Source organism: Streptomyces sp. NPDC029216, assembly GCF_040648015.1.
GTDB lineage: Bacteria > Actinomycetota > Actinomycetes > Streptomycetales > Streptomycetaceae > Streptomyces.
On sequence record NZ_JBEZWL010000039.1, the window covers coordinates 1 to 54116 of the forward strand.

The 54116-nt window shown below is 71.6% G+C and carries 63 protein-coding genes (1 of these 63 running past the window's edge); 17 read left to right on the forward strand and 46 right to left on the reverse strand.

The genetic code is table 11. The features are described from left to right. The coding region (locus AB0F18_RS16580; protein WP_362060549.1) for a cupin domain-containing protein at positions 1-471 on the reverse strand (471 nt) is incomplete at its 3' end. 357 nt (positions 472-828) lie between these two features. Here AB0F18_RS16580 and AB0F18_RS16585 point away from each other — a divergent pair. Together AB0F18_RS16585 and AB0F18_RS16590 are read left to right on the forward strand one after the other, a co-directional pair. Continuing rightward, positions 829-2073, forward strand: a complete 1245-nt coding sequence (locus tag AB0F18_RS16585; RefSeq protein ID WP_362060552.1) for a transcriptional regulator — start codon at positions 829-831, stop codon at positions 2071-2073. Positions 2074-2433: 360 nt separating this feature from the next. Then, the gene (locus AB0F18_RS16590; protein WP_362060555.1) at positions 2434-3072 is read left to right on the forward strand and encodes a GIY-YIG nuclease family protein; all 639 of its coding nucleotides are present in this window, start codon (positions 2434-2436) and stop codon (positions 3070-3072) included. Between the two features lie 67 nt (positions 3073-3139). Here AB0F18_RS16590 and AB0F18_RS16595 read toward each other — a convergent pair whose 3' ends face one another. The 29 genes from AB0F18_RS16595 to AB0F18_RS16735 all read right to left on the reverse strand — a co-directional run bounded on the left by AB0F18_RS16595 (position 3140) and on the right by AB0F18_RS16735 (position 25263). Further along, positions 3140-3364, reverse strand: a complete 225-nt coding sequence (locus AB0F18_RS16595) for a hypothetical protein (RefSeq protein WP_362060558.1) — start codon at positions 3362-3364, stop codon at positions 3140-3142. A 258-nt stretch (positions 3365-3622) separates the two neighbouring features. Continuing rightward, on the reverse strand, positions 3623-4477 hold the full coding sequence (locus tag AB0F18_RS16600) for a hypothetical protein (protein WP_362060561.1): 855 nt from the start codon (positions 4475-4477) through the stop codon (positions 3623-3625). A 317-nt stretch (positions 4478-4794) separates the two neighbouring features. Then, complete coding sequence (gene mobF, locus AB0F18_RS16605; RefSeq protein ID WP_362060564.1) at positions 4795-9051, reverse strand: MobF family relaxase; 4257 nt, start codon at positions 9049-9051, stop codon at positions 4795-4797. 337 nt (positions 9052-9388) lie between these two features. Then, on the reverse strand, positions 9389-9832 hold the full coding sequence (locus AB0F18_RS16610; protein ID WP_362060567.1) for a hypothetical protein: 444 nt from the start codon (positions 9830-9832) through the stop codon (positions 9389-9391). 304 nt (positions 9833-10136) lie between these two features. Next, entirely contained in the window at positions 10137-10685 is a 549-nt protein-coding gene (locus AB0F18_RS16615) for a hypothetical protein (RefSeq protein ID WP_362060569.1), read from the reverse strand. Positions 10686-10804: 119 nt separating this feature from the next. After that, positions 10805-11497 carry an NUDIX domain-containing protein gene (locus AB0F18_RS16620; protein ID WP_362060572.1) on the reverse strand — a complete coding sequence of 231 codons (693 nt, stop codon included), beginning with the start codon at positions 11495-11497 and terminating at the stop codon, positions 10805-10807. Continuing rightward, complete coding sequence (locus tag AB0F18_RS16625) at positions 11494-11901, reverse strand: hypothetical protein (protein ID WP_362060574.1); 408 nt, start codon at positions 11899-11901, stop codon at positions 11494-11496. Before AB0F18_RS16625 ends, AB0F18_RS16620 begins: the two co-directional genes overlap by 4 nt. Then, positions 11898-12218 carry a hypothetical protein gene (locus AB0F18_RS16630; RefSeq protein ID WP_362060576.1) on the reverse strand — a complete coding sequence of 107 codons (321 nt, stop codon included), beginning with the start codon at positions 12216-12218 and terminating at the stop codon, positions 11898-11900. Before AB0F18_RS16630 ends, AB0F18_RS16625 begins: the two co-directional genes overlap by 4 nt. Beyond that, positions 12215-12847, reverse strand: a complete 633-nt coding sequence (locus tag AB0F18_RS16635; protein ID WP_362060578.1) for a hypothetical protein — start codon at positions 12845-12847, stop codon at positions 12215-12217. The genes AB0F18_RS16630 and AB0F18_RS16635 overlap by 4 nt, the downstream gene beginning before the upstream one ends. A gap of 77 nt (positions 12848-12924) precedes the next feature. After that, positions 12925-13800 (reverse strand): DUF4097 family beta strand repeat-containing protein, encoded by an 876-nt coding sequence (locus AB0F18_RS16640; protein WP_362060581.1) that lies wholly within the window; start codon positions 13798-13800, stop codon positions 12925-12927. A 91-nt stretch (positions 13801-13891) separates the two neighbouring features. After that, a complete protein-coding gene (locus tag AB0F18_RS16645) occupies positions 13892-14122 on the reverse strand; it encodes a hypothetical protein (RefSeq protein WP_362060584.1) in 231 nt (76 codons plus the stop codon). Between the two features lie 125 nt (positions 14123-14247). After that, positions 14248-14661 carry a hypothetical protein gene (locus AB0F18_RS16650; RefSeq protein ID WP_362060587.1) on the reverse strand — a complete coding sequence of 138 codons (414 nt, stop codon included), beginning with the start codon at positions 14659-14661 and terminating at the stop codon, positions 14248-14250. A 38-nt stretch (positions 14662-14699) separates the two neighbouring features. Next, entirely contained in the window at positions 14700-15173 is a 474-nt protein-coding gene (locus AB0F18_RS16655) for a Pycsar system effector family protein (RefSeq protein WP_362060590.1), read from the reverse strand. Between the two features lie 191 nt (positions 15174-15364). Then, positions 15365-15982: a hypothetical protein gene (locus AB0F18_RS16660; protein WP_362060593.1), complete on the reverse strand. Its 618-nt coding sequence runs from the start codon at positions 15980-15982 to the stop codon at positions 15365-15367. A 66-nt stretch (positions 15983-16048) separates the two neighbouring features. Then, positions 16049-16273 (reverse strand): hypothetical protein, encoded by a 225-nt coding sequence (locus tag AB0F18_RS16665; RefSeq protein ID WP_362060596.1) that lies wholly within the window; start codon positions 16271-16273, stop codon positions 16049-16051. Continuing rightward, positions 16270-16464: a hypothetical protein gene (locus AB0F18_RS16670; protein ID WP_362060599.1), complete on the reverse strand. Its 195-nt coding sequence runs from the start codon at positions 16462-16464 to the stop codon at positions 16270-16272. Before AB0F18_RS16670 ends, AB0F18_RS16665 begins: the two co-directional genes overlap by 4 nt. 139 nt (positions 16465-16603) lie before the next feature. Next, on the reverse strand, positions 16604-16771 hold the full coding sequence (locus tag AB0F18_RS16675; RefSeq protein WP_362060602.1) for a pRL2-8: 168 nt from the start codon (positions 16769-16771) through the stop codon (positions 16604-16606). Positions 16772-16860: 89 nt separating this feature from the next. Beyond that, the gene (locus AB0F18_RS16680; protein WP_362060605.1) at positions 16861-17529 is read right to left on the reverse strand and encodes a hypothetical protein; all 669 of its coding nucleotides are present in this window, start codon (positions 17527-17529) and stop codon (positions 16861-16863) included. Next, positions 17529-18095: a hypothetical protein gene (locus AB0F18_RS16685; RefSeq protein ID WP_362060608.1), complete on the reverse strand. Its 567-nt coding sequence runs from the start codon at positions 18093-18095 to the stop codon at positions 17529-17531. Before AB0F18_RS16685 ends, AB0F18_RS16680 begins: the two co-directional genes overlap by 1 nt. Positions 18096-18366: 271 nt before the next feature. Continuing rightward, positions 18367-20796 carry a hypothetical protein gene (locus AB0F18_RS16690; RefSeq protein ID WP_362060611.1) on the reverse strand — a complete coding sequence of 810 codons (2430 nt, stop codon included), beginning with the start codon at positions 20794-20796 and terminating at the stop codon, positions 18367-18369. A 99-nt stretch (positions 20797-20895) separates the two neighbouring features. Next, entirely contained in the window at positions 20896-21210 is a 315-nt protein-coding gene (locus AB0F18_RS16695; RefSeq protein ID WP_362060614.1) for a hypothetical protein, read from the reverse strand. Beyond that, the gene (locus AB0F18_RS16700) at positions 21207-21554 is read right to left on the reverse strand and encodes a hypothetical protein (protein WP_362060617.1); all 348 of its coding nucleotides are present in this window, start codon (positions 21552-21554) and stop codon (positions 21207-21209) included. Before AB0F18_RS16700 ends, AB0F18_RS16695 begins: the two co-directional genes overlap by 4 nt. Before the next feature lie 31 nt (positions 21555-21585). Continuing rightward, positions 21586-21990 carry a PA domain-containing protein gene (locus AB0F18_RS16705; RefSeq protein WP_362060620.1) on the reverse strand — a complete coding sequence of 135 codons (405 nt, stop codon included), beginning with the start codon at positions 21988-21990 and terminating at the stop codon, positions 21586-21588. Then, positions 21987-23447 carry a hypothetical protein gene (locus AB0F18_RS16710; protein ID WP_362060623.1) on the reverse strand — a complete coding sequence of 487 codons (1461 nt, stop codon included), beginning with the start codon at positions 23445-23447 and terminating at the stop codon, positions 21987-21989. The genes AB0F18_RS16705 and AB0F18_RS16710 overlap by 4 nt, the downstream gene beginning before the upstream one ends. After that, entirely contained in the window at positions 23444-23677 is a 234-nt protein-coding gene (locus AB0F18_RS16715) for a hypothetical protein (RefSeq protein WP_362060625.1), read from the reverse strand. Before AB0F18_RS16715 ends, AB0F18_RS16710 begins: the two co-directional genes overlap by 4 nt. Continuing rightward, positions 23674-24489: a hypothetical protein gene (locus AB0F18_RS16720; RefSeq protein WP_362060628.1), complete on the reverse strand. Its 816-nt coding sequence runs from the start codon at positions 24487-24489 to the stop codon at positions 23674-23676. Before AB0F18_RS16720 ends, AB0F18_RS16715 begins: the two co-directional genes overlap by 4 nt. Beyond that, positions 24486-24791, reverse strand: a complete 306-nt coding sequence (locus AB0F18_RS16725) for a hypothetical protein (protein WP_362060631.1) — start codon at positions 24789-24791, stop codon at positions 24486-24488. Before AB0F18_RS16725 ends, AB0F18_RS16720 begins: the two co-directional genes overlap by 4 nt. Further along, entirely contained in the window at positions 24788-24964 is a 177-nt protein-coding gene (locus tag AB0F18_RS16730; RefSeq protein WP_362060633.1) for a hypothetical protein, read from the reverse strand. The genes AB0F18_RS16725 and AB0F18_RS16730 overlap by 4 nt, the downstream gene beginning before the upstream one ends. After that, the gene (locus tag AB0F18_RS16735; protein ID WP_362060636.1) at positions 24964-25263 is read right to left on the reverse strand and encodes a hypothetical protein; all 300 of its coding nucleotides are present in this window, start codon (positions 25261-25263) and stop codon (positions 24964-24966) included. Before AB0F18_RS16735 ends, AB0F18_RS16730 begins: the two co-directional genes overlap by 1 nt. Before the next feature lie 518 nt (positions 25264-25781). Between AB0F18_RS16735 and AB0F18_RS16740 the strand changes: the two genes are divergently transcribed. From AB0F18_RS16740 to AB0F18_RS16780, 9 genes are all read left to right on the forward strand, one after another. After that, entirely contained in the window at positions 25782-26654 is an 873-nt protein-coding gene (locus AB0F18_RS16740) for a sigma-70 family RNA polymerase sigma factor (protein WP_362060639.1), read from the forward strand. 1 nt (position 26655) lies between these two features. Next, entirely contained in the window at positions 26656-27516 is an 861-nt protein-coding gene (locus tag AB0F18_RS16745; RefSeq protein WP_362060642.1) for a hypothetical protein, read from the forward strand. A gap of 701 nt (positions 27517-28217) precedes the next feature. Further along, positions 28218-28364, forward strand: a complete 147-nt coding sequence (locus tag AB0F18_RS16750) for a hypothetical protein (RefSeq protein WP_362060645.1) — start codon at positions 28218-28220, stop codon at positions 28362-28364. Beyond that, entirely contained in the window at positions 28361-29482 is a 1122-nt protein-coding gene (locus AB0F18_RS16755) for a hypothetical protein (protein WP_362060648.1), read from the forward strand. Before AB0F18_RS16750 ends, AB0F18_RS16755 begins: the two co-directional genes overlap by 4 nt. Before the next feature lie 86 nt (positions 29483-29568). Then, positions 29569-30963, forward strand: a complete 1395-nt coding sequence (gene dnaB, locus AB0F18_RS16760; RefSeq protein ID WP_362060651.1) for a replicative DNA helicase — start codon at positions 29569-29571, stop codon at positions 30961-30963. Positions 30964-31046: 83 nt separating this feature from the next. Then, the gene (locus AB0F18_RS16765) at positions 31047-31916 is read left to right on the forward strand and encodes a DnaB-like helicase C-terminal domain-containing protein (RefSeq protein ID WP_362060654.1); all 870 of its coding nucleotides are present in this window, start codon (positions 31047-31049) and stop codon (positions 31914-31916) included. Positions 31917-33409: 1493 nt separating this feature from the next. Then, positions 33410-34318 (forward strand): GNAT family N-acetyltransferase, encoded by a 909-nt coding sequence (locus AB0F18_RS16770; protein ID WP_362060657.1) that lies wholly within the window; start codon positions 33410-33412, stop codon positions 34316-34318. 600 nt (positions 34319-34918) lie between these two features. Beyond that, complete coding sequence (locus AB0F18_RS16775; RefSeq protein ID WP_362060659.1) at positions 34919-35173, forward strand: type II toxin-antitoxin system Phd/YefM family antitoxin; 255 nt, start codon at positions 34919-34921, stop codon at positions 35171-35173. Next, positions 35170-35421 carry a type II toxin-antitoxin system RelE/ParE family toxin gene (locus AB0F18_RS16780; protein ID WP_362060662.1) on the forward strand — a complete coding sequence of 84 codons (252 nt, stop codon included), beginning with the start codon at positions 35170-35172 and terminating at the stop codon, positions 35419-35421. Before AB0F18_RS16775 ends, AB0F18_RS16780 begins: the two co-directional genes overlap by 4 nt. A 157-nt stretch (positions 35422-35578) precedes the next feature. On the opposite strand, the gene AB0F18_RS16785 is transcribed toward AB0F18_RS16780, so the two are convergent. The 3 genes from AB0F18_RS16785 to AB0F18_RS16795 all read right to left on the reverse strand — a co-directional run bounded on the left by AB0F18_RS16785 (position 35579) and on the right by AB0F18_RS16795 (position 39927). Then, a complete protein-coding gene (locus tag AB0F18_RS16785) occupies positions 35579-36007 on the reverse strand; it encodes an OsmC family peroxiredoxin (protein ID WP_362060727.1) in 429 nt (142 codons plus the stop codon). Between the two features lie 254 nt (positions 36008-36261). After that, positions 36262-36906, reverse strand: a complete 645-nt coding sequence (locus tag AB0F18_RS16790) for a DUF6313 family protein (protein ID WP_362060665.1) — start codon at positions 36904-36906, stop codon at positions 36262-36264. A 339-nt stretch (positions 36907-37245) separates the two neighbouring features. After that, the gene (locus AB0F18_RS16795; RefSeq protein WP_362060668.1) at positions 37246-39927 is read right to left on the reverse strand and encodes an ATP/GTP-binding protein; all 2682 of its coding nucleotides are present in this window, start codon (positions 39925-39927) and stop codon (positions 37246-37248) included. Positions 39928-40044: 117 nt separating this feature from the next. Here AB0F18_RS16795 and AB0F18_RS16800 point away from each other — a divergent pair, with 117 nt between their 5' ends. Continuing rightward, positions 40045-40338 (forward strand): hypothetical protein, encoded by a 294-nt coding sequence (locus AB0F18_RS16800; protein ID WP_362060671.1) that lies wholly within the window; start codon positions 40045-40047, stop codon positions 40336-40338. On the opposite strand, the gene AB0F18_RS16805 is transcribed toward AB0F18_RS16800, so the two are convergent. The 5 genes from AB0F18_RS16805 to AB0F18_RS16825 form a co-directional block, all read right to left on the reverse strand. Next, positions 40325-42103, reverse strand: coding sequence for a zeta toxin family protein (locus tag AB0F18_RS16805; RefSeq protein ID WP_362060674.1), 1779 nt, complete (start codon positions 42101-42103; stop codon positions 40325-40327). The genes AB0F18_RS16800 and AB0F18_RS16805 overlap by 14 nt on opposite strands. Before the next feature lie 40 nt (positions 42104-42143). Then, positions 42144-42476: a hypothetical protein gene (locus AB0F18_RS16810; RefSeq protein ID WP_362060677.1), complete on the reverse strand. Its 333-nt coding sequence runs from the start codon at positions 42474-42476 to the stop codon at positions 42144-42146. A gap of 38 nt (positions 42477-42514) precedes the next feature. Then, positions 42515-43000, reverse strand: coding sequence for a nucleoside 2-deoxyribosyltransferase domain-containing protein (locus tag AB0F18_RS16815; RefSeq protein WP_362060680.1), 486 nt, complete (start codon positions 42998-43000; stop codon positions 42515-42517). Continuing rightward, positions 42997-43374 carry an HIT domain-containing protein gene (locus AB0F18_RS16820; RefSeq protein ID WP_362060683.1) on the reverse strand — a complete coding sequence of 126 codons (378 nt, stop codon included), beginning with the start codon at positions 43372-43374 and terminating at the stop codon, positions 42997-42999. The genes AB0F18_RS16815 and AB0F18_RS16820 overlap by 4 nt, the downstream gene beginning before the upstream one ends. Positions 43375-43574: 200 nt before the next feature. Then, the gene (locus tag AB0F18_RS16825) at positions 43575-44843 is read right to left on the reverse strand and encodes a hypothetical protein (protein ID WP_362060686.1); all 1269 of its coding nucleotides are present in this window, start codon (positions 44841-44843) and stop codon (positions 43575-43577) included. Positions 44844-45022: 179 nt separating this feature from the next. Between AB0F18_RS16825 and AB0F18_RS16830 the strand changes: the two genes are divergently transcribed. After that, positions 45023-45244, forward strand: coding sequence for a hypothetical protein (locus tag AB0F18_RS16830; RefSeq protein WP_362060689.1), 222 nt, complete (start codon positions 45023-45025; stop codon positions 45242-45244). A 58-nt stretch (positions 45245-45302) separates the two neighbouring features. Here the strand turns inward: AB0F18_RS16830 and AB0F18_RS16835 are convergent, their stop codons facing one another. Further along, the gene (locus AB0F18_RS16835; protein WP_362060692.1) at positions 45303-45617 is read right to left on the reverse strand and encodes a hypothetical protein; all 315 of its coding nucleotides are present in this window, start codon (positions 45615-45617) and stop codon (positions 45303-45305) included. Beyond that, complete coding sequence (locus AB0F18_RS16840) at positions 45614-46540, reverse strand: ParA family protein (protein ID WP_362060695.1); 927 nt, start codon at positions 46538-46540, stop codon at positions 45614-45616. Before AB0F18_RS16840 ends, AB0F18_RS16835 begins: the two co-directional genes overlap by 4 nt. Before the next feature lie 309 nt (positions 46541-46849). Between AB0F18_RS16840 and AB0F18_RS16845 the strand changes: the two genes are divergently transcribed. After that, on the forward strand, positions 46850-47530 hold the full coding sequence (locus AB0F18_RS16845) for a hypothetical protein (protein WP_362060697.1): 681 nt from the start codon (positions 46850-46852) through the stop codon (positions 47528-47530). A gap of 412 nt (positions 47531-47942) precedes the next feature. Next, the gene (locus AB0F18_RS16850; RefSeq protein ID WP_362060700.1) at positions 47943-48596 is read left to right on the forward strand and encodes a helix-turn-helix domain-containing protein; all 654 of its coding nucleotides are present in this window, start codon (positions 47943-47945) and stop codon (positions 48594-48596) included. 91 nt (positions 48597-48687) lie between these two features. Here AB0F18_RS16850 and AB0F18_RS16855 read toward each other — a convergent pair whose 3' ends face one another. Together AB0F18_RS16855 and AB0F18_RS16860 are read right to left on the reverse strand one after the other, a co-directional pair. After that, on the reverse strand, positions 48688-49779 hold the full coding sequence (locus AB0F18_RS16855) for an integrase (protein WP_362060703.1): 1092 nt from the start codon (positions 49777-49779) through the stop codon (positions 48688-48690). Continuing rightward, on the reverse strand, positions 49779-50165 hold the full coding sequence (locus AB0F18_RS16860) for a hypothetical protein (protein ID WP_362060705.1): 387 nt from the start codon (positions 50163-50165) through the stop codon (positions 49779-49781). Before AB0F18_RS16860 ends, AB0F18_RS16855 begins: the two co-directional genes overlap by 1 nt. Before the next feature lie 116 nt (positions 50166-50281). Between AB0F18_RS16860 and AB0F18_RS16865 the strand changes: the two genes are divergently transcribed. Further along, complete coding sequence (locus tag AB0F18_RS16865; RefSeq protein ID WP_362060708.1) at positions 50282-51166, forward strand: hypothetical protein; 885 nt, start codon at positions 50282-50284, stop codon at positions 51164-51166. 179 nt (positions 51167-51345) lie between these two features. Here the strand turns inward: AB0F18_RS16865 and AB0F18_RS16870 are convergent, their stop codons facing one another. The 3 genes from AB0F18_RS16870 to AB0F18_RS16880 form a co-directional block, all read right to left on the reverse strand. Beyond that, the gene (locus tag AB0F18_RS16870; protein WP_362060710.1) at positions 51346-51651 is read right to left on the reverse strand and encodes a hypothetical protein; all 306 of its coding nucleotides are present in this window, start codon (positions 51649-51651) and stop codon (positions 51346-51348) included. Positions 51652-51959: 308 nt separating this feature from the next. After that, positions 51960-52166 (reverse strand): hypothetical protein, encoded by a 207-nt coding sequence (locus AB0F18_RS16875; RefSeq protein ID WP_362060713.1) that lies wholly within the window; start codon positions 52164-52166, stop codon positions 51960-51962. 430 nt (positions 52167-52596) lie between these two features. After that, entirely contained in the window at positions 52597-53487 is an 891-nt protein-coding gene (locus AB0F18_RS16880; protein WP_362060716.1) for a hypothetical protein, read from the reverse strand. 175 nt (positions 53488-53662) lie between these two features. On the opposite strand from AB0F18_RS16880, the gene AB0F18_RS16885 reads away from it, so the two are divergent. Further along, positions 53663-54004 carry a hypothetical protein gene (locus AB0F18_RS16885; protein ID WP_362060718.1) on the forward strand — a complete coding sequence of 114 codons (342 nt, stop codon included), beginning with the start codon at positions 53663-53665 and terminating at the stop codon, positions 54002-54004. A 16-nt stretch (positions 54005-54020) separates the two neighbouring features. Here AB0F18_RS16885 and AB0F18_RS16890 read toward each other — a convergent pair whose 3' ends face one another. Further along, positions 54021-54116, reverse strand: the 3' portion of a protein-coding gene (locus AB0F18_RS16890) for a phosphotransferase (protein ID WP_362060721.1). It continues 711 nt past the right edge of the window; only the last 96 of its 807 coding nucleotides appear in the window; its start codon lies off the right edge, out of view; its stop codon occupies positions 54021-54023.

A 54116-nucleotide genomic window follows, 5' to 3' on the forward strand; every position in this document is an offset into this window, starting at 1 on the left:
GAGCTGGACGACCACGACGTCGTGGTCGTCCCAGTGGACGCCGAAGGCCTCGGTGGGGTGCCAGGAGGCGTACAGGTTGGCCTGGACGTCGGTGCGGAAGTGCCGCTCCAGCGCCTCGGCGAGGTCCTGGACGCCCGGGTGGAGCTTGTCGACCGCGTCCAGGACGAGGGAGGCGCCGGCAGCGATCTGCCGGTGCAGCCCGGAGGGTTCGACCCGCTGGCGGACCTCGGAGCGCTTGGTGATCGAGGTGTGCAGGTACTCGTACGGCGGGACCTGCTCCCCGTCGTTGAACAGGCGCAGGCGCGGGGCGTCGAGCCGGTGGCGGGCAACCAGGTCGTTCAGGTCGTCCCACGTGAACAGGCCGCGCAGCCCTGCGGCGGCCTGTGACCAGTGCTGGAAGGAGCGGCCGAAAGCCCCGGCGAGGAAGTCCCCGCCGAGGCTCCGGACCGCCGCGTCAATCGCGGAGGTCATGGTCGGCGATCAGTCGTTGCCGTCGCCCTTGCCGGTGCCCCCGCCGTCGGGGGTCCGGGTCGCGGCTCCCTTGATGGAGCGGCTGGAGAGGATCAGACCGTTCATGACGTACTCCTTCTCTCGTGTCGGATGGAGCGCTGGACGGCGCCCGCCGCCCCCAGGCGAGGCGGGCGCCATGTGCGGGACCGGCCGGAGGGGGAGCCCCTGAGGGCGTTGTCCCGGCCGGTTCCGTTCGACCATTGAAGGTCCGGGGAACAACACGGGGGAGGGCCGGATCGGGGTGCCGATTCCCTCTGCGGGGTGCCGCGTTGGGGGGCCAGGATGGTCTTTCGACACCCACACGCGGGGAGGCCCGGCATGGTGAGCCCGGACGGAATCGGTGAACTGCTGCGCACCATCAGGGAGCGGGCGGACCGGACCCGAGAGCAGCAGGCGAAGCGCATGACCGCCGCCGGCCTCGTGTGCACGGTGGAGAACCTCAAGCGGTGGGAAACCGAGCGCCGCTTACCAACCCCGGTCTGGCGCCCGGCGATCCGTGCCGTCTACGGCTTGAGCGACGAGCAGCTGGACCAGGCGCTGGAGAACACCCGCAGGCACCGCAGGCAGCAGAGGATGGAGGACGACGACGTGAAGCGACGCAAGCTGTTCACCCTGGCGGCGGCCACGGCGGGGTTCGCCGTGCTGCCCGGCATCGCGCAGGCCCGGGAGGGCATCGACACCGGCCTCGCCGGGGACGGGGCCGGTGACCTCGCCTACCTGGAGGGCGCCTTCGAGCGACACCGGGGCGGCTACAACGGCCGGGCCCCCGACGCGGTCCTGACCGAGATGCGCGAGGACCTGGCGCTGCTCGCCGCGGTCCTGCGCCGGCCCCACCCCGCGAAGGACCGCACCGACCTGGCCCGGACGGCCGCCGGTATCTCCGGCCTCGTGGCGATCGTCCAGCACGACCGGGGCGACCAGGCCGACGCGCACCGGTGGTTCGCCACCGCGGCGACGGCCGCCCGCGAGTCCGGAGACCGGCGGATGACGGCCTGGGTCCTGGGACGGCACGCCATGGTCGGCCTGAACTACGGCGCCCCGGCACAGGCTGCCCGCATCGCCGCCCAGGCCCGCCGGGAAGCCGGTACCCGCCCGTCCGGCGCAGCCGCGCTCGCGGCCGCCGTCAACGCCCGCGCCCTGGCCGCCATCGGCGACATCCCCGGCGCCCGCCGCGCGATCGACGACGTCCGCACCCTGGCCGAGCAGCTGGACGGGCCCGAAGGCGCTGACACCTGGTTCGGGTACCCCGCCCAGAAGCACGCGGTGCACCTGTCGCAGGCCTACACACTGCTCGGCGACACCCGCGCCGCGTACCGGGCACAGGACGACGCCCTGGCCCTCACGGTCTCGCCATCGGTCATGACCCGCGCCCTGATCGCCATGGACACCGCCGCGTGCCTGCGCGTCGACGGAGATCCGGGCGCGGCCGCCGCCATGGCCGCCGCCGTCTACGACCGGCTACCGCCCGCCTACCGCAGCGGCTTGGTGCACTCCCGTGCCCAGCTGCTCCACCGGCACCTGGACGGAGCCCCGCGCCGGCTGCTCGGTGATGCTCTCGCCTGAGTTGCGGGTCCCTCGAGGGCGGTTGCTCGGCTGCTGCGAGACTGCGGTGGTGAGCAGTATGCGCCGCCCTCTCGGGCACGGACCGGTCCCCCACGATGAGTCGGCGGAGGAACGTGCGGTGCGCGGGCGTACCGCCGCCGAGCGGGTCACCGAGCAGACTCCCCAGCAGCGGCCCGCCCCGCGTCCCGAACCTGGCCCGGTCGCCCGACGCATTCTCGGAACCGGCCCCGGCACCTGAGCGGGCTGCTCGGCGGCGATTGACCCTGTTAGGTCCAACAGGACTACGCGCGGCCTGGTGCCGCCCGGGAGCCTTGTGTAGGCGCCTCCACGTGTGGGCGGGCGCCCATAGGGTCGGGGTCCATGGAGAACCTGACCGGCCCGCGCCGCGGCCGCTTACAGACCCAACCAAGCGAAGCTGCCTGGGAGGAGACGGAGGTCACCTCCCGGCTCGCCACGGAAGCCGAACTGGAGGCCCTGGGGTATACGGGCCGCGTCCTCGTCATGCAGATCATCCGGACTACGTTCAGGGCCGACGGCACACCCATCGGCAAGACCCTGACCATCCAGGGCGGGAGCACACCGCTCGTGCGGTGGCTGAGGCCGGCGGATGCGGAGGACGAGGAGGCGTACCCGGTCTCCTCCGCTCCGGCGGTGCCAGTGCCCCGAAGCCCGGCCAAGGTGGTACGGACGTACCTGGTGGGCATGGAGGACTCGCCGCTGACGAAGATCGGGCAGACCACCGGCACGCTCAAGTCCCGGCTGGCACAGCTCCAGACCGGCCAGCCCGCCCGGCTCCTGCCGCTCCTGGACGTCGAAGGCGACTACGAGGCCGCGCTGCACGCCCGGTTCTCCGACTACCGGGTGCGCGGGGAGTGGTTCGACCTGACCCCCCTCGGCGATCCGGCCACGGCCGTCGCGGACGCGCTCGCGGTACTCGGGCTGGATATCCGCCGCGAGGGAGGGGGCGATTCCTCCTACCAAGTGCCTCTGGACTTCTGACCCTGCTGCAGGGCCCGGCATCGGCGCGCTCACCGATGCCGGGCCGGACGCTCAGGGCCTGAACGTCCTACGGAGCTGGCAGTCTCGACTGCGCGGGGGACATCGGCGTCGTCATGGGTGCCGCCGGAGCCACCGTCTGCGGTCCAAGCGAGGACAGGTCCTTCTCCATGAAAAGGAAGAAGGCGGTCACCACGGCGAGGCCGACAACCAGCGCCGCCCCCAGCTTCTGGTCTCGGTAGGCCGCGTAGACCGCGGCCCCGCCGAACGCGAGTGCGACAAGGAGCGTGAGCATTACCGATCACCACCGAAGGGTGTGATCGCCGAGAGTGTCTTGTGGGGACGGGGGATCGATGGCGTCCCCCTGTGTGACTTCAGGGCGTGCAGCCCCTTAGTCTCGGTTCCAGCACTGATGGTTTCGATCCAATCTTGATATCGGCTTCCGGCAGGAGCACGGGTTGGGTAACGAGCTGTCGGACTACGTTGGTGGCCCCCCGTTGGCGCGGGGGGTCACCGCTTTTTTCGCCTCCTGATGTCGAGAGCGATCATCGGACTACTTGGTGGGCAACAACGTCCCGTCGACGGCGCTGGGCCCCGGCAGCAACAGGTCCACCCGCCCTGCCAGGCGCTCGATTTCCGCGTTGCTCAGGTTCAGGTCGAACGGCGCGGCAAGCCTGTAGGTACGCACCCGCTCGAAGCCGCGCATCGTGCGCGCGTTCATCACTTCGTCGAACCCGGCGTCCAGCAGCAGCTTGTGACCCAGCAGCTCCTCGATGCCACGCGCCACCGTGTGGCGGCCCAGGCCCAGCGCCCTGGCGCCGCGGGTGTCCTGCGGAAGGGTGAAGGTCTCCTTCCTCCTGCTCATCGCGGCCAGCAGGACGGCCTTGCCAGGCATCCCCAGCTTCTGGTGCCAGCCGTCGCGCCAGTAGGAGAAGGGGACTCGGAAGTAGACGTCTCCCTTCGCGCCGGCAGGGGCGGTGTAGGGCAGCTGGACCTCCCCGACCGGCCCGCACTCTCGCAGCTTGACGATGCGCTTGAGGTGGCCATCCGGCCGACGCTCGATCAGACCCAGCTTCTCCAGGTGCTGCCACTGGCGCGAGACGGCAATGCTGGCCTTCTTGTCGGGACTCATGTAGATGCCGGCTGCCCGTCCCCACAGCTGCGAGCGTTCGGTGACGCCGTAGTCGCCACTGGTGGTGACCGCGTAGACGAGCAGCAGCAACTCCATTGCGTGCGGGAGCCGCAAGAGCTTGGACAGGGGGCCCGGACCGGTAGTCGGCTCCCCGTGCTGACCCGGGACGCGGGCCTGGACGAACTCCCGGCGGATCGGGAAGACGTCGTCGCGCCGCTGAGAGCGCCGCAGCAGGTGCTCGATCGACTCCTCCCGGGTCATCACCCGCTCGGCCATGCCCCCCACCCCCTCCGCTGGCGCCCCAGCGGCGCCTTCGGGAAGAGCATGCCGTCATCCATGCCGTACGGCCGAATGCCGTCCTCCCGTTCTGAACACCCTCATCACCGGTGCCAGCGGAAGTGTTAGCTCCAAACTTCAAACGACCCCCGTGTAGGACCGTATGTGCCGAAAGCGCAGGTCGTCGAGCAAAGCCATCAGATCCACGCTCACTACGCGCCCGTAAGGTTGCAGGTTCAGAACCAGTTGGCTGCGTAGAAAAGGGCCGATCGGGATGCCACCCAGAGAATGTCAGCGGAACGCTGACGCGGGGTGGTTCAGCGTCCGAGAGAGGGGCCGGAGCGGCCCTGGGTCGGCGGCTGGTACCGGTACTCGCTCTGCGCACGCCGGGCGTTCTCGCGGGCCTGCGCGGCGGCCTGCTGCCGGGCCTGCTTGATGTACTCGGCGCGCTGCCGGGTCTCGGCGGCGTGCTGGGTTGGGGCCTGGGTCGCCATGCGCGAGCGCAGCGTCTTCTCCTCCTGCAGTTTGCCCGCCGTGGTGGTGTGCCTCTGCGCGATGCCACGCTGCTCCGCGGCCTGGCGCTCGGCGAGGTCGACCTTCCGGGCGACCACGCTGTTGGCGATCCGCTCGATCTCCGGGAGCCGTTCGCGCATCGCGGCGAGCCGGCTGCGCAGCTCGTCGACGTCGCGCGGGCCCTCCCGTCGGGAGCCCTGCTCCTCGAACAGGCCGATCGTCTCCGGGCTGCGGATTGCGGCCCACGCTTCGCGCCCGGCGTCCTCGGCGGCCCGCCCGGCCCGAAGGATCTCGCGGTACGCCTCGCTCTCCTTCTTGTCGTACTCGGCGGCGATCTCCAGCGTCTCCTTGCGGCTGGTGCCGGCCAGCCGCAGAGCCAGGCGTGACTTGCCCTTCGCCTCGGCCACCCGGCGGAGGACTTCCTGTGCGTGCCGCACGGCCTCGCGCGCCTGCTGCTCGTTGTGCCGCTCCGTCGCGGCGAGCGCGGCAAGCTCGTCGGCGCGGTCCAGCACCGCGGTGACCTCGCGGACCCGCTCCTGGCCGGGGGTGACGGGCCCGGCGAGCTGCGCCCGCTTGGCCTCGGCCTGGCCCATGAAGTCGGCGGCCAGGCGCTCGGCGCGGCGACCTTCGGCGGTCCGCTCGGCGATCAGCGACGTGAGCCGCTGAGCCGAGAGGTGCCCGTACCGGCGCTCGCCCCAGGCCTCGAACTGAGGTTCCGGCCGCTTCTCCTGCTGCGGCTCGGGCCGGGAGGCGAACCCGGCGGCAAGCAGCTGCTCCAGGCGGGCCTTCTGCTCGTCGGTCAACTGCGGCACGTCGTCGCCCTGCAGACGCTCCCGGGCGGCGTCCAGACGGGCCTGACGGTCCGCTGCGCGCTCGTTGGCCGCGTCGGGTTCCGCCGGGTCGGGAACAGCCCGTGCGGCGCTCTCAGCTAGCTCCGGCTTCTCCTGGAGCGGTTCGACGCGGTCTTGCTCTCCGCTCTGCTGGACGGTGTCCTCGACGGTCCGATCGTGCTCGGGCTGCGCCTGGCGCGGGATCATCAGTGCAACGGGCTGCACCTCGGGTGCCGGCGCGAGCTCGTCGGAGACCATCCGGTCGTCGTTGTCGTGCTCCAGGGAGTCGGCGTACGCGGCGACCGTCCGCTCCAGCAGCTCCTGATCCGTGCGGGCCTCGCCGAGACGGCGGCGGGTCTCCTCGCTCTCGACGACGTCGGCGGGCAGCCACAGATGGGTGGCGATCCGGTCGCGGGAGAGCGCCGGGTAGAGGCTGTTCGCGTCGGCGCCCACGCCGTAGACCAGCGTGTAGTCGCAGGTGAGGCCCTGCGCGGCGGCGATGGACATGGCGTAGCCGTGCTGCAGGGCGCCGTCGGCGATCTGGTCGGCGGTGATCCAGGCACGCTCCACGGCGTACTCGCCGTCCTCGGCGGGGCGGCGCCATTCGACGGAGACACCGCCCTTGGCGGCGTAGGTGACCTGCCCGCGGTAGCCGTTGAGGACGTCGACGTCGCCGCCCCGGCGGGTGCGGTAGTCGTTGCGCTTGATCCGGATGACGTCCCCGGCCGCGAGCTCCAGGCGCTCGCCCCCGGCCAGTGCGTACGTCTGCCCGCCGGTGAGTTCGCCGGCCTTCTTGCGCAGTTCGCGGGCACCGCCGTTGAGGACCTCGACGTCCGCGTTGCGGGCGGCGAGCACGACCAGGTCCTCGATCTGGTCGTGGACGTCGCCCTCCAGGCGGTCGACGGTGTCCTTCCACGCACCGAGCATCGCGGCGTACGCATCGTCGGGCGTGCGGACGGCGTGGACGCGGCCGTGCTCGGCGAGCATCGACAGTGCAGTGCGGCGTCCGCCGTCCAGCCACGCCTCCAGCGCGGCCCGCTCCACCGCGTCCTTCTGGCGGCGGTTCTCCGACAGCTCCAGCCCGCCCGTGATCTCGTGGGCGCGCTTGAAGGCGCCGCCGACTCCGATCGCCTTCAGCTGGGCCCAGTCGCCGATCTCGACGACCTTCACGCCGTGCTCGGCGGCCGCCGTGAGCAAGTCGGCGACGTCGCGGTCGTCTACCATCGCGGCCTCTTCGAGGACCAGGACGTCGGTGTCGGCCATGCGGCGGCCGCCGTCGCGGATGTCCATCAGCCACGTCGCCACCGTCGCCGACTTGATGCCGGATTCAGCCTGCAGCTTGGACGCGGCGACCGCCGCGGTGGCGGCGCCGGACACGCGAAGGCCGGCGGCCTCCCAGCCCATCCGTGCGGCGGACATGATCGTGGTCTTGCCGGTGCCCGCCTTGCCGCGCAGCACGTCGACGCCGTGCCCGGCGGTGAGGAACCGCATCGTGGCGGCGCGCTGCTCGTCGGACATGACGAACGGGCGCAGCGGGTCGGTGGTGCGCTGGGTCTCGAAGGTCGCGATGGCGAGCTCGGCGGCTTCCACCGTGAGCTGTGCTGTGCCCTCGTTCAGGCGGTCGGCGGTCGTCTCGGCGATCGTCTGCTCGGCGGCCAGGATCGTCGCGTGGGTGTAGCGCTGGGGGTTGGTCAGGTGCGCCATGCCCTTGGCCGGCAGCGCGACCGCCTCACCCTCGACGGCGAGGACGGCGTCGGTCAGAGTCTCGGCGGCTGCGATGTCGGGCACGCCGAACGGGCAGGCGTCGATGACATGGGCCAGGACGTCGGCGCGCGTGACGGCTTTCCGCGACTCGGTCAGACCACCCTCGCGGCGCCAGATGAACGCGGCGATCTCTTCGGGGGAGGGCACGATCGGGCCGCCGCCGGGGCCTGCGACGGACGGGCCGTCGGGTCCTTCGGGGCCGGGGATCGCGCGGCGGATCATCGCGTCGACGTCGTCGACGACCGTCTCGGCGCGAGCTCGCCAGGCGGCGCGGACGTCGGCCTGGGTGATGGTGGTGTTCTTGCCCTCAGCGAGCTGGCGGGCGATGAGCTTCTGCTCGCCGGTCGTCGCGTCTTCGGCGGCCGCCGCGACGATCTGCGCGTTGCGGCGGGAAAACGCGCGGCGCAGGTTCTCGTCGATGCCGACGACCTCCCACGCGCCGGTCTCGGCGTGCCGCTCCCAGCGCATCCCGAACCGCTCGCCGGTGACCTGCCGCAGGCGGGCCTTCACCATCGCGTCGGCGGCGTGCGCGTGGCGCATGATGTCGCGGCCGCCGGCCCCGACGGTGCGCCACTTGCCGTCCTCGGCGTACGCCATGTTCGCGAGGTTGCCGTGGACGTGCAGGTGCGGGTCGCCGACCTCGCCGCCGACGGGGCGGGCGGAGTAGTGCACGGTCATCCAGCCGAGGAACCCGGAGGTGTCGACGCGGTCGGCGGTCTTGCCGTTGCCGTGCTCGCCGGCCATCGCGTACGCGGCCCAGCCCTCCAGCGCGCCGAACGTTTCGCGGGCCACCTCGAGGAACGCGCCGCGCAGTTCTTCGGACTTCTCGTCCCCGGCGAGGGCGACGGCGGCGCTGTAGGTCTTCGACAAGTCGAGCGTGACGTCGTAGCCGCGGTTGCCGACGCGGATCCGGGCGTCGGCGTACTCGCGGGCTTCCGCCACACCGCCCCGTCCGTACAGCTCGGCGAGGTCGATGCCGGTTGCCTCGGCGAGGTTCTCCGCCGCGCGGAAGGGCACACGGTGGCGGTCGCCCTCGCGGTGCACGCCGCGCTGCAGCCGGGCGAACCTCTTCACCAGTTTCTCGTCGTCGCCGAGCAGCTGCTCGACGCTCACACCGCGTTCGGCGGCCGCCGCCTCGATCGCCTCGGCGAGGGGCCGCGCCTGCACCTTGCCGCGCGGGTCGACGGCCACCTTCGGCGTCACCAGCAGCTCGCCGGTCAGCGGGTGCCGGCCGTCCATCAGGAGACGCGCCTGGTCCTTGTCGACGCTCTGCCCGGCGACCAGGCCGACGTCGGCGAGGCCGCCGCCGATCCACTCCAGATCACGCGCGTCGCCGAGGCGGTAGTCGACCTGCGCGTCCTCCCCTTCGACCTCCAGGCCACGCTGCTCCTCGTGCTCCAGGTCGCATCCGCACTGCCCGGTCAGCCGGTACTCGACCTGCTGCATGTCCGGGCCCAATGTGGTCACCCACGCCATCGCTACTCACCCCCTCCCGCGTCGATGATCTTGAAGTCCGTTGACGTATGGCGCAGCCATACCTTGGTACTTCCTCTTTTGATCTTTGGGTCCATGACAGTACCTCCGGATTGCCGGTTGACCAAAGAGGTCATCCGGGAGGGGTATTCGCACTGCTGACCTGCGCTGAAAGCGCAGACAAGAGGTGCTTGGAAATGGGTCCGGTCAAGGCGAAATCGGACACCGGGAACTCGGTCGTCAGACCGTGGTCAAGGGGCTGCGCGATAGAGGGCCGCGGCCGCCGTGCGGCACGCGGAATGCGTGCCGCACGACGAAGGCCGACGGGCGTTCAGCGGGGCCGCCAGATGGACAGGGCGCGGCCCTTGCCGCAGAGCTGGCACACGCCGCGACCGTCCTCACGGGCGGACTGCTCCTCGGTGTAGAAGAGGTCCATCACCAGGCGCGTGAGCGGCCGGAGGATCGCCGGGGGCAGCGGAATCTCAAACGGGTTCTCCTCGATGCCGACGGCGTCACCGGCGGGGGGCCGGGCCCCGGCCGTGACGGTGAGGGTGACGTCCAGGCCGACGTCCACGGTCACGGTGGCCGGTCCGGTCGAGGCGCCACCGCCGGCGGTGGCGGTGGCGGTGGCGGGCGGCACCAGGAGGAGCCGCCAGTCGGCCAGGCCGCCGTGGGTCTCGTGGCCGGGCAGGGAGGTGTAGGTGTCGACCAGCACCTGGAGCGCCTCGGCGAGGCGGGCGTCGGCGATCCCGGGGTCGCTGTGGAGATGTGACATCGGGGTGGTTCCTTCCGCAGGGTCGGGAGGCTGCGTGATCACGCAGCCTCCCCCGGCCTACGGCATCCCGGGCGGCCTTGGGGCGGGCAACTTCGTCCCCTCCCGCCCGGCGGGCAACGATCTTGATTCCGGCTCCGCCTGGCGGGCCAGCTGCCCGGCGCCAGCCCGGATTTCCGGGCCGGGTGCGTGGTGCACGGAACGCAAAAAGGCCCCTGCTCCGCGACCGGGAGATCCGGTGCGGAGCAGGGGCCTTCGTCGAGCGGGTCGGTCCTATGTCATCGGGCGGCGTACGGGCCGGGCGTCTTCACCGGTTCCGGCGGAACGGGTCGGCGAGGTCGCCGCGCAGCACGCCGTGTACGAGCTGGGCGACCTCGGCGGCCCCGGCCTCGGTGACCGGGGCGTGGATCGAGTGGGACGTCGTGCGGGTGGCGTTGAGCATCAGCTCCCATCCGCTGTCCGAGTACAGGGCGACCGCCAGGCCTCCGGCCGCGCCCCACGTGGGCCCGCCGGGGAGCGGGGAGACGCCGACGCCCATGCGGACGGGCGTGGGGACGACCTCCAGGCCCTCGGCGGTCAGCGCGGCGCGCAGGACGGTGGACAGCTGGCTCAGCTCGGTGGAGGTCCGCTCGGTGGCCGGGCGGCGGTACTTCCGGGTGATCGCCTCGGCGGCGGCCTGGGCGAGCCATCCTTCGTCGTCGGCGGCCTTGCGGTCCAGGCCGTGCTGCTCGGCGGTGGCGAGGTAGGCGTCCAGCAGGGCGGCGGCCTCGGTGACGAGGCTGTCGGCGTACAGCCCGGCGTGGCCGTCGTAGATACGGCGGATCCGGGCGGGCGAGTCGGTGGTCGGGGTGCTCATCTGGTTCCCTTCATGGGTGAAGCCCGGGGCCGGTTCCGACGGCCCCGAGCTTCATGCTGTCGCCCCGTGGTGCCCCGGCGGGCTGGAATGCCGGGACGGGACCCTTGGGGGCGTTGGGTCTAACGGGTCTGGTCGGGCTTCACGGCCGTGTCGAGGTGGTCCAGCGCGCGGTGCAGCAGGGGCCGGTGCGCGGCGTAGAGGGTGCGTCCGGCGGTGGTGATCGCGGCGTCGAGCTGGTCGAGGGAGCCGAAGGGCCACCAGGTGGCGTCGAGGGCGTCGTCGGCGGCGATGACGGTCACGGTGGCGGGCAGCAGGTAGAGCGCGCTGGTGGAGGCGACCCAGGCGTTATCGCTGTTGCGCCAGTCGTCTACGAGGTCCTGGCCGAGGATGACCGGGCGGTGGTCGGAGAGGTCGACACCGGTCTCCTCGCGGAGCTCGCGGACCAGGGCGGCCGGGGCGGTCTCGCCCGGGTCGACCATGCCGCCCGGGATGGCCTCCACTCCGATGTCGTCCCGGGTGATCAGCAGGACCCGGCGGTCCTGGCCGGCGCCCGCGACCACGATCGGGTCGGCGGCGGCGTTCTCTCCCCACTTGCCGAGGTTGCGGCCGATGCGGCCGGTGCGGCCGTGGGGGTGCAGCGGCCAGCCCCGCTCGTCGAGATGGAACTTCACGAGCGCGGCGGCCTGTCGCTGGGGCCAGTCGGTCACGTCGGCGGGCGTCCGGGCTGCCTCCGCCCAGTGGGGCACGTGGTGGGCCAGGGCCGCGGGCTGCAGCTCTGGCGGCGTGATGTCCGTGGGGCTGTACTCGCTCATGTCTCGTCCTTCTCTTTGGGCTGGGCGGCGTCGATGCGGACGCCGGGCAGTCGGGTGTCGATGGCGTGATGCTGGCCGTCGTCGGTGATGACGAGGACGGTGAGGTGCTGGTGTCCGTCGGCACCGCGGGTGAGCCAGGCGGTGTCGACGTCGGCCTCGAAGGTGACCTGGACGCGGCGGCCGGGGCGGGCGAGGGCGCGGTGGCGGGCCTCGTCGTCGTTGAGGGCCTGGGGGCGCGGGGCCGGTGGGGTGTGCGGCACGGTGACGGTGGTCGGGTGCAGGGTCCAGACCGAGGTCTCGCAGCTGCACGCGGTATCGACCAGCGGAGGCGCCGACTTGTAGGCGGCGCGGCAGCGGCCGCAATACCAGACTCGGCAGGTGCCGGGCCTGGCGCTGGGGGTCACGGGCCGGTGGGGGCCGCAAGGGCGGTCCGGGCCCGATCGATGCGCTGGGCGGGGTAGTCGCTCGCGTACCCGGCGGCCTCGTCGAGTTGTTCGGCGGCGTCGCCCTCAGGCAGGTCGCGGCTGGTGTCGGTGATGAGGTCCCCGAGCAAGTGCAGGAGGCCACCGTCCCCGCCGTCGGGGCGGTGCAGGGCGTCCAGGATGAGCTGGCGGTGCTGGGGCTGGAGGACGCCAGCGGAGGCATCGCGGTGGGCGTCGGCGAGGGCGTGGCGGGCCAGGTCCAGGAGGTGGGCCAGGCGGCGGCCGGTCGGGTCGGTCATCGCGGGTCCGTTCCGTACGTGGTGAGCAGGACGGTGACGGCGGCGGCGCTGACGCCGATGAAGCGGTGGAGGGCCTCGTCGAGCTCCATCCACGCGCTGCCCGGGCCGGTGATCTCCTCGTGTGCGCCGCCGTCCGGGTCGAGACGGGTGGCCTGGCAGTGGTCGACGTAGCCGCGCTTGCCGGTGCGGTCGGCCAGCCACAGGAAGAAGGCTCCCCTGTCGATGGCTGCGTGGGTCAGTCCGTTGATGGCGGCGCCGGCCAGGAGCGCGGCCGGGCTGACCCGGTAGCCGAACGCCCGGGTCAGGGTGAGGGCGAGTCCGGTCTGGATGGCGGTGTACTCGGCGGAATGTCGGGCCACGGCCCTTCGGCCGCGGGCGGAGGCGCTCGTGGTCGGCTCGCCGGTCCGGCCGTCGCCCTCCCGCGCGCTGGTGCCGTCCGAGTAGACGCGGTGCTCGCCGTAGAGGCGCTTGCACTTCGCGGTTTCGCTGGCCTGGCCCCAGTGGTCACAGAAGCCGTGGGTCGCCTCGAAGGCGGCGAGGAGGGCGCCGAAGAGGGCCAGGCGCTCAATGGAGGCCGGGCGGCCGAGGGCGGCCGCGGCACGGGTGAGGCGTAAGGCGGGGCGGATCATGCGGTTGTCTCCAGGAGTCTGGTGCGGGTGGGCGGCTTGGGCGGCCCGGTGCAGCGCGTGCGGCGCCGGGCCGGGTGTCAGCTGGTGCGGCGGCGGGGTCCGTCAGCGGTGCGCCGGGAGGGAACGCGGACGGTTCCGCTGACGCTGCTGGCGATGACGTCGAGGTTGTCGGTCTGGGCGCGTTCGGTGGCGTGGACGGTGATGTCGCCGGACACCGAACGGGCGGTGATGTCACCGCCGGCGTTGGCGTGGACGGTGATGTCGCCGGAGACGGTGTTGAGCTGTGCGGTGCCGCCGAAGTCGCCGATGGTGATGTCGCCGGACGCCGTGCTGGCCTCGGCGAGGTCGGTGCGCCCGAGGCGGATCTCCCCGCCCTGCGTCTGTACGTGGAGGCAGGGCGCGTCGTACACGCTGATGGCGCCGGACTGGGTGGAGACGATTGCCTGCTCGACACGGTCGTTGACGGCGACGTCGCCGGACTGGGTGGTGGTGGCGATGGACGTGAGGAGGCCCCAGGTCCGGACGTCCGCGGAGTCGGTGCGGACCAGGACCGAGCTGCCCTCGGGGACCACGGCCGCGATCTCGACGGGGGAGCCGGCGGTGCCCACGCTCGGGTGGGTGGCGCCGATGACGACTCCTCCAACGATGGTCTGGCTGATCACGCCGTAGTTGTGTCCGATGAACTGCATGCTTCCGCTGGTCAGGGCCGCGGCCTGGGCGGTGCCGCTGCCCTCGACGTGGGCGACAAGGGCGCCGCGGGCGTCCCAGTGGAGGCGGGCTTCGCGGACGGCGTCGGCGCAGGGCCCGGTCTCGTCGGCGGTGCGGATGGCGATCGTGGCGGCGGTGGCGGTGGCGTCGGCGCGGACGGTCACGGTGCCGTGGGCGCCCAGGAGGCTGGTGTCGATGTTGATCGGTCCGGCCTGCGGGGCGGTGAGGATGCGCTCATGGGACATGCTGGTGATCTCCTCGGTTCTGCTCTGGACGGGGAGCCCCGGGCGGCCGTACCTCTGGCCGATGCTGCGGCCGCCCGGGATCTGCGCCGGCCTACTGGTCGGCGGTGTAGCGCTTGACCTGGTTGCGGATGTGCTCGCGGCTGAAGTCGAGGTGTTCCGCAACGGCCTTCTGGGTGAGGTTCTTCGAGTCCATCTCCGTCTTGACCGCCGCCCAGTAGGTGCGCTGGGCGTTCTCGATGGCCTTGTCCCGCGCGGCGGCGGCCTCGTCGAGGCGCTTCTTCGCGGCGATGGTCTCGTCGGTGTCGGGTCGGGTGGGGGTCATGGGGATCGGGCTCCGTCTCGGGTGTGAGGGACGATGTGGCTGCCCCCTGCTCCGGGTTGGAGCGGGCTGGGACGCGGGGCGGTCGGCGTCAAGGTTGGTAGCCGGGTGGCCGACCGCCCCGTGCATCAGGTCCGCGGGCCGGTGCAGCCGTGGGCGTCGGGGTCTCCGAGGAGCCGCTCGGCGGTGTTGATGTCGTGGTCGCTCCACCGGTCCGCGCGGATGCTGGTCCCGCAGGAGGCGCAGGACCAGGTACGGCCGCCGCGCAGCTGCCCGTTGATGCGGGCGGTGGTCCGGCGGAGGGCGTCGCCGAAGAACGTCTGGGCGAGGATTCCGGCGGCGACGGCGAGGCCGCCCAGGAGGGCGAGCCGTCCGGCCTCGGGCCCGGAGTCGTGGAGGTAGGCGTTTGCGGCGAGCAGGGCGGCGACACCGGCGAGGATCGGGCTCACCAGCTCGGCGCTGATCACGGCGGCGTAGCGGATGCGCAGGCTGATGCTTCGGGGCGCGGGCGCCGGGGTGTTGGTGGTGATGACCTCGGTCATGGGCAGGCGGCCTTCCTGTTCGACGGTGGGCTGGACGGTCAGATGAGGGTGACGGCGAGGGCCAGGGCGAGGGCGCCGAGCGCTCCCGCCGTGGTGAAGATGGCGACCCTCAGGGTGCGCATCTTCTTGAGGGCGATCTTGGAGAGGACCACGAGCCGCTCGGCGCTGCGGTCGACGGTGAGGTCGGCGGTCACCTCCTCGGGCGTGCAGGTGGCCCAGTGAAGGTAGGAGCCGCGGGTGTCTCCGCCGAGGCGGGGCAGGACGATCGCGAGGACCAGGAGCATCGCGGCGGCGAGGCCGGCCACGCCGAGTCCGGCGAGGACGGTGGCGGCGACCGGGAGGTCGCGGCCGGGGACGGCGGCGATGAGGACCGCGAGCGGGATTCCCAGGACGGTGAGGAGCGCGGAGGCCTTGGCATCGGTCCGGCCCATCTCGGCGATGACGTCAGTGCGGGCCTGCAGGAGGCGCGCGCTGGTGGTGGTGTCGGCCGGGGTTGTGGAGGGCTGCGTCATGGCGTTCGGCTCCCGTGTCTCGGTCGGTGCGGGCTGCTGCCCACACCCAAAGAATGCCAACTCAAAGTTGGCATGTCAATACGAAGTTGGCCAACTCAAAGTTGCCAGTACGAGAAAAGCCCGGACCCCCTAGTCAGGGCGCCCGGGCCAAGTTGGATCTGTTAGACCCAATGGGGTCAACTGCTGTTGAGCTAGGCGAACTGCGGGGCGGGCAGGGCGCAGGCGCGGGCGAGGGTGGCCCACAGCAGGTCGTCGCGGCCGTACTGCGGGTCGACGACGGTCAGCTGTGCGGCGCGGGTGACGGCGGCGTGGGCGGCGGGGCCGATGAGGTGGCAGGGCCAGGTCGACTGGAGGACCTCGTGGTCCTCGTGCGCGCCGAACGCGGTGAAGGGGGCGTCGTCGAGAGTGGTGACGACGAAGCCGTTCGGGCACGGTCCGGCCGCGACGGCGGTGTGGAGGGCCACGCGCAGGCCCGCCTCCTCGGCGGCGGCAACCAGGCGGCGCAGGAGCGCGATGTCGTCGACGAAGCCCGAGACGCCGGCGCGCTGGCGCCAGTGGCCGGTGGCGTCCCGCTCGTCCAGGCCCGGCTGGGAGACGGTGGTGACCAGTCCGGCCCGGTTGAGTCCGGCGAGGACGGGGACCAGGTGTTCGGTCTCAGGGTCGGGCCCGTAGCGGGGGATGAGGCCAGGTGCGCTGGCGATGGCCCCGGTGAGCCACAGGACCATGCGGTCGCCGAGATCCTGCAAACTCTCGGTGCTGCGCCACAGGGCGCGGTCGGTACGGCTCATCCAGGGCAGTCGGATCTTCACGGTGGGTCCTTCCGCGGGGCGTTGGGGTGTTGGGTCCAACAGGTCTGACTGATGCTGGTCTGGGGTTCAGCTGTACGGGTCGCCTGGCTGGGCCGCGGTCTCCTCGGTGCGCACGGGCGGGTTCCAGCGGGGAACCGCATCCCGGTGGCCCCACTCATGACCGCAGTCGGCGCACCACCACACCCGCCCGCCGTCGTCCCTGTCCTGCCACAGCACGTCGTCGCCGTCGCACTGGGGGCACCAGTGGCCGGGCGGGCGCCGACGGCGGCGTAGCCGGGGCAGCAACCTCACGGGTTGATCTTCGAGACGGTGGAGGTGACGCCGTCGATGCCGTCGTGGATCTGGGGCGCCACGGTGGTGCCCGCGAGGAAGAAGCCGAACAGGACGGCGACCAGGGCGGCGGGCCACTTGAGGTGGCCGCCGCGGATGAGGACGACAAGCACGAGCGCCAGGACCAGGACAGCGGAAAGCGAGAGCTGCACGGCAGTCTCCTTCGGGTCGGTGGTAGACGCCGCGCCCGCGCCGGAGCGGGCCGGGCGGGCGCGGCGAGGGGCATTAGACCTGTTGGGGCTAACAGGTCTGCGTGGTGTTCGCGAGAGGCCACAGGGGGCCTCCCGGTGGTCAGCCCACGATCATGTGGTCGGGGTGGCCGTGCAGCATGTGGTTCACGCACTCCGGGCAGTCCTCGCGCGGGGCGAGGTGCTTGTGCATCTCGTGGGAGTCGTAGGCGTGGCGCCAGCACTGCGTGCACTCGCCTCGGGGCGGGTTCATGGCCGTCTTGCTCGCCATCGTGCTCTCCGTTCAGTAGGGGTCGATGGTGACGCGTGCCCTGTGTTGGACCTGTTGGGGGCGGCAGGTCCAACACAGGCTGAGCTGGGCTATTCGCCGCCGCCAGAGTCGCCGTCGCGCATCTTGCGCTCGTGGCGGCGGGCTCCGTAGGCGCCGGCCTCCTTGACGCCGTCGCGGGCCAGGCCGATGCCCTCCTTGCCGAGTCCGGCGACGGAGCCGACGGCGCTGGCTGCGGATCCGGCGACCTGCCCGGCCGCGCCCGCGATCTGTCCGGCGGCCCCGGCGGTGGCGGCGACGGCGCCGAAGAAGGCGGTCATCGCCCCGCCCCCGCCGCGCGGCACCCGGGCCGGGGCCGCAGGAGCCGCGCTCTTGCCGCCGTTCTGGGCGGCGGCGAATGCCTGGGCGGCCTTGCCGCCGCCGGCCTGGGCTCCGGCCGGGGCGCCGAGAGAGATGATCTCGGCGTCCACCGGCTTGCCGGTGGGGAGCTTGCCGCGCACCCGCCCGGTCTTGCCGGGGGCGGCGAGGGCGGCGAGCTCCTCCTTGGTGACCTCGGCCACGGGGAACATGCACTCGGCCGGCGGGCCCTGGCGGCCGTCGTCGTCGGTGAGGCGGTGCTGCTGGCCGCAGCTGCCGAGGACACCGGCCGGGGTGACGTACAGGCGCAGGACCTTGGGGGCGTAGCCGGTCTTGGCCTCGGGGCAGGTGACGGCGTGGCCGCCGAAGACGGGGCGGCCCTTGAAGACGATCTGGTTGCTCATCAGTCCTGCTTCCAGGTGCCGGTGACGATGCCCTCGAAGGTGCCGGTCTTCGGCTTGCGGCTGCCGCTCTTGCCGCCGGCCATCGCACCGATGACGACGGCGCCGACGACGATCGCGGTGATGAACTTGAGCCCGGTCAGGGTCGCGGCCCACAGGCCCGCGGCCGCCGCTGCGGCCCCCGCGCCTACGGCGGGGCCGTAGATCGCGGCGAGGGCGGCCAGGGAGCCGCCGCCGATGAGGTAGCAGGCGGCCTTGACCTTGCGCGAGTTGGCGGTGAGCCAGTCCGGCAGGTTCCGGTGCCCGGCCGCCGGGAGGGGGCCGGCCGACGGTGTGAAGTCCGGGATGGGCGCGAGCGGGACGACCTCGTAGGAGACCTCGCTGCCGCCGTCGGCGGTGGTGCGGTGGATGGTGCGCAGGGTGTAGCCGGGGGGCGGGACCGGCACCGTGGGCGCGGCTGCGGCGTACGGGGCCGGGGTGGTGTCGAAGGCCGACTCGAGGAGCTTGGCCTCCTCCAGGAGGCGGTGGACGTGTGCGGCGGCGGTCGGGTCGACGGTGGTCTCGGTCACGGGCTTGGCTCCTTCGGTCCGGGTGTCAGCGGGGGCGGAACGGTCGGCGGTGGGCATGATCGGCGGGTCTCCCTCGCGTGATCGTTTTGTGGTGGTTTGTGTATGCGGCGCGGGATGCGACGCGATACGTCGTTGCAGGTCAGCGGCTGCGACGGGGCTGCGATGAGGGGGTCGGCGATGCGACGCCGTCGCATGATCGGCGGCGGCGTCGCATCGGCGTCGCATGCGCTGACCAGGCACGACGCATCGCGTCGTATGGCCGTCGCATGGGCTATTCCGGGGCAATCCCGGCGGCTGTGCGGACGTCGGCGAGGAGGTAGCCGCGGCCCCTGGGGGCCACCGTCCACTCGCGGGTGACGAGTTCGCGGTCGGTCCCTTCGAGGTCCTTGGCGATCTCCTCGGCGAGGCGCCGGCCCCCGGCCCGGTTGTAGGCGGAGGTGGCCGTCTTGAAGTCCTCGTGGTCCTCGGGCACCTCGTCTACGCCCAGGGCCTCCCAGCTCCAGGTGTCGGGGTCCAGGACCGCGAGGTGCTGCAGGAGGTCGGCGGTGCGCAGCCGGTCGACGTTCCCGGCCTTGGCGAACGCGTCGAGCATGAGGGTGAGGACCGTGGTCTTCTCCAGTACCGCGGTGCCCGTCCTCGGGCCCGGGCGGCCTGAGCCGGTGGGCCCGCCGGCCATGGACGACGCGCCTGTGACGGCGATGAGGTATTCCTCGACCTGGTCCGCGAACTGGCCCGGGGCCCGTCCGAGTTCCTCGCGCAGTTCGCGCCCGGCGGCGATGATGTCGGCCGCTCCGTCGTATTCCTCGTCCTCGATGAAGAAGCCGCGGATGATTTCGCCCGGCGCGCCGTCGATGTCGACGATCGCGCCGCCCTTGAGGGATTCGGGGATGTCGTGGGCGCGCAGGCCCGCGCCGGTGGCGCCGTCTTTGAGGATCGCGTTGGTCTGCACCGATCCGCCGGTGCGGGTCGCGACTCGCGCCCCGGAATTGCTCTTGTATCCGCGCGGAATGGTGTTCGCGTCCGGGTCCTGCGTGGAAACGAGGACGGTGATGTTCAGCGCGGCCGCGAATGCGGCGAGTTCTTCGAGCTGTTCCGCGATCCGGTCGGCCGCCTTGAAGGTCCTCCGGCCTTCCTCGTCGGTGGGGTCGGGGAGGCGGATGCTGCTCGACGCGTACTGCTTGTACTCGTCGATGATGAGGATTTCGAGCGGGAACAGGTCGAGGTCCTTCTCGCCGAGCTTGGCCCGGCCCTGCTCCTCCAGGTAGTCCTCGCGCCGGTACGCCTCGGCGAGGAGCGCGTCCAGCAGGGCGATCAGCCGCTCGGGCCGCCGGCCGAAGAACGTGCTGCAGATCGGGGCGTAGCCGCGGTGCTCGCCCGGCTTGGCCCCGGCGACCAGGCGCAGGTTGACCCTGGGGTCCAGGCCCAGGCCGCAGATCAGGTTGCGCAGGATCATGCCCTTGCCGGTACGGCTCATCCCGCCGAGCAGCGCCATGACGTGCCGGAGCTTGAGGTAGATCGGCAGGCCGCGCCGGTTGAAGCCGATCAGGATGCCGCGCTTCCACACGTCGGTGCGCTCGGGGTTGTCGACGAGCGGGGAGGTGCGGGCCTCGCCGAACGGGTCGGAGGTGCAGTACCAGAAGGAGACCCGGGAGGGGGAACCGTCCTGCTGGATGTCGAGCCAGTGCACCTCGACGTCGAGCGCGGCCGCGATGGCCTCGCGCTTGGCCATGACCTGGGAGAAGGTCACCTCGTCGGGCAGCTTGAACTTCGCCTCGACGCCCTTGATCTCCGCCGGGCGGATCGGCTCGGTGAGGGTGATCTCCTGGTCGTCCTTGGTGAACACCTTCGCCAGGCGGAGCACCCGGTTGAGCAGAGTGTCGGTGAGCGGGACGTCCGGTCCGGTCCCGAACGGCATGGCGAACACCTGGGAGAGGGCCTCGTCGGGGTTGCGGCGCTTGTGCTCGCGCAGGCCCATGGCCGAAAGGATGCCGAGCATGAGCACGGCGGCCGGGGAGGAGGCGAGCAGGCCGTAGACGTCGGCGACGGCGACGGCGGCCGCGATGACGGTGAGCACGGCGGTGGTCGTGGCGACGAGCATCGTCTCGCGGCGGCGGGCCCGGGCGGTCTCGTTCCGCTCCTCGCGCAGCGCGGCAATGATGTCGGGGTTGAGGTTCTTGCGGCGGGCCGTGTCGACCATGTCCGCGTATTCCTGGGCGGTGTAGTAGTGCCAGGAGTCGCGGGCGCCGGCCATCATGCCGAGGCCGGAGAGCTTGGACAGCCGCCAGGCGTAGACGTGGCTGTGTCCGGCGTGCCGGGCCAGTGCGTGCAGGAACACCTTCTTGCGGTGGGCCCACACACCGGAGTCGAAGGTGCCGGTAGGAAAGGCGTCCTGCCACTTCCAGCCGCCGGAGGACTTCCGGGGGGCCGGAACCGCTGCGCCGCCCTCGTGCTCCTGGTCGTCGTCGTCGAAGACCAGGCCGCCGGCCACCATCTCGGCGGGCGGCACGGGCACGGGGATCTCGCGCTTGCTGCCGGTGGTGGCGTCCGCCATCCCGGCCCGGGTGTCGCGTACCGAGGCGCGTGCCGCCTTCTCCAGCCGGTCCAGGCTCGCGGGGTCGTCGGCGAACAGGGTGGAGAGGTCGTCCGGAATCCGCTCGTCGCCGGGGCCGCCGGGTGCGGACTCGGGGGAGATGTCGGTCATGCTGAGCTTCCTCGCTCTCTGGCTTTCGGGGGGTGGAGGGGTGCGGGGCCCGGGCCGGGCAAGCTGCGGGCCCCGCGATCTGCAAGTGCGCGGGCGGTGCTAGAGCTTGTACTTCCGGCGGAGCTGCCTGTCGGTCTTCTCGTCGGCGGCCTTGCGGGCCGCCTTCTCGGCCTTGAGCTTGCGGTGGGCGGCGGCTTCCTTCTGGGCGCGGGCCATGGCCGCCATCGCCTGGGGGCCGTAGAGCCCGGCGAGGACCAGGCCGCCGCCGGTGAGCAGGGCGCCGATCCAGGTGAAGGTGAGCATCGGCGTCAGGCCGGGGATGCCGCGCCAGACGATGACGAAGGCGGCGGCCGGGACGAGCACCGCGAGGCGCCAGGGCATGCGGCGGGCGGTCTTGGCGGCGGAAGCGCTCACTGTGCGATCTCCTTCGGGGTCGTGTTCGCGTCGTTGTGCGCGGCGGGCGGCTGGGCCAGCACGCCGCAGGCGGGGCAGGGGGCGAGCGGGCGGCCGGAGACCAGGAAGCGGACCTGGGTCATCCAGGGCTCCGGGAGGACGAGCACCGCTCCGGCGGCGAGCAGGCCGAAGACGATCGCGGCGGAGAGTCCCGCCGAGGAGCTGGTGTCGTACGGGAGGGTGTAGCCGTGGCGCCAGGCCCAGCCGCCGGCGGCCGACCCGGCCCACAGGGCGAGCAGCATGTGGACCATGCCGACGGCCAGGCCGGCGGTGTAGCGGGCGCCTCTGACGATGCGCTGCCTCATGGGATGCCTTTCGGGATTCGGACGCTGCGGGTCAGGCCGCGTCACGCTGCTGTTCAGGCTTGGTTAGACCCGTTGGCCCCAACAGGTCCGACGGGAAGAGGGCGTTCTCATCGGCGAGGAGTGCGGCCTGGTTGCGGGCTGCGCGGACCTTGTCGGTCTTGTTGCGCCGACGGACGAAGCAGCCGCGGCACAGGACCATGACCGCCTCGACGGGCAGGCCGATGGCGTCCCGGTCGGAGACCTCCGGGTCGGCCGGAGCCACCACGAGCGGGGATCGGTACGTCTCCCGCTCGTGGCAGCGCTGGCCGGTGGAGTGGAACTTCACCGGGCCGAGTCCGCAGTTCCCGGGCTCCTGCAGGTCGCACTCACAGTGCCCGTTACTGCGTCCCAGGGCCGCCTCGTAGACGGTTCCGGCTAACGCTTCGGGAACCGTCATCGCCTGATTCCCCTCTCGCCCAGGACCTGGGTCAGGTACTCGCGAGCGGTTCCCGGGCGGCACCCGAGGTGTCGGGCCATCTGCCGGTTCGAGGGGTGGCGGCGGAGGTTCTTGCCCTCCTGGGCCGCCTGCTCGACGAGGGCGCGGGCCCTGTCGAGCCGGTCGTCCGCGACCTGTTCCCGGACCTGCTCCTGGGCCTCGTCCGACTGCGTCCCGTCCTCGTCCCCGGACGCGTCCGGGGTGGGGTCGGGAAGCGGCTCCTGCCCTTGCGGGAAGCGGGTTGTGGCCGTTTCGCTTCCCACCTTCGAGAAGGGCGTCCAGGTGTCCAGCGGGTGCACCGGGACGCGATGCGCGATCCACTGCCCGTCGAGTCCGGGAACCACCAGCGGGACCGGGAGGTACGGAGCCGGGATCACCTCCGGAACCGATTCGGACGCGGATTCGGGAACCGCTTCCGGCTCCGGCTCGACGACGGCGGGAACCACCGCGACCGCAACGGGTTCGGTCCGCGAGAACCGGGTGCGTCCGTCCCAGGCCTCGGCCTGGGCGCGCTTGAAGCTCGCCCGGCGCGAGGCGCGGATCTCCCGGATCGACGGCTCGCCGGGAGCCGCGCCGTTCACTCGCTGCCACACCATCGCGTACGCCTCAGGCAGGCTCAGGCCGGTGTTGTCGACGACGCGGCGGGCGCGGCGGACGAGGATCGGGTGCCTGCGGCCGAGCCGCTTCCACCGGATCGTCTCCTCGGCGCTGCGCCCGGAGATCGCCGCCCGCTTCGAGCGCATGACGATCCACCACAGGATCAGGCCGAGCATGGAGGCGCCGGCGTACAGGACCGCCCGGTAGAGCGCCTTGTCGGGGCCGTCCGCCGCTCCGGCGATGTAGTGCCCGGCCGCGTTGATGGCGGCCGCGCCGGTCGCGGTGGCCCAGGTGGCCCGCATCAGCCAGCCGTGCGGGCGGCGCTGCTCGATCGCCTGGGCGGTCAGGCCCGCGAGGGTCAGCGTCATGCCCTCGGTGAGGATCGGGACTCCGCCGGAGGCCCAGCCCATCCCCGCGGCGAGCGCGGCGTCGGCCTGCCCGGAGGCACCGACGGCGAGGGAGACCAAGACCACCGGCAGGCCCCACAGGGGCATGTGGTGGGAGAGCTTCTCGCGCAGCTCGACCAGGCGGCCCGCCCGCTCCTTGCGGCGCTTGGCCCGCAGCTTCTGCCGCTCGGCCTTCTTCTGGAGCGCGAGGCCGACCTTCGCGTTCTTGGCCTCGGTCTTCATCCGCCGCTTGTGCTCGCGGTCGCGGCGCCGCTCCTCAGCGGCCTCGCGCCGGTCGGCCCGGTCCTCGGTGCGGCGGACCTGCAGGTTGGCCCGCTTCTCCTCGCCCCGGCTGCCCGGGATCGGCGCCGACCCGAACGGCGGCTCCTCCCGGTCCTGGCCGTTGACGGGGGTCTCGGTGCTGTACATCGTCATCGGCTGACGACCTCCTTTCGGATCGGGGCGGGGATGAGGTGGAAGACGGCGGCGGCCCGCAGGGCGGCGCGGTACGCGCGACGCAGCGGCCGGCCCCGGCGGGCGTGGGAGACCCGCTCGGCGGGGCGGTTCACGCCGAGTTCGGCGAGCACCGCGTAGGAGTCGAAGTCGGCGGCCGTCCAGTCCTGACGGGGGCCGCGGCGGCGGAACTTCAGGCTGGCGGCGCTCATGCGACCGCTCCCTTCTGCTGGGCGGGGATGGCGGGGGTGGGGTCGATGCCGAGTACGTCGGCGTTCTTGAGCAGCAGGCCGGAGACCGCGAGGACGGAGGCGCGCGGGTCGCCGGCGGACAGCGTCATGGCGATCTCGGAGGCGATCTCCGCCACGGCCGCCCGGTGCAGGGCGTAGGCCAGGGCCTCGGCGGTCAGCGCGGTCGCGGCGGTGTCGGTGTCCTTCATCGCCGTCTCGCGCTGGGCGCGGACGGTCTCCAGCGCGGCGGTCAGCTCCTGGATCCGCTCGGCCTCGGCCAGGCGCTCCGCGTCCGGGCGCTCCACCCTCTCCAGCAGGTCTTCGATCTCCTGTGCGTCGGGCGGGGCGGCCAGCCGCGGCGGGGTGGCCTGCTCGACCATCCAGCCGAGCGGCTCGGGGGCGGGGTCCGGGACCGGGCCCCATCCGTCGCGGTCCCCGTACGGGGTGGAGGCCTTCGCGGCCGCCCGGTCCCGGTAGATCCCCTGGACCCGGCCATCGTGCAGGACCACTTCGAGGGGCGCCTCGGCCGTCTTGCCCGCGTAGTCGAGGGCGCGGAACAGCAGGCCGGTCAGCCGGACGAAGTCGTGGTTGCGGAACTCGGAGGCCGCCAGCTCGATGCGGACCCCGCCGAGCTCCTCCTCCAGGTCCCGGTTCTTCTCGTCCTGGGTGTCCAGGTCTCCTCGGAACGCCTCGACCGCGCCTTCGGCCTCTTCGAGCTGCTCCTCCAGGACGGAGGCGAGGGCCGCGCCCTCCTGGAGGGCGCGCAGGTTCTTGGTGCGGATCATCCGGATCATGCGGCAGACTCCCGGGTCTCGGAGGGGGCGGCGGCGGGCGGGGCGTTGCGGAGGTGGTGCTCGGCCAGGCGGTGCAGCAGGCGGGCGCTCACGGCCAGCGCGGCCAGCCAGCACACGGCCTTGGTGAGGGCGGCGACGGCGGTGACCAGCGCGGTCAGCGCGTCGAGCAGGACCGTCCCGGAGCCGTAGGCCAGTACCGCGAGCAGCGGGACCAGGAGCAGGAGCATCTGCGACGGCATCCGGCCCGTGATCTCCAGGCCGGAGCGGAACAGGTCGCGTAAGGCGGGGGCGAGGCGCTTCATGCCGCCACCCCGGTCCGGGTCCGGACGGCGGCGACCTTCTCGGACGCCTCCTCCCACTCGGCGGCCGCGCGGAGCCGGGTGATCGTCTGCGTGTCGCGGACCGTCCACTCCTCCGGGCGGGAGCTGACCCGCTCCAGGACGTGGGCCAGGAGCTCGCGGGTGGTCTTCGTCATCAGGCCACCGCCCCGAGGTCGAGGTCGAGCAGGCCGGCGGCGAGCTCCAGCTCACCGAGCTCGCGCAGCTGCTCGGTGACGGCCAGGCCGCGGGTGTGGATCGCCTCGAAGGAGACGAAGCCGGTGTCGACCATGTCGGCGAGGGCGTCCTCGCGGGCCCGGCGGGCGGCGGCGCCCTCGATGCCAACGGGCGGGCCGAGGACCAGGTCGACGTCGACGCCGAGGATCTGCGAGGCGTCGTCGCGGAGCTTGAGGGCGGCGGCGAGGGTGCCGGCGGCGGGGTTGGGGATACTGATCATTGCGGGTCCACTCCTGTCGTGAGCTGGATTCCGAAGTGGCCCCGGGGGTGTTCGAGCACCTGATCCGGGGCCGCGCCCGTTCGGGCGGGGGAGTTGTTGCTGGCGGCCAGACGGCCACGGCCTCGGCACATCCCGTACGGGCGATGCGCCGGGCCGAATCTGTCTGGACGTTCACCTCGCGCTGGCGGCCCACATGGCCACGACCAGCGCAAAAGCTGTTTCTCTCTCAGTCCACTGTTGAGTTCACAAGGAGCCAGCGAGGTCTCGGCCGTGCCCCCGAAGGAGCCGGATCCAAGTCCGCCAAAGGCATGGAGGTGCCGTCCGCAGCCGCATGAAGCTGAGCGGCTGCGCTGGTACAAGAAGTGCTTTGACGTGCAGGTACAGGGCGCTCAACCGATTCGGTTAAGGCCGCTTAACCTGGCGACATCGAAACCATAGGGCGACCCCGCCGACGCGTCAAGCACCTTGAACAGCTACGGTTAAATGCGCTAAACAGGACCCTACGAAGGGAGGCACGAATGGATCAGGAACAGCTCGACGCAGCTCTAGATGCTGCGTTGTCCCAGCTCAAGGAACTGGCCGACCCTCTTGAGCGGGCCAAATCCGCCCACAGCCTTACCGGCCGGGTGCAGGACTACGGCAACGAACTCCAGGCCGTCCGCAACGAAGCCATGAACGCAGCCCTGCGGACGGGCAACCTGAACAGCACGCAGTTGGCTACAGAGCTCGGCATCAGCAAGGCTCGCGTTAGTCAACTGGCCAAGGGGTCTCCCCCCGAACGTCTGTTCCTCGGCTCCGGCACGGTCATCGTGGCGTTGGCCGAGAAGCTGGAGGACGGGAAGGAGAAGGCCGTCCAGGGCCCAGTGATCGCAACGCCGGATGTGCAGACCTACGGGAAGCTGAGCGAGCTAGCCGAGGAAGTCGGCCTTGCCTGCACCCTGGAGCCGATTCCGGTCGGTGGCAACGTCCGCCTCAACCGGAACAATCTCGTCGTCATCTGTGGCCCCCGCCTGTCCCCGCTCCTGGAGCAGATCCTCGAGGGCGACCCACATCTGCGGTTCGCCAAGGACTCCGAGGGTTGGCACCTGACCGACCGGACCAGCGGAAAGACCTACCGCTCGCCGATGGACAGCGGGGAAGACAGGGACATCGCCTACTTCGGCCGGCTGCCGCGCCCCGACGGCCAGGGAACCTTCCTGTACGTGGCGGGCATCCACGCCATCGGCTCCGGCGGCGTCATCCACTGGCTGACCCGCGAACTGGCCAACGTGCACAGCGAGCTCCGGGCCAAGCGCTTCTCCACGCTGATCTCCAGCCGCTTCAACCCGACGACGGGCGAGATCCTCGAAAGCGAGCGCATCACCCCCTTCTACCGCCCAGAAGGGGCCTGACGTGCAGATCACCACGGCGTCATCCAAGGGCGTGGGGGACGAGAACGAGGACGGCGTCTTCACAGGCCCCGGCGGTGTCGTGGTGCTCGACGGACTGTCTGCACCGAAGGACTTGCCGATGGCCTGCTGCCACGGCACGCCGTGGTTTGTCCGGCAGCTCGGTGCACGTCTGGTCGCACTGATGGGTGACGAGCAGCCGCTCGCCGACGTGCTCCGTACCGCGATCGAGGACGTCAACGCGATGCACTCCGGCACCTGCGCTCTCGACCAAGAGGCGGTTCCCGCCGCCACCGTGGTCATGCTGCGTCAGCGCCAGGGCATCCTCGACTACCTCGTCCTGTCGGACTCCGTGCTGGTGCTAGACACGGCTGGGATGATCAAGGCCGTGGCGGACACCAGCGTCGAGGACGTCGCGGGTGAGCAGATGGCGGCAGCGTTGGCCGGCCCGGCGGGCACCCCCGAGCGCGCTGCGCGGGTCTCTGAACTCGTGGCCGTGCAGCGCACCCTGCGGAACAGCCCCGGCGGCTACTGGGTCGCATCCACCAACCCGGAAGCCGCAGACCACGCCATCACCGGCAGCATCCCGGCTACGGAAGTTCGACGGGCGGCACTGCTGTCGGACGGGGCCAGCCGTCTCGCTGACACCTTTCATCAGCTGTCCTGGGAGGAACTGCTCGACCTGCTGGACGGAGCAGGCCCGGCCGCGCTCATCTCCAAGACCCGGTCCGCCGAGGCATCCGACGCCGATGGCATCCGCTGGGCCAGGTTCAAGGTGAGCGACGACGCCACGGTCGCCTACGTCACGTTCGACGACGCCCGACACACCCAGAGTTCGCCCGCTGACCACGATCGGGTGGGCTGAGGAGGATGATGGGCCCGCAAAACGCGAACAGGCCCGCCGCGATGCGGGGGCCTGCCGGTCGCGGTGCCGGTTGTGGAAGGTCGGCGCCCGCGTCCAAGCACCTTGCAAGTGGACTGGAGGTGCCTGCGATGCCAGCAGGCTACGCGTACCCGTATGCGGTCGCACGCACGTTGGGCTCGGCGACACGCCGCCATCCCGCCCTGCGGCACGCCTGCGCAAGTTCGCGCCCGGCAGACGGGACAGCGGGACCAAAGCGCCGTTCGGCAAGTTACAACAGGACTCCGGCCCGGCATGATCGCGGTCGGACCCGCTTTTACCACGGACTTCCCGGTCAGCCCAACCGGAGATCGGACTCGATGATGGACCCGTAAAACGGGCGATGGCCGCCCCTGCGCTAACAGGAAGCGGCCATCTCATGCCCACGACTCGTCCCAGGCCCTAGGAAGCCACTGCTCCGAGTCGTACGTCGGCGGTAACGCCGGGTACCAAGTCCAAGGACCCGGCTACCACCGCCCAGGATAGCGAGCATTCGCAGGAATGCGCAGCACCACCCACGCTGTGACCTCGCTGTCCGGGTGATCCCCACCGACGTGCGGCTCCTACCCCGAACGGGAGCCGAACACCTCATGCACCGCCCCCTCCGGCCCGCCTCCGCGGAGCCCGCGACGGTAACCGTCGCGGCCGCGTACGAAGGCGCCGTGATGACTACGAACTACACCCTGAGTCGCCCGCTGACCTGCTCTGAGCAGGGTGTCCGCTTTGGCGCATACAACAGCCCGGTGACTACGAACGCGCTCGACAGCACCGCCTTCACCACCGCGCCGGCCGCCGGGGCGGTGGCCCGATGACTGCTCCTGTCATGGACGAGAACGCCGAGAACATCGAGTTCGTCGGCGACATCACCGACTACTGGTCTTACACCCAGGTCCGTGACTGGGTGCTCCTGGTGCCCGGCATCACCCGGACCGCCCTCCACCTGTACCTGCTGCTGCGGGCGATGGTCTCCGAGACGGCCCGGCGGACCGGTGGTGGCCTGCGCCGGATGTCGGTGGACCAGCTGTGCTACCTGCTGCCCGGCATCAACGACAAGCCCTGCAGCCCGACCATGGTCAAGGACGCCCTGCGCCTGCTCGCAGAGCACGACCTGGTCGTGAACCCCGACGGCGACGAACGGCTGGTCACCTCGACCGGCAAGGGCGGCATCCAGAACTCCTTCCGCAAGTACCAGGTCAACGACCTGCCGCCGGACGCGTACGTGGGCTGGCGGAACGTGTGGGACAAGCTCGATGCCTACACCCCCGACTGGCGGGAGAACCCGCCGCAGCCCCCGCTCCACACCCGAACCGCCGACGGCAAGGTGCGGCGGACCTCCAACCGGCCGCAGCCCGCGGCCCCGGCCGGGTCCGGTACCGCCGAGGGAGAGGACACGGCGCGACCTGCGGCGCCCAAGGGCCGTCGGTCCGCGCCCGCCGCGAAGCCGCCGTCCGCCAAGGCCGCGCCGAAGAAGCAGGCGAAGAAGGCGGCCGCGCCGGCGCCCGCCGCGGACCCTGATGCTGACGTCTCGGCCACCGCCCCCGTGGTGGCGGCCTGGGCCAGCGGCATGACGGCCAGCGGCCACCCGTACCTGCCCAAGCGCGCGGCCGCCATCGGCGCCGAGGCCGCCGAGCTCCTGGCCGCTGGCGCGGACGTGGACCACCTGTGCCGACTGGCCGAGTGGATGGGCCGGGTGAAGCCGAGCTGGAAGAGCATCGAGGACGCGATGACCTGGCCCGAGGCCCCGCAGGCGTCGGTCCCGAAGCAGCGCTCCGGCCCGGCGATGTGCGAGCGGCATCCCGCGTTCGAGGAGGGCGACTGCTCGCCGTGCCGTCTCGCCGAGCGCGAACGTCGCCAGCGCCAGGGGTCCGAACCCGCGTCCGTGAACGGCGCCGACCTGCTGGCCCGGCTCCGCGCCAGTCAGCCCGCGTGATCCGTACCCGTAGTTCCGCACATGCCTGTGGCGGCCACTCCCGCTAAGAACCGGCCGCCACAGAAGACCTCACCAAGGAGATCCGTATGACCATCGTCGCACCCCACGCCGCTCCTGACGACGAGTACCCCCGCCCTCGCCGCGACGGGTTCGAGCTCGTTCCGCCGCACAACCTCGACGCGGAGATGTCCGCGCTCGGCGGGCAGCTGCTGAGCAAAGACGCGATCGGCGAGGTTCTCGAAACCCCGATGCAGCAGCGGGACTACTACCGCCCCTCCCACGAGATGATCCAGGCCGCGATCCTGTACCTGTACGGCAAGGGCGAGCCGGTCGACCCGATCACGGTCGGCGCGGAGCTCACCCGGCGCGGTGACATCACGAAGGCCGGCGGCGCCTCCTACCTGCACACCTTGGTCCAGGCCGTGCCGACGGCCGCGAACGCCGCCTACTACGCGGAGATCGTCCACGAGCACGCCGTCCTTCGCCGCCTGGTCCAGGCGGGGACGAAGATCACGCAGCTCGGCTACTCGAAGGTCGGCGAGCTCGACGAGGTCCGCAGCTCCGTCGAGGCCGAGATCCTCGACGCGCTGGCGACCCGGGAGCAGACCGCCGGCTACGCCTACGTCCGCGAGGACGTGCCGTCCTTCTGGGACGACCTCGACGCCCGGATGAAGGGCACCGACAAGATCGACGGCATTCCCACCGGCCTGGCCGACCTGGACAGCCTGACCAACGGCTTCCAGCCCGGTCAGTTCATCGTCATCGGCGCCCGCCCGGCGATGGGCAAGTCCACCCTCGCCCTGGACATGGCCCGGGCCGCGGCGGTCCGCTACGGCCACACCGTGGCCTTCTTCTCCCTGGAGATGGGCCGCTCCGAGATCATGCAGCGGCTCTACAGCGCCGAGGCCCGCGTCGCCCTGCACCACATCCGCGCGGGCACGGTCACCGAGGACGACCTGAACCGGCTGGCCCGGCGCACTCCCGACATCGACGCGGCCCCGCTGATCGTGGACGACTCCCCGAACCTGTCGCTGACCGAGATCCGCTCGCGGGCCCGCCGGATGAAGCAGAGCAAGGGCGGCCTCGACCTGCTGGTCGTGGACTACCTGCAGCTGATGAAGTCCGGCGGCATGGGGCGCCCGGAGAACCGCCAGCAGGAGGTCTCCGACATGTCCCGCAACCTCAAGCTGCTGGCCAAGGAGCTGGAGATCCCGGTCATCGCGCTGTCCCAGCTCAACCGCGGGCCCGAGCAGCGCACCGACAAGAAGCCGCAGATCGGCGAGCTCCGCGAGTCCGGCTCCATCGAGCAGGACGCGGACATGGTGATCCTGCTGCACCGGGAGGACGCGTACGAGAAGGAGTCGCCCCGCTCGGGCGAGGCGGACCTGATCGTGGCCAAGCACCGCAACGGGCCGACCGCGACGATCAGCGTGGCCTTCCAGGGCCACTACAGCCGGTTCGTCGACATGGCGAGCACCTGATCGGCCTGTGACCTGCCTGTTTTCCCACCCTGGGGTGGCCGCACCGGTGCGGCCACCCCTTCGTTGAAAGGACGTCCTCCCAGATGGAGTGGACCAAGCAGTCGCCCGTGCTCACGATGGCGGAGCTCCTCGCGAAGAGCGGGGAGGCGCCGGCGCACAGCCTCGGGCACCGGCCGGGTCTTCGGACCGGGCTGAGGGGGCTCGACGCCGTGATGGGTGGGCTGGAGCCGGGCACGCTGACGGTGCTTGCGTCCCGGCCTGGACTGGGCCGCAGCACCCTCCTGCAGAACATCTGCCAGTGGAACGCTGGGGGCACGCTCGGCGGCCGGGACGAGGAGCGCGTGGTGGTGCCCGTCCTGCTCGCGTCCGCCGAGCAGAGCGCGGAGCAGATCATGGTTCGCGCTCTGGTCACGGCCGGGCGGGTGGCCAGAGACCACGTCCGGACAGGCGAGCTCGTGGAGGAGGACCTCCGCCGGCTGGCGCGTGCCCGCTCGATCCTCGAGGTGGCCCCGCTGTTCGTCCTGGCCCCGGCCGTACTTGGGGACGGGCAGCTGATGGAGCACGCCCGGCGCCTGGTGCGCGAGCACCAGGTCCAGTTGGTCGGGGTGGACGGCCTGGACGCCGTGGGCCCCGGCTTCTCCCTGGGGCAGGCGGCCCGGGCCCTCAAGGCCCTGGCCCGCGAGCTGGCCGTCCCTGTCGTCGCCACCGCCCCACTCGGCGCCGTCTCGCGGCGGCCGCACTGGATGCCGGCCCTGGAGGACCTGCACGACGAGGTGGCCTTCGCTGCGGACACCGTGGTCCTGGTCCACCGTGAGGACGCGTACGACCCGAGGTCCCGCCCGTTGGAGGCCGACCTCGTCGTCGCGAAGGCGCGCAGCTCCGGGACCGCCATCGCGGCCGACGTCGCCTTCCAGGTCCACTACGCGCGCTTCGCCGACATCGTGTCCGCGTGAGCCCGCGACACTGTCCGCTCCGTCTGCAACAGTGCCGTCCGTAGTCACACACCGGCTCCGCCCCCGGCGCACTCCCGCGCCGGGGGCGTCGTCGTTCGCGGCGTCCAGGACGGGCAGCTCCACGGGTCCGGTCGGATTTCCGACCATCGAAGCGACCTGCGGTGATGTGCAAAGTCCCAGGTCGTTTCGATGGTCGGATTTCCGACCGGACCCGACGGATTTCCGACCGGCCTGGTCGGAAAAAAATCGGCAGCACTCCGCTGACCTGGGAAAACGCTCCCCCCTAATAAGCCCCCCCAAGAAGTTCTTCTCTCTCCCGTACCGCTGGCCGCAGCGGCACCGCCGTCTCGGCCGGGCTGGGCGACGGCCAAGCGAGAGAGACCTCGGCTTCGCCGCCAACGGCAACCCCGCCTCTGCTGCTGGCCCGTCTTTGGCCTCAGCCCACGAAGGTGCGCCCCACTCGGCGTGCACGCGGTCCCGGTCCGCGGGGGCCTCGCCGCAGTCCCACTGACCCCGGCCACGCTTCCTCTCCTGGTGGCCGGCCCCGTACGAGCCGCGGTCGAAGGCCGGCGGGCACCGCCCCCGACGTGGACCGGCTTGCGGTGTTCACCACGACGGTGATGGGCCGCCGATACCCCCACCGGCCCCGCCGCCTATTAACAGGGCTTTGCCGCCCTCGGCCCGGTGGTGGGTACGGCCCGCGCCGTACCCACCACCCCCGCTCGGGGCACCGCTCCGCCCCGTCCCGGAGGAAACGATCTTGACCCCCTGGCGTAGCGGGCCAGGGTTGTGACCGAGCTGGGGGACGGCGAGGAGTCGGGCAACGAGGGGTCATGCGCCGGACAGGTCCGGCCGCCCGAAGGCGCAAGGCCCTGTTAATAGCCCAAGGGAGGGGGCGCGGCCCCGTCACCCATTCGGGTGACGGGGCCGCGCTGTGGGGCGTCCCTCCGGAAGTCAGTGCAGGTCAGAACATAGAAAGGAGCCCTACGGGCACGACTTTCAAAGCCCCATCGGCTTCGCCGATGAACACAGACGCGCTCCGCGCGGCGACTGCAAGAGCAAGGCGGCGCGTCCCTGAGTGGCTCTGTGCGGCTCGGGGATCATGCTTGGCACTCCCGGGCGCCCGGCTGGAGATCGGCCCTCCTGGCCCTCTTCACGCCCCGTCTCGGCCCTGTTTCATCCCCGCCCGGGTGGGGCGTGGGGAGGAATCGGCCCTGGCCAAGGGGTGGTTCCTGGCAGATCATCCGCATATGCGATCTACTCCGAGCAGGTCTGTGGAGTCCGGCCGGACTCCTCCAGACCTTTTAGGTCTAACGGGCCTGACCCTGCCTGGTCTGGTCGCATCCCGGTGGTGCGAGCTCCCGAGGCGGGCGCGACGCCTGGAGTCCCGGAGCGAGACCGCCACGGTCCGTCCCCCGGGTCGTTGAACGGGCGTGGGACGAGCATCGCGATCGCGCGCGGCGGTTCGGGCCGAGCGCGCAACGAACGGCGGATTGCTGATCCGCGAACCCCGGCCCGCCGACGAGGCCGCCGTCGTGAAGCTGCTGGAGAGGGTGGAGTTCACCCGCCCGGAGAACGGAGCCGAGCTCGCTCACGCGGCTGCACACGGCCACCGTCTCGATCCGTCCTGCGGCGTACGCGCCGCCTGGGTCGCCCAGCAGCGGCGGGACGAGGTCTTCGGCGTGCTGGTCGCAGCCCCACCGTTGGGGTGGATCGGCTCCCTGGAGCTCCTGAGCCCGGAGCACCGCTCATGGGTCGCCCACCAGGTGGTGGAGATGGAGGCGCTGTCGGTGGCGCCGCAGGCCGGCGGGCGCCGCCTGGGCCACCGGCTGATCGAGACGGCCGCAGCCCACTACCGCGGCCTCGGGTACCGGCTGATGCTGGGGACCTTCACCACCAGCACCCTGTTCCTGGTCCCGTATTACCGGCAGGCGGGCTTCACCGTGCTGGAGCCGGGTGAGCGGATCGCCGTGCACGACCCGCTGGGCATGGTCCTGCACCGGCCCGCCGACTCCCACGTCGTGCAGATGTGGAAGCCGCTGCACCGGGACGTCGCGGCACTGGACACACAGATGCCGGACGGCTCGGCAATCCGCCTCATCACCGGGGTCCTCGTGCCGCCCGTGGACGGCCCCCAAGTGGTGCGCAACGTCGACGGAAGCCTGACGATCAAGGGCGGCGGCAGGCGCCAGACCCTCGATGCCGAGGCGGCCGAGAAGCTGGAGCTGATGTACCGGACCGCGGTCAGCGACGAAGAAGTCCAGGTCGGCATGGCCGAGGCCGCGCGCTACGGGATGGAGCCACTGCTGGCGGCCAAGCTGCGCAAGGCGTCCGGGCTCTCCCTCCCCGAGATTCTCGGCGCCCCCCGCCAGGCCGACGCGCATGCGGGCAGCCCGACCTGATCGTCCGCAGACCTGTTGGGTCCAACAGGACCAACCTGCTCAGTCCTGGTCGTCCTCGGGGTGCGGGACGAGCTCCCAGCGCGCCCATCGCTTGCGGGCGGCGTCGGCGGGATGCCGAACGGCTCGCCGATCTTCTGCCAGGAGGTGCCGGCGGCGCGCTCCTCGAGGACGCACACGCGCACCAGCACCTGGGCGCGGCGCTCGATGCCCGCGGCCGCCAGGGCGAAGACGCCCGGCCAGGCGTCGGCCTGCAGAACGGCCTGGAGCAGGACCTCGCGGACGTTGTGGAGGTGGGAGTCGAGGTCGTAGCCGGTCCGAGCGAGGGCATTGCGTGCGGGCTGGGCGCGCTTGGCCCGGCGGCGGTCGCGGTACGCCTGATCCCGGCACAGGCGCGGCCGCGCGCAGTACCGTCGCAGGGGAGAGCCCTCGGCGAGCGGCCGACCGCACCACAGACAGCACGGGCCGGGCTCCGGGCCTCTGTCGTTCATATCCGGACCGTACGACCGCCCTCGTGCGACGGCCAGAGCCCCGTGTCCGCGCACGCGCGGTTCACCGAGTGAACAGCCCGCCACAAGGCGCGTGAAGTGTACAGTTCTGTGCATGAGTGACACTCTGCCGATCACCGAGGCGCGGGCGAAGTTCGGATCACTGGTCCGCCGCACGTCCCACGCCCGCGAACGCATCACGATCACCGACCACGGCCAGCCGGCGGCCGTGCTCATCAACCCCCAGGAACTGGCCGACCTCGAAGACGCCCTGGCCCTGGCCATGTATCGCGAGCGCCAGTCCGCCGGGACCGTGGCAACCGTGCCCCACGATGACGTCCGCGCCCGACTCGGACTGGAGCGTGGGTGACCTACTCGATCGTCTGGGATGAGCCCGCCATCGACGCGGCCGCCCGGTTCCTCAAGGACGACGCCGACGGGCTGCGCCAGCTCATGGACGCCGTCGATCTGCTCGCCGACCAACCCCGGCCCGAGGGCAGCACCCCGTACGGCTCCCCGGACCTGCGCCGGATGCACGTCGGGCGCTACCGGGTCATGTACGAGATCACCGAGGCCACCATCACCATCGTGGTCATCCACGTCGGCCGCCTCGGCTGACATCCCGCCAGCAGGAGGGTGAAGGCCTCGGAATCCCAGCTCGGAATCCAAAGGACAACCGGCTGGGCCTGTCGGTCCTCCCGAAGGTGCCGCGAAGTGACAAGTAGGGCCGAAAGTGATGCTTTGGGGCCTGCTCTCCTGGCTACGGTGCCAAGGGTCAGACGAGCTTCGCCGACAGGGTGATGGTCACGCCGGTGAGGGCCTGGCTGACGGGGCAGTACTTCTTGGCATCCTCGGCGGCGGCGACAAAGTCCGCGTCGTCGAGGCCCGGGACGGTGCCCTCGACGGCGAGGTGGATACGGGTGATTCCTTCACCCGGCTGGAAGGTGACTTCGGCCGAGGTAATGAGCTGGGTGGGCGGGGTGCCAGCGCCCCCGAGGCCGTGCGACAGCGCCATGGAGAAACAGCTGGAGAGGGCGGCGGCGATCAGTTCCTCGGGGCTGGTCGAGCTGTCTTCCTGCTCGGCACGCGACGACCACGACACCGGCTGCTCGCCGATGCCGGCGGATGAGTGGAAGGTGACGACGCCGTTGCCTTCGAGCAGGTTGCCCTTCCAGACGGTGTGCGCGGAACGGGTGCTACCCACTTTACGGTCAGGGCCCGAGGCCTGGAGGGTCGGCGACACAGCGTGGTCTACGACGTCCCTACCTTCGAGGTCCGAAGGGTGGCCGATGAGGATGTCAGGTGCCGTGCCGGGAGCCGCGTCCCCAGCTACGAAGGCGGCGACCTGGTCGGCGAATCGCTTGACCTTTTCCTCGTCAGCCCCTTCCGGAGCACGCTCATATGTGCGTTCCCACGCGATTTCGGCGGCGCTTTTCTTCGGCATCCTGCCTCCGCGGACTAATTCGGCGCCTCGCGAATCTTCCGGCCACACCAAGCGCAGCTGGGAGGGACCGAGCGAGTTGCAAGGATCCACATATGGGCTAAAGCTGTCTCCTCTGCCCAGGATCTCACGTGCCGCCTTGGTACACGCTCTGCCTCGGCGGACTGGTCGAGCAAGTAGTTGACGTACTCGCGCCAACATCGGTCAGCTTGCTCCTTGTCCTGGTCATGCAGCGTTACGAAGGGCTCCACGAAGGGGCGACGGAGCGGCCCCTCGGCAAGGACGTCCAGCCTCCGCTCGCACCTGGGTACACGTCCGACGCCGAGCTTGCGTGTGAAGCCGTTCCTCAGCGGATTACCCCCTTGAGCCTGGATCTGGGTAATGGCCTGGCGGCGGCGCCGGTCGGCTTGCGAGGTAATCAAGTAGGCGACGACGCCCGCGATCAGCGCTGGTAGCACCAGCCATCCGATGACGGAAAGCGGCCAGGTGAAGTACGGGTAAGGAGCGTTCTTGGGCGTATCTCGGCCGACCAGGGCTCCCCAAGCATCGGACCAGCCCAGGAGCCCCCACTCGATCGAGAAGAGGGCAATGACGCCCAGGATCAGCCACCTGATCCGCCACAGCCAGCGTTCCAGCCTGCCCATGGCGTGTACGTCCACCACCGGGGCCTCCGAGGATCGAAGCTTGTCACGGCCATCCCGCCGGGGGCGGGCATACCGGCCACTCGACCCTAAATCGATCTTTGGTATGTCGCGAGTGGAGGGCAAGTCCAATGGCCCAGGCACCCCGGGCCCCGGAGGTCGTTTCCGCAGGTAGCCGTTTGGCAGTCGCCCCTCGGCATTTCGGCCACCTCGGCTGACATCCCACAGCAGCAGACGATGAAGGGCCGGACCGATCATGGTCCAGCCCTTCACCGCCTGCATCGGACCTGTTAGTCCCAACAGGTCCGACAGTATTTGAGCTGGCCGCCTCCCGAGCCGAGTGCTTGAGGGGCGGCGCTCCTACTGCTGTGCGCGCAGCTGGTCGCGGCGGGCCAGAACCAGGTCACGCCAGCGGGCACGGACGGTGTCGGGGCCATCGAGCCAAGACACCGTCGAGGGTTCGGGCATCCGCAGGCCGGCCATGTGGTTGGCGGCGTCGACGCAGTAGCGGTAGTCGCCGGTCCGGGTGAGTTCGGTGAGGCGAGTGATGGCGGTCCGGGCCTTGGCCTGCTCGCCGGTGACGGCATGGTGGAAAACGAGCGCGAGTTCGAGGACGGCCTGGGCGGCCGTGATGCCCGCGGCGTGGATCTCGGCCCGCAGGGCGCAGGCCTCGTCGAGGGTGGCCAGGGTTCCGGCCTGGCGGGCGAGGGCTGCGACCTGGACGGTGAGGGCGGTCGCGCGCTGGTCGAGCCCGGTCAGGAGGTGCTCGGCGAGGGCGATCTCCTCGTCGGCCCGGCCGGGGTCGGCGAAGGCGCAGGTGAGGGCGAGGTTGGCCTGGGCGATGGCCTGCTCGCCCCGGTTGCCGTGCTGCTCCGCTTCTGTGCGGGCGGTGGTGAAGGCGGTGGCGGCCTGGGTCATGTCGCCGTGGGCGAAGTGGATGTCGCCCAGGACCCGGCTGCCGCGGCCGGGCCAGCCCAGGGTGCGGGTGGTGCCGAGCGCGGCGGGGAAGTCGCCGCTCACACGGGCGAGGTGGGCCAGGCCGCGGGCCGCGTCGGGGGCGAGGCGGCCACCACCGTCGGCGACCCGGGCCATCCCGTCGCGGGACTCCGCCGCCTGGCCGAGGTCGCGGTACGCCTTGGCCCGGTAGTACAGGGCCAGGTCGGCGAGCTCGGCGGGCAGCAGGTCGCTGTCGAGGACTTGGGTGAGCCGGGAGACGGTGGTGGAGCGGTGCTCGTGCTGGCGCCGGGCGAGCGCGGACAGGAGCTCCGCCAGGGCGTCCGCGCCGGTGGCGATCTCCTCGTCGCCGTCCCGGGCCGGGAGGGGCAGCGGCTCCCACACGTAGTCGTCGGTGTAGGCGAAGGCTGCGTCGGTGAGCCAGCCCAGGTCGAGCCGGTGGTCGCGGGCCAGGGCCAGGCCCTGGCGCAGGCAGCCGACCAGAAAGCGCCGGTCCGGACCGGGGGCCGCCTGCCACTGCCCGCCGAGCGCGGCCAGGGCGCGGGACGCGGCCTGCTTCCAGTCGGTGTCGGTCCAGCGGTCGTCGGTGGCATCGTCGGCGGTCCGCAGAGTGGAGCGGATCAGCGCGTGCAGGTGGTACGGCCACAGGGCGAAGTCGTCACGGCGGACGAAGGGCCGCTCCACCATCCGGGCGGCGGCCGACAGGTGCGGCAGGCCGGCGGTGGCGGTGGCCAGCGGCAGGTCGAAGGCATCCAGCAGCGACACGGCGCGCAGCAGGTGGCGCTCGTCGGGGGTGAGGTCGGCGAGGGTGCGGGTGAGCAGCGCGGGGAAGTCGGTGCCGAAGTCGCCGGCGGACGGGGTGCGGCCGCCGCGGTGCAGTTCCAGGAAGCGGTGGGCGGCGAGGTCGAGGTAGAGGGGCAGGCCGTGGGACTGCTCGGCGATGACCTCGCGCAGCTCGGGGGCGATGAGGGGCTGGCCTTCGCGGGTCAGGCGGCGGGCGAGGTAGTCGGTGCAGTCCTCCGGGGAGAAGTCGCCGATGAGGACCTGCCGTCCGGATGTGGCCGGGCTGCCGGCGGGGCGGGGGCTGGGGACGGCCTGACCGGCCAGGCCCGGCCAGGCGGTGGGGCCGGTGTAGTCGAGCTGGCCTTCCAGGGCGGCGTCGGCCCACTGCAGGCGGCCGCGGCCGGTGACGATGAAGAACGCGTTCGGCATCAGCCACACCATGCGCTGCAGCAGGCGTTCGAGGTCGCGGTGGGTGCGGGTGCCGGTGTCCTCGAAGGTGTCCAGGAGGACCACCGGCACGACGGCCTGGTCGGCGGGGAGCCGGGCGAGCTCGAAGGCCAGCAGGTGCGGGTAGTAGGAGAGGGCGTCGAGGTCGGGCTCGGCGTCCAGGAGGTCGGCCAGGCGGTGGCAGGCGGCCAGCGCTCGTACGGTCTGCCTGCGCTCGCGCAGCGCGGTGGTCAGGGCGCCGGTGAGGGCGCCGACCGCGGTGCCGACGGTGCCGGGCAGCAGCAGGGCCTGGGCGACGTCCGAGAGGACGGACTGCACCTGCTGGGGCAACGCCTTCCCGAACCGGGCGGCCAGCCCGCCGCGGCTCAGGTACTCCTCCAGGCTCTCGCCGGGGTGCTGGTGCTCCCAGTAGCGGCGCAGGGCGATGTCGAAGGCGGGCAGCGGGCGGCCCAGGTGCGCGGCGAGGGCGAGGCGCAGGGTCAAGACGATGCGCTCGAAGTCGGTGCCGGCCGACCGGGCGAGGTCGATGCGGACCGGCAGCAGGGCCGGGCGGGCGGGCCAGGCGGGTTCGCCCCACCGGGCCGGGCGTCCCCCGGCTGAGGCGAGGGTGGCTTCCAGGGTGCGCGAGAAGGTGGTCTTGCCGATCCCGCCGACCCCGTGGAACACCAGGATGTTGGTGCGCGGCGCCTCCAGGTCTTCGGCGTCGAAGGAGGCGGCCCCGGTGCGGGCCAGGTGCTCGCCGAGGGCGCTCTGGACCAGGTCCCACTGCCCCTGCCGGTTGGTGAAGGCTTCCGCGGCCTCCACCCTGCGGTCGTTCGAACTGAACAGCGCCCGCAGATCCCGCCCGTTGCCCGTCATCGCATCCCCCTGGTGATCGACTGTGGGCCCAACCTAAGCCCAGGTGGGACGTGGTGAAGGGGCGTCACGGGACAATGGCCGACCACGTACGTCCGCACGGCCTTGAGGTGCACCACCATGACCGACCCGCTCCCGCCCGAAGACGCTGATCGGGCCCCGCTCCACCGGCCCGGCGCGGACGGCGAACAGGCCCGCACCCTCGTGGAGCGGGTGATCGACACGTACAACGCCCGCCTCGCTGCTGCCCGCCGGTCTCCTGGCCCGGACGCGGTGGACGTGGTGGCCGGCTGGCGTGAGGCCCGGGATCAGGCCGCCGGCGACCTGGAGCGGCTGGACACCGCGAGCGCGGACGAGACCGTGGAGATCGCCCTGCGTTACGCGGCCCGGCTCAACGAGCTCAAGGGCAGCTGACCGTCAGGCCGGAGACGGCCAGCGGCAGCCGGGCCCGGGTCGGCCGGTACTCCAGCGGGAGCGACCTCCAGGGAAGCGGCATGAGCGGCTGTGCCTGCGCCGTGAGGCCAGCCAGCTCGGTGCGCAGGTGGGGCAGCACCTGGTACAGCGCCTTCTGCACGGCGTGGAAGCGGGCGGCCTCCGAGTCGGTGTAGGGCCGGTGCCGGGCGGCGGCCAGGGCCCAGGCAGCCCACTGACCCCGGCCCAGAGACTGGCGGTCGGTGCCGAGCACCGTGACGGCGGCGACGTCCGGGGCGGCCGCCGCTGCGACCGTGATGTCGCCTGCCGTACGGCAGGCCCGCGCGTGGGCGGCCGGGAGGGGCAGTTCGGTGACCACATCGAGTTCCAGGGCGCGGGCGTGAGCGATGAGAGCGCCCTGTCGGCTGTCCGCTTCCCTTCCGGCCAGTACGACCACCTCGACCCGGTACCCGGCCCGGGCGAAGCGGTCCACGCTCGCCAGGAACTCGGCGGGGCCGGCGTAGTCGGCCTCGATGACGAGGTCGCCGCGGCACTCGCGGACGTACGCCTCGGCCTGCGCCTGCCATTCCTCCGCGTCGGGGCGGACCGCTTCGCCCACGATGCGCGGAGTGGTGGCCATCAGTGCCAGGTAGTCGGGGTGGGAGCCACGCATGTTTTCCGGGTCCAGGCGGATCGCTCCGGGCCGCATGGCACGGCGCAGCATCCGCCAGGCCAGCAGCTGCCCCGCGCCCTTCTCGCCGACGAGGTAGATGACGGCCGGGTCCGCCTGCGAAGTGATGCGGCGCAGGTAGGAGGGGACGATCAACTCGTCGAAGACCCACGCGTGCTCGTCCCTGCTGAGGCGGTGGTAGCCGGTTCCGGGCGGGCCGGGCAGTTGCTGGGCGCCCCGGCGGACCGGTTCGGCGGCCGCGGCGGCCCGTTCGGCGTCCCGGGAGACGGCAAGCCTGCGGTCCGCCGGCAGCCGCTCGTCGTGGACGAGCACTTCGGCGCGCACCAGGTCCCGGCGGAAGACACGGGTCTGGGGGCCGTCCCAGGGGCGCCGCCGTTCGGCCCGCAGCACGGCGGCCGCGGCTTCTGGGCCGATCCACCCGCCGGCGGCCAGTTCGTTGTCGTAGAGCGGCACCAGTCCTCGGCGGACCACCATCACCCGGTCCACCAGCCGCTCCGCCTCGACCACCGCCACGGTCTTCGGTAGGCCGCTCGCGCACGCGTCGTGGTTGTCCCAGGCGATGTAGCGGCCGTCCGGGCCGAAGAACCTCTGCAGGACGGCCAGCTGGCTGACCGCCTCCGCGACGGCCAGGACCACCAGTTCGATCCGGTATCCGGCCGCCCGGTAGACGGCGGACACCGCTCGGATCTCGGCTGGATCCGCCAGCGCCAGTTCCAGCACCACGTCCAGGCGGGCCGAGCGTGCGTACGCCTCGACCTCGGCCTGCCAGCGCCTAGTGTCCGGGCGGACCCCCATTCCGGCCGTCCGTACGTCCTGCTCCCGCAGCTGGGCGTACTTGCGGTGCGCGCTTTTGTAGAGGTCGCTGCTGATCCGGACGGCGCCTCCGCGGGCGGACAGCGCGGCGTGCAGCAGTTCGGCGATCGTGGTCTTGCCGCTGCCGGGCTGACCGGCGACGACCACGAGTACGGGCTGGTCTTGCGGGACCGCGCCCGCCGTCCACTGGGGTAAGCACGCGGCGAGGATCTGCTGGTGCTCTGCCTCCCCGAGGGGCACGGCGGACACGGTGCCGGTGGTCACTTGCTCCTTCCTTCCTGGTGCGGGTGTGCGGTTCGGCCGGCTACAGCCAGCGGAACGCGTCGCGGACCTGGGAGGCCGCGCCGGAGAGGTTGTCGGCGTGCAGGCGTCCGTCGAACTCGTAGGGGTCCTCCATGCCGTCCATCACGGCGGTGGAGGCGGCGTCGAGGACGTCGGCGAACGCGTCGTGCACCCCGGCCTGCTTGAGGGCCTCGACGACGTCGTCGTGGTCGGTGCCTCGCCGGATCGCGTCGGCGAGGAGCCGCAGGGCGGCGGCCGCGGCCGGGGCGAGGTCGGCCAGGCCCTCGTGGACGTCGGCCTGTCGGGCCGGGGACTGGATGCCGGTGATGCGGGCGAGCTCCTGCGACGGCTCCATGGTTGGTCTCCTTCTCCGGCCGGGCCGGGGTGGGCGAGTCAGCGGGCGGCGATGAGGGCGAGCGCGGCGGCCGCGGTGTCGTAGAGGGTGCTGAGGACCGGGACGCCGTGGCGGCGGGCGACGTACGCGAGGTAGCGGTTGCGCTCGGGGTTGGGGCAGTCGGGCGGGCAGCCGAGGACCGCCCTGCCAGACGTCACGTCCAGGCCGAACTCGACGTTGGTGGTCATGCCGGGCAGGGTGCGCAGGTCGCGGGGGATCCAGAAGAGGATCGCGCTCGCGGCGGCGCGGGCGTCGGTCTCCCAGTCGACCTGGTGCTCGTAGCGGTCGGCGCGCTTGCCGTCACGGGACTCGGGGCTCAGGGCGGTCAGCGGCTGCTCGCCGGACCACTGGGCGGCCAGGGCCTCGATGGCGGCGGGCCGCCAGGACGGGACCGGGGCGCTCTTGTCAGGGGTGGGGCCCGCGAGGAACACGGAGGGCCCGGGGGGAAGGGGTTCACGGGCCATGACGACGTTGACGACGTTCACTGGCGGTCTCCGTTCTCGGCGGCGGTGCGGGCGGCGTGCTGCGGGGTCCAGGGCAGGGGCAGACCGTCGTCCTCCTGGCGGGGCACCACGTGAACGTGGAGGTGGAAGACGGACTGGGTGGCCTCGCGGCCCTTACTGGTGATCAGGTTCGCGGCGGGCTGCTCGGCCATCAGCTCGGCGGCCCGGCGGTACACCGCGGCGGTGACCTCCGGGTCGGTGCCGGCGTCGGCGACGTGGACGCGCGGCAGGACCATGACGTGGCCCTCGGTCACTCCGCCGGTGCGCGGGCGGATCGCGAGGGCGTCGGGCCACTCGCGGACGATGACGGCCGGGGCGGTGCCGGCCGCGATGGAGCAGAAGACGCAGTTCTCCATTCCCATCCTTCTGGTTAGGGGTGTTGGGTCCAACAGGCCTTTCGCGGTGCCGCCGGGTGGCCCCGACACCCGAAAGAATGCCAACTCAAACTTGGCATGTCAACGTTAACTTGGCCAACTAATCTTTGGCTTGCGATGGTTGGGGGCATGAGTGCGCCCCCGACCTGCGCGGATGGTCGGGGGCGTTGGGTCTAACAGGCCTAAAGCGGTGTGAGGTGCAGTGCCCTGTCGAGGGCACGCAGCAGCTCCGGCTCCCATCCCGCGCGCGGGGCGTCGACGGCGAGCAGGCCCCCGGCACTGAGTGCGGCGAGCTGGACCTGGTGGTCGACGCCCAGGCGCCAGGCCTCGCGCAGAACATGGCGGGCCTTGTCCCGGGCGGCGCGGCCGGTGGTCGCCGCCTCCCGGGCGTCGGTGAGTGCGGCAAGCTGGCGGGCGGCCTTCTCCAGCCGGTCCATCAGCTCGGCGGCCTTCTCCGCGTCCGGGGCGGGCGGCACCAGGTGGAGCTCGGGGGGCGCGACCCCGCGGCGCAGCTGCTCCATCCGTACCGGCAGCGGCGACCAGCCCGGCATCCCGGCGAGGTCGATGTTCACCCGGGTCACCGTGGCTCCGTATGCGCGGCCGGTGCCCCACGCCTGCAGGGCGGTGCCGGCGGGCCGGTACTCGGGCTCGGCGTTCTCGGCAACGACGCCGCCGTGGTTGCCGCGCACGGACACCCACAGCCAATCGGCGCCTCCGGTGACTTCACCCATCAGCATGCGGCGCACCAGGAGGTAGCGCTGGAGCGCGGCCCGGGTGGCCCGGCGCAGCGGATAGACCTCGACGGACACCGGGCTGTCGGGGTGGGCGTTCTGCGGGTGGCGCCGGATGCGGACCTCTCCCAGGGCGGGGGAGAGGTCCTCCAGGCGCAGCGCGCACAGCTCTCCGACGCGGGCGCCGGTGTCCAGGACCACCGAGGCCATGGCGAGCATCCGCACCCAGCGGGGGTAGCCGTGTTCCATCAGGCCTCCCTCGATGCTCCAGCGGGTGCGGCGGCCGACATAGTCGGACAGGGTCACCAGGCTCTCGCGCAGCTGCTCGCGCCGGGCCACGTCGACCGGTTCCTTGCGGGGGAGCTCCTTGAGCTGGCGCAGGTAGTGGACCTCCAGGCCGAGCTCGCGCTGGAGCAGGGCCATCACCCCGGAGCGCACCATGGCCGTCGCCTCGCTCGTCGGGCGCTTCTCGCCGCGGTCGCGGAGCTCGCCGTCGAGGGCCAGGCGCTCGTACGCCCGGAGCGACTCGAGGTCGAAGACGTCGGCGAGGTCGTCGCCGATGCCGAGCGGGTGGCCGGGGTGCTGGAGGGCGCGGACCAGCTCGCGGGCGTGGGCCCGGATCTGCCGGCGGCGGGCGTCGGAGGGCGCCGCTTCGCACACGGCGTCCACGGCCTCCTGCAGCTCGGGCACCTCGTCCAAGAGGTCGGGCTTCTTCGTCACGCACCGCACCGTAGCCACGTCCGGACAGCCGCACGCACCGAACCCGGAATTAGACCCATTAGAACCAACAGGCCCAACCTCCCCTGACGTGGTCAGGGAGGGGAGGCTGGCCCTGCTGCGGGCTACCGGTCCGGCGACTTCCTGATGCGCGACAGCCCGGCGCGGACAAGGGTGGGGAGATGTCGATCCCCAAGCTGGTGGTCTATGAGCCCGATGAGCGCGGCTGGCGCAAGGTGCGCTTCGACGGGCAGATCCTCGGGACGGCCTACCGGGCCTCCGACATCCCGGAGCTACTGAGGCAGGCCGGGATGGAGAACGCGGAGGACTTCGACCTCACGCCGAGCGAGTTCGTGGAATGGCGAGGTGGCGGGCCGGAGACGTGGGCGGAGTCGCCGCCCTGACCGGGCCCTGACACAGCGAGAGCCCCACCGGAAGCGGTGGGGCTCTCGTGGTGGCCGGCTACTTCGTGACCGGCGGGCCGCTCTTGAGGTTCTTGTTGCGGCGCTGCGGGAACGGCGCGCCGTTGTTGTACTCGCGCTCGTCCCGACGGAGCTGCGCGAGGACGGCGGCTTCCACGTACGCGGACAGCGACACCGGAACGTCGGCGTCCTCGTCGTCGATCCGCTGGAGCGCGACCACGGCGTTGCGCAGCCGGTTCATGGTCTCCGGGCTGACGTAGGCCGGGATCTTCTCCTTCGTGCCCGGGCCTGACTTCTGCGCGCCCAGCTCCTTGCCGAGGAGGGTCCCCTGCCCGAAGGGCATTCCGTTGCTCATTCTGCAGCTCCCCGCGGCGCCACCAGCATGTGACCGAGCTGGTCGAAGTCACGCGTGGTGGTGGACCGCTTGTTGTACTCGCGGATCGACTTGTTCTCGTCGGGCGCGGTGGTGGCGTCCACCGACCTGCGGACCGGGCACACCAGCGCGTCCGGGTAGTGCTCGGCCATCTCGTTGCCGACCGAGCGGGAGATGATCGTCTTGCCCCAGGCCGTGAGCACGGCGGCCCGCACTCTCACGTCGTACTCCTCCTGGGCGTCGGCAATCGTCCTGCGCAACGGCTCGTTCGACTTCTTGTCCAAGCCGCTGAGCTGGCTGGGCACCAGGACCTCGCCGCCGATCGCCAGGGTGAAGGTCGAGAGCTTCCCGACCTTCGGCGGGCAGTCGACGATGGTGATGTCCACCGGCGCCTCGCTCCGCTTAATCGCCCGGCGCAGCGTGCGCTCGCCGTTGACCGCCGGGTCGTACTCGACGACCGCGCAGTCCTCGTAGCTGGGCACGATGTAGAGGTTCTTGTACCGGGTGTAGTAGGTCGCCTCGTCCAGGCCGGCCTCGCCGTACATGACGTTCTTCAGCGTCAGCCGGTGCTTGGGGTCCAGGCCTTCGGGATAGACCGGCGCCAGCCACCCGGTCAGACCGGCGTCCTGCGGGTCGGCGTCGATGATGCGCACCGTGTAGCCCATCGCCGCCCAGGCGCACGCGAGCTCCAGAGTCGTGGTCGTCTTCCCGGCGCCGCCCTTGCGGTTGAAGACGATGAATACGCGGTGCTCGCCCGGGGCGATCGGGGACGGCCCGGTGAATGAGGCCGGGAGCAGAATGCGCGGGCGCAGCTTGTTGGCCGGCTCCGTCCATTCCCGTTCGAAGACGGTCGGCATGCGCAGCCGGTCCGGGATCTTCAACGGCTCCAGCGTTACCTGGACCATGGCTCTCTCCTCATTCGGGCCTCTCCCCGTGGACTCATCACCGCCAGACCGTACCGCCTCCACCCGGCCCGTACGTGGACCCGGCCGCGTTCCGCCTGATCGAGGAAAACCCCAGGCCAGCGTGCTGCCCCTAACAGGGTTGACCCCATTGGGTCCAACAGGACCGGGTGCCTGGTGCGTTGACCAGGGAGGACCGTCCGGTACTCCGGTGAGACCCCCGCGCCCGCGCGCGCGTAGGACCGTCGCGTAAATCGCAAAATGCGTGACGCCGGAGACGTAAGCGATCAGGTGTACGTACGGTCCGCCCGCATGAGATCAAGCACCCGCCGCCCGGGCCGGCCCTCGCTGCTGACGCCGGAGCGGATCGAGAGCATCGTCAAGGCCACCGCCGTGGGAGTCGCCACCTCACTGGCCGCCGAGGGCGCCGGAGTTTCCCGGGCCACCGTCGCCCGGTGGATGGCCCGCGGCCGCGACGCCGCCCAGGCCCGCGAGGACGGCGAACCCGCGAACCCCTCCGACGACGCGTACGTCGACCTGTACCGGCAGGTGAACTCCGCGCGGGCGCAGATGGCCGCCCGGGCACTCGCCCGAGTTCTGCAGGCGGGCGCCGGGAGCCTGGTCCTGGAGGAACGCGTGCGCACCTACAACGACCCGGTCACCGGCCTGGACGTCGAGGAACGGCAGACCCGCTACCTGCGGCCGGACTGGCGGGCGGCGGCCTGGTGGCTCGCCCACGTGTTCCCCGAGCACTACGGGCCCAACGCCCAGAGCTGGGAGCAGGTCCTCGACGCGTACGACGCCGAGCAGGCCGCCATCGAGCACACCGCCGGCCCCGACGACCCGCACCTTGCCGCACTCGCCGAACGCCTGGCCGCCACCCTCGCCGTGCAAGACTCCGAACTCCCCCCGCCCCTCGAGGTGCCCGACGCGGCTCGGCGCGATGGCCGGGGTGACGCTCGCGCTGAGAGGTCGGCCCGAGACGGGGGTTGAACATTGACGTCAAGACGTGCGGCGGGGCACTCGCGCCGTGCATCGACGCGGTGCCCCGTCGACCTGCATCAGTGGTGCGTGTTCCACCACAGGATCGCAGCGGAGACAAGCAACGCTCCGAGGGACGTCGCAGCCCCCTTCACAAGGCCTTCGGCGGCCGTAGTGGCCAGGTGCCGGGCCACTCCCGCCGGGGGAGAGCTTGGCTCGGGATCGCGCTTGCGCATACGGTCGTGGTCGGTGTGGATGGCTTCTCCTCAAGTCGAGTACGTCCATGCATTCGTGAAGGCGGCTCCCTGTTGGCGCAGGGGGCCGTCGCCGTTTCCGGTGACGTCCGAAGGCCGCGGATGACAAGCTACTGACCCACTAGTCGTCGCAGGACATCGCAGGACAACGAAAGTCGGGGAGGGGCCCAATGCCCGCACACTGGAAGCCGGTCAGCCCCGCTGCGGGCGAGCTGGCGGAGTTCGCCGAGCGGCTACGGGACGCGGTCAGCGGTCGCGGGTATTCCATTCGGCAGATCGCCTCAGGGCAGCGGATGTCGCGCTCAACCGTGTACGCGGTGCTGGCGGGCGAGCGGCTGCCCAGCCACAGGCAGCTTGAGGATCTGCTCATGGTCCACAGCACAAGCAGGAGGCCCCTCCCCGCAGCGGACGTCAACTGGCTCTTCGCGACTCGAAGCAGGTTGGAGAAGACGCGACGAAGCCGAGCAAAGCCGCCGATGCCTCCTGTGCAACTTGGCCCGGTCGCCGAACAGCAGCGCTTCACCCAGGCCTTGAACGACTGGGTCGGGACCTATCGGCCGCACTTCCCGTTCTGGTGGCCCCAGCTCATGGGAGGAGGGGGAGTCTCGCGGGGATGGCTCCAACGATTCCTCGATGGCAAGGCGATTCCGTCAGAGTCAGGCATGCGTTCCCTCCTCCCTGAAGACCATCCCCCCGCTATGGACCGGCGGTTCTGGGACAAGTGCGTCGAGGCGCATTACCAGCTGCAGTGGATGGCCATGGAGGCCAGGCAAAGTCGGCGTACGGCTCGGGAGGTCCTGCGCATGCTGCAGGGCCGGCGATGATCCGGTGCACCGAAGGCAACACCCGGTCGGGGTTGAACCTGTTGGAACTAACAGGTTCAACCCCGACTGTGGTGCTGCTGGTCGGAGGTGGTCAGGTGAGGCCAGCGGAGGCGTTGTCGTCCCATCCGTCGTCGCGCTGCATGTAGCCGAGCATCGAGCGGGAGTGGCGGGCCCAGCCGCCTTGGTCGGCGATGGCGATGGCATCCTTGCCCCTCTGCCGGCCGACGGAGGCGAGGCCGATGCGCAGGGAGTGGCCGGTCCAGGAGATAGGCACTCCGGCGCGGGCGGAGATTCGCTTGATGGCCCGGGTGACGCTGTCGGGGACCAGGCCGCCGGTGATGTGGCCGTGCTGGTCGATACCGACGAAGGCGGGGGTGGAGGGGGCGGCCCAGCGCTGGCCGTGTTCGGCGACAAGTCGCTCGCGGTAGGTGGTGTAGGCGTGGACCGGGCAGATTTCCGGGTCCGTCGCGTAGCCGATCTTCGCGCTGCGGACCGAGTGCTTGGTCTTGCCGGTGAGCACGGCGACGACCAGGCCGCGCGGGTGCAGGGTGACGTCGCCTCTCTGGAGGCCGGCGGGGTCTTGGGCGCGTGAGGCGTAGTGGAAGCCGGTGAGGACCAGGGCCTTGTCCCGGAGGCCCGCGAGGGTGTCGGGGCAGGAGCGGGCGATGGCGTACAGACCGTCGATGTCGGCGCCGACCGCTTGGCCGCGGCCGCGCCGTTCACCGGCCTGCAGGAGCTTGACCTCCAGCCCGGCCAGCGCCTTGCGGGCTGCGGCCTGGTCGTCGCCGCTGACGGCGACGCCGCGCTGGCGCAGGCCGGTGACGGCGGCAGCGAGGTGGGTGTCGGCGGAGCTCGGCGCGTAGCCCTTCCCGTTCTGCTGGCCCTCACGCAGCATCCAGGCCACGAACGCCACCAGGGCGCCACGGGAGCCCTCCCGTTCGGGCAGGTCGGCGAAGGCGCAGAAGCGGGCCCACACCCGCCACGACTTCGCGTACGTGTCGACGGTGTTGTCCGGGGTGATCTCGGCGGCGACCGCGTCGGCCAGGTCCTCCGCCTCGGCCAACCGGCGGGCGGCGTCGATCCCGTGGCGGTCAGCCCACCGTTCGATGAGCGCCTGGCGCTCGGCGGCCGCCGTAGGTATCAGCTCGGAAGAGGGGTCGGCCTGGGCGGTCGGAGTGCTCATCAGCGCACCTGCTTGCGGTAGTAGCGCGCCATCCGCTCCTCGGAGGCGGCGTCGGTGTACTGGGTGGTGCGCCAGCGGAAGTGGTCATAGCCCTCGGTCTGCTGCCACGGTTCGGCGATCCGGCACAGGAGGTTCCAGTGCCGGCGCCTGGCCTTGAGGATCTCGGCCGAGCCGTCGTCATATTCGAATGTCCGGCGCAGGTTGTGCGTGACGGAGATCAGGGCGGTGCTGAGTGCGCTGGCGGCGTTGGACTCCTCCGCGCCGTGGTCGTGCTTCATGGCGAGGGCGCACACGCGTTCGGTGAGGAAGGCGTCCAGCGCGTCCAGGTCGGACTGCGTGATGTCGCTGGTGTACCGCGGCGTGGTGGCGGATGCGGTGAGGGGCACGGTGCGGGTTCCTTCGCCTCGGAGGCCTGGTTCTTGACCGGCCATCATGTCGGGTTTGTCGCGTCGGATAAGTAGACCTTATCCGACGTGACACCTCGCGCGGCTACCGTTCCGCCATGACGACCGGATCCCGCCCGCGCTTCTCCGTCCGCGCCGGCCTCGCCGCCGCGCCCGAACACGACGGACCCTTCGACGGCGTGCCCGATCACCTGCGGCCGCCGCTGGCGGAATGGCTGGAGCACGCGCTGGAGCACGAGGAACTCGGCGACTACTCCGACGAGGAGGTCGCCGAGCGAACCCTCTGCCTGCGGCTGCGCATCGTCCCGGACCGGGACCGCCCGCGGTTCGGCTCGAGGTACCGCAACGCCCTGGTCTCGGCGCCCGGCGTCCAACTGCTCGACGTCGTCGACGCAGTCCTCGCCTACAAGGCAGAGCGCCAGGTGGACGACCCGGAATCCATTCAGCGGCTCACCGACCTGCTGGACGAGGCCGGTTCCGCGTACCGGGTCGCCGAGACACGGGACGGGCTGGAGGAGCGTGTCACCCCCGGCGTCCGTGACGCGGTCCGCCAGACCATCGCAGATGCGGCGGGCGCATCGGCTTCGGGATCGGCCGCCGAGCACCTCGCCACGGCTTGGCAGGCGGCCTACGGGCGCAGCCCGGATCCAGTGCGGGCGTACAGCGAGTCCATCAAGGCGGTCGAGGCCGCCGCGCACGCCGTCATCCAGCCGAACAACGCCAAGGCCACCCTCGGCACGATGCTGGGCGAGATCAAGAACGCCCGGCACAAGTTCACCACCGCGCTGTCCACTCCCGCGGGCGGTGACCCGATCACGTCGGCCGAGGCGATGATGCGCGCGCTGTGGGAGGGGCAGACCTCCCGGCACGGGGCCCAGCGCGCCACCGTGCCCGAGACCCTGGAAGCCGCCCGGGCTGCTGTTCACCTTGCCGCCGCCCTGGTGCAGTGGTTCGTCTCGGGAGCCGTGGTTCGCAACCCCTGAACGGCGGGGCGGCAGGCGCCCACCCATCTGCAACAACTCATGAAACACGGCCGTCGCAGGTAGGCGGCCCGCCAGGCGGTTGCTTCACGTGCGACCACCTATGAAACGGGGACTGGCGTACGTACACGCCGAGCAGGGGGCGCCAGGAGGGGTGCACGGGGCGTCGGGTCCGGTGCGCGCTACGAAGGGTCGAGGCACCCCCCGTGCGGCGCGTGCCCGACGGGCGCCGGCCGTGGGCGCGGAGGCGCGGGCCGCACCCGCTTGCTCGGCTGCGTCGGCCGGTCCGAACAGAGGTCGTCCATGGCACTAAGAAGTGCCGCGACGGTCTCCCCAGCCACGGCCTGGGTCCGCTCGTCTTGGGCCAGCGTCTCGGCAGCGAGGGCGACCGCGATGGCGGCCTGGAGAACACCGACGGAGACATGAGCGGTGCGCGTGGCCGCGAGGGCGGTCTCGGCCTGCTCCGTGAAGGACAGGGTCGTATGCATGGTGCAGACCCTGGCCTCATCCCCGGCCGGGGCGGTTCCGACCCACCGGCCTCCGCCGATACGTCACCGAGTTCACGTACGCCCTCAGCGCTTTCCGCCTGCGGCTAGGAAGTGGATACCGGGGTGGCAACGGGCGTGAGCTGCTCGTTATCCACCCCGGCCGTTCCTGTCAGCGGCGGTGCGTGTGTCCCCGTGTCCCCTCCTGTGTCCCGATTTGCGCTTTCGTGAAGCCGCAGACCAGGGGGCCTTTTGTGGCGAACAGGTGAGGGATCAGCCGTCCCACGGAGACTCGGGATCGGCTGCCGCGGCTACTTGCGTGTGCGGAGGTTCGCCCAGGAGCCGCCGAGGGCGGTCACCGCACCCCCGATGGTGCCGACGGCGGTTGCCGCCTCGGGGTTATGCGTCAGCGCCAAGACGACCACCGCCACGATGGAGGCGAGAGCGGTAAGAGCGATCACCCACGCCAGCGGGTTGGAGCTCGGCAAGTCGTTTGGGGTACGGTCAATGGTCGTCAAGGGTTCCGGTCTCCTCACAGTGAGCGGGGACCCGACAGCAGGCGAGTGGGAGATCCCAGCGGAGCCAGGCCGGCAAGCATCGGCTCCGCAAAGGTGGTCTCCCTTCGTCTTTCTGAAGGGCCTTCAGTGCCCAACCACGTTACTGGTGTCTCTGGGGTGCCCTGGGCCTGCGTCGGGGCGGACGGCGCCTCCGCGCAGTCCGCCAGGCGCACTTTTCCCCGTCCGCCTACCACGAGGGGCGAGGATTGAGAAGCAAACTATCCACAGGGAAAAACCCTGCTCAGGGGCCATCCCTGTGGATAACCCGCCCGCCAGCCCCTCCCGACGTGCGTGTGACGTAGATCACTGTCATTTTGTGGTCTGGGGAAGCGTTCAACTCCCCTTCGAGGCACCCACGTTGTCCTGGCAGGCACCACCCCCGGCGAAGAGGTCAACGACGGGCAGCATGGCGCCCGACCTGCCAAGCGACGTCCGGGTCGGTGAGGACCAGCGGTCGTACGCGCAGGAGTCCGTCGGCACCCGGGTCGGGCCCTCCGGGAGGGAGCAGCCCGGCCTCCTGGGTAACGCCGTCGACCCACTGTCCGTCCGAGCTGGGGCGTCCCTGCAGCTGGCGCACGACCGGCGCGGTCCCGAGGTAGACGACCCGGCGCCGGGCTCGCAGGTAGGCGCGCAGGATGCTCCGCAGCTCGCCCTTGGACTTCGGAGTGAGCTCCACCTCGACGGCGACCACGGGGCCACCGGGCGGCACCAGGACCAGGTCCGGCCAGTGCACCGCGTGGGCGCCGGCCGGGACCGCGAGGGTCTCCCCGCGCCGGGCGCGCTCGGGCACCCCGGGTACACCGAGGTCCGCGAGGAGTTCCGCCGGTCGCCCGGGCACCGCCTCGGCGGAGCGGACTTCGCGCTCGGTGAGCACCGTGTGCCCGGCCGCTTCCAGGGCGAGGCCGACATCGGCGAGGGCCAGGCGGTGGAGCAGCCGTTCGCCCGGGCGGGACGGTGCCGACAGGCCGGTGCCCGCGATGCGCGCTCCGCGCTCGGTGGGCCACACGACGGTGCCCGCCCACCGCATCGCCGCAGAGCGGTGCAGCAGCCCGGCCTCCGCCATGACCCGGGTCCGCAGGCGCGCGGTCTCGAGTCTGCCGTGCCAGCACGCGGTGGCTGCCTGGTGCAGGGTCAGGGTCCCGTATCGCGTCGCGAGCGCGAGGAGCCGCTCGTCCGCCTCCGTGCGCATCCAGCCGTCGCCCCGGGTCTCGCCGCTGCCGCGCACGCTGCGCCGGCGCTCCGCCCGCACTCGGTAGGCCCCCGCCGTCTCCTTCATCTCCACTGCCCGCTCCCCTGTCCTTACTTGACGCGCGCCAGCGCCTCTCGCGCTGACGTGAGAGGCACTCTGACCTGCAAAGAGGACAGGAAGCTGTACAGGTTTTATCGAACGCGGCCCGGCGTACGACGTGGAGCACCTCGCGGAGGAGCCCGGCGGGGTCCGGGCGTACGGTCGATGGGTGAGCACGACGTTGACGGAGCCGGTGGAGTCCCGGCCGTGGCGGCCCGAGAGCGGGCCGAGGCCGAGGGTCTGGTCCTGGCCTGCCGGTGACCGGCCCGCCCTGTGGGTGTGGTCTTGCGGGGCGTGGCGGTACGGGGTCGTAATGGCCAAGCACGACTACGCGGACGGCCGGGTGATCTACAAGGTGGCTGTCGACCTGGACGGGGCGACCAGCACGGTGTCCCGGTTCTACGCGTGGCCGCAGCCCGGCCTGCGGCGGGCGCACGGGTCCGGCTCGGAGCCCTCCGACTCGGGACCGCCGATCCTGGCGCCACGGCGGCGGAGCGTCGACTCCGCGTAGGGACGGACGGGCGCGGCTACAGCTGAGTCAGGTGGTCGCGTACGGGTCCGGCGAGCTCGGCGTAGAAGTCGATGCGGTCCTGGGCCTGGAGGATCTGGGCGCACACGGTCAG

Excerpts from the sequence above, each read along its gene's own strand:
- AB0F18_RS16585 (WP_362060552.1), top strand. The coding sequence starts at position 829 with ATGGTGAGCCCGGACGGAATCGGTGAACTGCTGCGCACCATCAGGGAG.
- AB0F18_RS16590 (WP_362060555.1), top strand. The coding sequence starts at position 2,434 with ATGGAGAACCTGACCGGCCCGCGCCGCGGCCGCTTACAGACCCAACCA.
- AB0F18_RS16595 (WP_362060558.1), bottom strand. The coding sequence starts at position 3,364 with ATGCTCACGCTCCTTGTCGCACTCGCGTTCGGCGGGGCCGCGGTCTAC.
- AB0F18_RS16600 (WP_362060561.1), bottom strand. The coding sequence starts at position 4,477 with ATGGCCGAGCGGGTGATGACCCGGGAGGAGTCGATCGAGCACCTGCTG.
- AB0F18_RS16610 (WP_362060567.1), bottom strand. The coding sequence starts at position 9,832 with ATGTCACATCTCCACAGCGACCCCGGGATCGCCGACGCCCGCCTCGCC.
- AB0F18_RS16615 (WP_362060569.1), bottom strand. The coding sequence starts at position 10,685 with ATGAGCACCCCGACCACCGACTCGCCCGCCCGGATCCGCCGTATCTAC.
- AB0F18_RS16620 (WP_362060572.1), bottom strand. The coding sequence starts at position 11,497 with ATGAGCGAGTACAGCCCCACGGACATCACGCCGCCAGAGCTGCAGCCC.
- AB0F18_RS16630 (WP_362060576.1), bottom strand. The coding sequence starts at position 12,218 with ATGACCGACCCGACCGGCCGCCGCCTGGCCCACCTCCTGGACCTGGCC.
- AB0F18_RS16635 (WP_362060578.1), bottom strand. The coding sequence starts at position 12,847 with ATGATCCGCCCCGCCTTACGCCTCACCCGTGCCGCGGCCGCCCTCGGC.
- AB0F18_RS16640 (WP_362060581.1), bottom strand. The coding sequence starts at position 13,800 with ATGTCCCATGAGCGCATCCTCACCGCCCCGCAGGCCGGACCGATCAAC.
- AB0F18_RS16645 (WP_362060584.1), bottom strand. The coding sequence starts at position 14,122 with ATGACCCCCACCCGACCCGACACCGACGAGACCATCGCCGCGAAGAAG.
- AB0F18_RS16650 (WP_362060587.1), bottom strand. The coding sequence starts at position 14,661 with ATGACCGAGGTCATCACCACCAACACCCCGGCGCCCGCGCCCCGAAGC.
- AB0F18_RS16655 (WP_362060590.1), bottom strand. The coding sequence starts at position 15,173 with ATGACGCAGCCCTCCACAACCCCGGCCGACACCACCACCAGCGCGCGC.
- AB0F18_RS16675 (WP_362060602.1), bottom strand. The coding sequence starts at position 16,771 with ATGGCGAGCAAGACGGCCATGAACCCGCCCCGAGGCGAGTGCACGCAG.
- AB0F18_RS16680 (WP_362060605.1), bottom strand. The coding sequence starts at position 17,529 with ATGAGCAACCAGATCGTCTTCAAGGGCCGCCCCGTCTTCGGCGGCCAC.
- AB0F18_RS16690 (WP_362060611.1), bottom strand. The coding sequence starts at position 20,796 with ATGACCGACATCTCCCCCGAGTCCGCACCCGGCGGCCCCGGCGACGAG.
- AB0F18_RS16700 (WP_362060617.1), bottom strand. The coding sequence starts at position 21,554 with ATGAGGCAGCGCATCGTCAGAGGCGCCCGCTACACCGCCGGCCTGGCC.
- AB0F18_RS16705 (WP_362060620.1), bottom strand. The coding sequence starts at position 21,990 with ATGACGGTTCCCGAAGCGTTAGCCGGAACCGTCTACGAGGCGGCCCTG.
- AB0F18_RS16710 (WP_362060623.1), bottom strand. The coding sequence starts at position 23,447 with ATGACGATGTACAGCACCGAGACCCCCGTCAACGGCCAGGACCGGGAG.
- AB0F18_RS16715 (WP_362060625.1), bottom strand. The coding sequence starts at position 23,677 with ATGAGCGCCGCCAGCCTGAAGTTCCGCCGCCGCGGCCCCCGTCAGGAC.
- AB0F18_RS16720 (WP_362060628.1), bottom strand. The coding sequence starts at position 24,489 with ATGATCCGGATGATCCGCACCAAGAACCTGCGCGCCCTCCAGGAGGGC.
- AB0F18_RS16725 (WP_362060631.1), bottom strand. The coding sequence starts at position 24,791 with ATGAAGCGCCTCGCCCCCGCCTTACGCGACCTGTTCCGCTCCGGCCTG.
- AB0F18_RS16730 (WP_362060633.1), bottom strand. The coding sequence starts at position 24,964 with ATGACGAAGACCACCCGCGAGCTCCTGGCCCACGTCCTGGAGCGGGTC.
- AB0F18_RS16735 (WP_362060636.1), bottom strand. The coding sequence starts at position 25,263 with ATGATCAGTATCCCCAACCCCGCCGCCGGCACCCTCGCCGCCGCCCTC.
- AB0F18_RS16740 (WP_362060639.1), top strand. The coding sequence starts at position 25,782 with ATGGATCAGGAACAGCTCGACGCAGCTCTAGATGCTGCGTTGTCCCAG.
- AB0F18_RS16750 (WP_362060645.1), top strand. The coding sequence starts at position 28,218 with ATGACTACGAACTACACCCTGAGTCGCCCGCTGACCTGCTCTGAGCAG.
- AB0F18_RS16755 (WP_362060648.1), top strand. The coding sequence starts at position 28,361 with ATGACTGCTCCTGTCATGGACGAGAACGCCGAGAACATCGAGTTCGTC.
- dnaB (WP_362060651.1), top strand. The coding sequence starts at position 29,569 with ATGACCATCGTCGCACCCCACGCCGCTCCTGACGACGAGTACCCCCGC.
- AB0F18_RS16765 (WP_362060654.1), top strand. The coding sequence starts at position 31,047 with ATGGAGTGGACCAAGCAGTCGCCCGTGCTCACGATGGCGGAGCTCCTC.
- AB0F18_RS16775 (WP_362060659.1), top strand. The coding sequence starts at position 34,919 with ATGAGTGACACTCTGCCGATCACCGAGGCGCGGGCGAAGTTCGGATCA.
- AB0F18_RS16795 (WP_362060668.1), bottom strand. The coding sequence starts at position 39,927 with ATGACGGGCAACGGGCGGGATCTGCGGGCGCTGTTCAGTTCGAACGAC.
- AB0F18_RS16800 (WP_362060671.1), top strand. The coding sequence starts at position 40,045 with ATGACCGACCCGCTCCCGCCCGAAGACGCTGATCGGGCCCCGCTCCAC.
- AB0F18_RS16810 (WP_362060677.1), bottom strand. The coding sequence starts at position 42,476 with ATGGAGCCGTCGCAGGAGCTCGCCCGCATCACCGGCATCCAGTCCCCG.
- AB0F18_RS16820 (WP_362060683.1), bottom strand. The coding sequence starts at position 43,374 with ATGGAGAACTGCGTCTTCTGCTCCATCGCGGCCGGCACCGCCCCGGCC.
- AB0F18_RS16830 (WP_362060689.1), top strand. The coding sequence starts at position 45,023 with ATGTCGATCCCCAAGCTGGTGGTCTATGAGCCCGATGAGCGCGGCTGG.
- AB0F18_RS16835 (WP_362060692.1), bottom strand. The coding sequence starts at position 45,617 with ATGAGCAACGGAATGCCCTTCGGGCAGGGGACCCTCCTCGGCAAGGAG.
- AB0F18_RS16840 (WP_362060695.1), bottom strand. The coding sequence starts at position 46,540 with ATGGTCCAGGTAACGCTGGAGCCGTTGAAGATCCCGGACCGGCTGCGC.
- AB0F18_RS16845 (WP_362060697.1), top strand. The coding sequence starts at position 46,850 with ATGAGATCAAGCACCCGCCGCCCGGGCCGGCCCTCGCTGCTGACGCCG.
- AB0F18_RS16850 (WP_362060700.1), top strand. The coding sequence starts at position 47,943 with ATGCCCGCACACTGGAAGCCGGTCAGCCCCGCTGCGGGCGAGCTGGCG.
- AB0F18_RS16855 (WP_362060703.1), bottom strand. The coding sequence starts at position 49,779 with ATGAGCACTCCGACCGCCCAGGCCGACCCCTCTTCCGAGCTGATACCT.
- AB0F18_RS16865 (WP_362060708.1), top strand. The coding sequence starts at position 50,282 with ATGACGACCGGATCCCGCCCGCGCTTCTCCGTCCGCGCCGGCCTCGCC.
- AB0F18_RS16870 (WP_362060710.1), bottom strand. The coding sequence starts at position 51,651 with ATGCATACGACCCTGTCCTTCACGGAGCAGGCCGAGACCGCCCTCGCG.